52 protein-coding genes (1 of these 52 only partly in view) are annotated in these 57,522 nt (G+C 53.1%); 24 read left to right on the forward strand and 28 right to left on the reverse strand.

The annotated features are described in order from the left end of the window. The 6 genes from P8N76_14210 to P8N76_14235 form a co-directional block, all read right to left on the reverse strand. On the reverse strand, positions 1 to 435 hold the 5' portion of the coding sequence (locus P8N76_14210; GenBank protein MDG2382818.1) for a TIGR03936 family radical SAM-associated protein. It extends 195 nt beyond the left edge of the window; 435 of the gene's 630 nt are visible here — the first part of the coding sequence; its start codon is at positions 433 to 435; its stop codon lies off the left edge, out of view. A gap of 85 nt (positions 436 to 520) precedes the next feature. Continuing rightward, entirely contained in the window at positions 521 to 2,266 is a 1,746-nt protein-coding gene (ptsP, locus tag P8N76_14215; GenBank protein MDG2382819.1) for a phosphoenolpyruvate--protein phosphotransferase, read from the reverse strand. A gap of 213 nt (positions 2,267 to 2,479) precedes the next feature. Next, positions 2,480 to 2,752 (reverse strand): HPr family phosphocarrier protein, encoded by a 273-nt coding sequence (locus P8N76_14220; protein MDG2382820.1) that lies wholly within the window; start codon positions 2,750 to 2,752, stop codon positions 2,480 to 2,482. Between the two features lie 26 nt (positions 2,753 to 2,778). Next, complete coding sequence (locus P8N76_14225) at positions 2,779 to 3,255, reverse strand: PTS sugar transporter subunit IIA (protein MDG2382821.1); 477 nt, start codon at positions 3,253 to 3,255, stop codon at positions 2,779 to 2,781. A gap of 124 nt (positions 3,256 to 3,379) precedes the next feature. Next, on the reverse strand, positions 3,380 to 3,727 hold the full coding sequence (gene raiA / locus P8N76_14230; GenBank protein MDG2382822.1) for a ribosome-associated translation inhibitor RaiA: 348 nt from the start codon (positions 3,725 to 3,727) through the stop codon (positions 3,380 to 3,382). Positions 3,728 to 3,966: 239 nt separating this feature from the next. Next, a complete protein-coding gene (locus P8N76_14235; GenBank protein MDG2382823.1) occupies positions 3,967 to 4,989 on the reverse strand; it encodes an extracellular solute-binding protein in 1,023 nt (340 codons plus the stop codon). Between the two features lie 85 nt (positions 4,990 to 5,074). Between P8N76_14235 and P8N76_14240 the strand changes: the two genes are divergently transcribed. The 6 genes from P8N76_14240 (at position 5,075) to P8N76_14265 (ending at position 11,755) form a co-directional block, all read left to right on the forward strand. Further along, positions 5,075 to 6,442 carry a hypothetical protein gene (locus tag P8N76_14240; GenBank protein ID MDG2382824.1) on the forward strand — a complete coding sequence of 456 codons (1,368 nt, stop codon included), beginning with the start codon at positions 5,075 to 5,077 and terminating at the stop codon, positions 6,440 to 6,442. A gap of 110 nt (positions 6,443 to 6,552) precedes the next feature. Next, complete coding sequence (glyA, locus tag P8N76_14245) at positions 6,553 to 7,806, forward strand: serine hydroxymethyltransferase (GenBank protein MDG2382825.1); 1,254 nt, start codon at positions 6,553 to 6,555, stop codon at positions 7,804 to 7,806. Positions 7,807 to 7,837: 31 nt separating this feature from the next. Beyond that, a complete protein-coding gene (locus P8N76_14250; protein ID MDG2382826.1) occupies positions 7,838 to 8,275 on the forward strand; it encodes a response regulator in 438 nt (145 codons plus the stop codon). Positions 8,276 to 8,433: 158 nt separating this feature from the next. Then, a complete protein-coding gene (locus P8N76_14255; GenBank protein ID MDG2382827.1) occupies positions 8,434 to 10,359 on the forward strand; it encodes a hypothetical protein in 1,926 nt (641 codons plus the stop codon). 149 nt (positions 10,360 to 10,508) lie between these two features. Beyond that, entirely contained in the window at positions 10,509 to 10,946 is a 438-nt protein-coding gene (locus tag P8N76_14260) for a DUF2752 domain-containing protein (GenBank protein MDG2382828.1), read from the forward strand. After that, the gene (locus tag P8N76_14265; GenBank protein MDG2382829.1) at positions 10,940 to 11,755 is read left to right on the forward strand and encodes an alpha/beta fold hydrolase; all 816 of its coding nucleotides are present in this window, start codon (positions 10,940 to 10,942) and stop codon (positions 11,753 to 11,755) included. The genes P8N76_14260 and P8N76_14265 overlap by 7 nt, the downstream gene beginning before the upstream one ends. Before the next feature lie 45 nt (positions 11,756 to 11,800). Here P8N76_14265 and P8N76_14270 read toward each other — a convergent pair whose 3' ends face one another. After that, positions 11,801 to 12,340 (reverse strand): DUF2617 family protein, encoded by a 540-nt coding sequence (locus P8N76_14270; GenBank protein MDG2382830.1) that lies wholly within the window; start codon positions 12,338 to 12,340, stop codon positions 11,801 to 11,803. Between the two features lie 314 nt (positions 12,341 to 12,654). On the opposite strand from P8N76_14270, the gene P8N76_14275 reads away from it, so the two are divergent. Further along, complete coding sequence (locus P8N76_14275) at positions 12,655 to 13,320, forward strand: endonuclease III domain-containing protein (GenBank protein MDG2382831.1); 666 nt, start codon at positions 12,655 to 12,657, stop codon at positions 13,318 to 13,320. Positions 13,321 to 13,555: 235 nt separating this feature from the next. Next, the gene (locus P8N76_14280) at positions 13,556 to 14,878 is read left to right on the forward strand and encodes a replication-associated recombination protein A (protein ID MDG2382832.1); all 1,323 of its coding nucleotides are present in this window, start codon (positions 13,556 to 13,558) and stop codon (positions 14,876 to 14,878) included. Positions 14,879 to 14,880: 2 nt separating this feature from the next. On the opposite strand, the gene P8N76_14285 is transcribed toward P8N76_14280, so the two are convergent. Beyond that, positions 14,881 to 15,897: a DUF368 domain-containing protein gene (locus P8N76_14285; protein ID MDG2382833.1), complete on the reverse strand. Its 1,017-nt coding sequence runs from the start codon at positions 15,895 to 15,897 to the stop codon at positions 14,881 to 14,883. A gap of 426 nt (positions 15,898 to 16,323) precedes the next feature. Between P8N76_14285 and P8N76_14290 the strand changes: the two genes are divergently transcribed. Beyond that, entirely contained in the window at positions 16,324 to 17,262 is a 939-nt protein-coding gene (locus P8N76_14290; GenBank protein MDG2382834.1) for a 4-(cytidine 5'-diphospho)-2-C-methyl-D-erythritol kinase, read from the forward strand. Positions 17,263 to 17,273: 11 nt separating this feature from the next. Then, positions 17,274 to 17,846, forward strand: a complete 573-nt coding sequence (locus P8N76_14295) for a SpoVG family protein (protein ID MDG2382835.1) — start codon at positions 17,274 to 17,276, stop codon at positions 17,844 to 17,846. 192 nt (positions 17,847 to 18,038) lie between these two features. Here the strand turns inward: P8N76_14295 and P8N76_14300 are convergent, their stop codons facing one another. The 5 genes from P8N76_14300 to P8N76_14320 form a co-directional block, all read right to left on the reverse strand. Further along, complete coding sequence (locus P8N76_14300; GenBank protein ID MDG2382836.1) at positions 18,039 to 18,215, reverse strand: hypothetical protein; 177 nt, start codon at positions 18,213 to 18,215, stop codon at positions 18,039 to 18,041. Positions 18,216 to 18,314: 99 nt separating this feature from the next. Further along, positions 18,315 to 18,800, reverse strand: a complete 486-nt coding sequence (locus P8N76_14305; GenBank protein ID MDG2382837.1) for a hypothetical protein — start codon at positions 18,798 to 18,800, stop codon at positions 18,315 to 18,317. 287 nt (positions 18,801 to 19,087) lie between these two features. After that, positions 19,088 to 19,270 (reverse strand): hypothetical protein, encoded by a 183-nt coding sequence (locus P8N76_14310; GenBank protein MDG2382838.1) that lies wholly within the window; start codon positions 19,268 to 19,270, stop codon positions 19,088 to 19,090. Positions 19,271 to 19,954: 684 nt separating this feature from the next. Then, entirely contained in the window at positions 19,955 to 20,317 is a 363-nt protein-coding gene (locus tag P8N76_14315) for a hypothetical protein (protein ID MDG2382839.1), read from the reverse strand. A 40-nt stretch (positions 20,318 to 20,357) separates the two neighbouring features. Then, positions 20,358 to 20,885: a hypothetical protein gene (locus P8N76_14320; GenBank protein MDG2382840.1), complete on the reverse strand. Its 528-nt coding sequence runs from the start codon at positions 20,883 to 20,885 to the stop codon at positions 20,358 to 20,360. 338 nt (positions 20,886 to 21,223) lie between these two features. Here P8N76_14320 and P8N76_14325 point away from each other — a divergent pair, with 338 nt between their 5' ends. The 5 genes from P8N76_14325 (at position 21,224) to P8N76_14345 (ending at position 26,711) form a co-directional block, all read left to right on the forward strand. Further along, a complete protein-coding gene (locus P8N76_14325; protein ID MDG2382841.1) occupies positions 21,224 to 23,500 on the forward strand; it encodes a DNA topoisomerase VI subunit B in 2,277 nt (758 codons plus the stop codon). Positions 23,501 to 23,532: 32 nt separating this feature from the next. Continuing rightward, the gene (locus P8N76_14330) at positions 23,533 to 24,702 is read left to right on the forward strand and encodes a DNA topoisomerase IV subunit A (GenBank protein ID MDG2382842.1); all 1,170 of its coding nucleotides are present in this window, start codon (positions 23,533 to 23,535) and stop codon (positions 24,700 to 24,702) included. A 42-nt stretch (positions 24,703 to 24,744) separates the two neighbouring features. Further along, a complete protein-coding gene (locus tag P8N76_14335) occupies positions 24,745 to 25,185 on the forward strand; it encodes a thioesterase family protein (GenBank protein ID MDG2382843.1) in 441 nt (146 codons plus the stop codon). A gap of 19 nt (positions 25,186 to 25,204) precedes the next feature. After that, entirely contained in the window at positions 25,205 to 25,687 is a 483-nt protein-coding gene (locus P8N76_14340; GenBank protein ID MDG2382844.1) for a molybdopterin-dependent oxidoreductase, read from the forward strand. 79 nt (positions 25,688 to 25,766) lie between these two features. Further along, positions 25,767 to 26,711 carry a hypothetical protein gene (locus P8N76_14345; protein ID MDG2382845.1) on the forward strand — a complete coding sequence of 315 codons (945 nt, stop codon included), beginning with the start codon at positions 25,767 to 25,769 and terminating at the stop codon, positions 26,709 to 26,711. A gap of 15 nt (positions 26,712 to 26,726) precedes the next feature. Here the strand turns inward: P8N76_14345 and P8N76_14350 are convergent, their stop codons facing one another. Both P8N76_14350 and P8N76_14355 read right to left on the reverse strand, forming a co-directional pair. Further along, on the reverse strand, positions 26,727 to 27,125 hold the full coding sequence (locus P8N76_14350) for a diacylglycerol kinase (protein ID MDG2382846.1): 399 nt from the start codon (positions 27,123 to 27,125) through the stop codon (positions 26,727 to 26,729). 56 nt (positions 27,126 to 27,181) lie between these two features. Continuing rightward, positions 27,182 to 29,800 (reverse strand): organic solvent tolerance protein OstA, encoded by a 2,619-nt coding sequence (locus tag P8N76_14355; GenBank protein ID MDG2382847.1) that lies wholly within the window; start codon positions 29,798 to 29,800, stop codon positions 27,182 to 27,184. Positions 29,801 to 30,128: 328 nt separating this feature from the next. On the opposite strand from P8N76_14355, the gene P8N76_14360 reads away from it, so the two are divergent. Next, positions 30,129 to 32,396 carry an MMPL family transporter gene (locus tag P8N76_14360; GenBank protein MDG2382848.1) on the forward strand — a complete coding sequence of 756 codons (2,268 nt, stop codon included), beginning with the start codon at positions 30,129 to 30,131 and terminating at the stop codon, positions 32,394 to 32,396. Positions 32,397 to 32,580: 184 nt separating this feature from the next. Here P8N76_14360 and P8N76_14365 read toward each other — a convergent pair whose 3' ends face one another. Beyond that, positions 32,581 to 33,621: a galactose mutarotase gene (locus tag P8N76_14365; GenBank protein MDG2382849.1), complete on the reverse strand. Its 1,041-nt coding sequence runs from the start codon at positions 33,619 to 33,621 to the stop codon at positions 32,581 to 32,583. Between the two features lie 212 nt (positions 33,622 to 33,833). Continuing rightward, positions 33,834 to 34,583 (reverse strand): TIM barrel protein, encoded by a 750-nt coding sequence (locus P8N76_14370; protein ID MDG2382850.1) that lies wholly within the window; start codon positions 34,581 to 34,583, stop codon positions 33,834 to 33,836. A gap of 354 nt (positions 34,584 to 34,937) precedes the next feature. Here P8N76_14370 and sppA point away from each other — a divergent pair, with 354 nt between their 5' ends. Further along, positions 34,938 to 36,101 carry a signal peptide peptidase SppA gene (sppA, locus tag P8N76_14375; GenBank protein MDG2382851.1) on the forward strand — a complete coding sequence of 388 codons (1,164 nt, stop codon included), beginning with the start codon at positions 34,938 to 34,940 and terminating at the stop codon, positions 36,099 to 36,101. 36 nt (positions 36,102 to 36,137) lie between these two features. On the opposite strand, the gene P8N76_14380 is transcribed toward sppA, so the two are convergent. The 4 genes from P8N76_14380 to rlmN form a co-directional block, all read right to left on the reverse strand. Beyond that, positions 36,138 to 37,286, reverse strand: coding sequence for a hypothetical protein (locus P8N76_14380; protein ID MDG2382852.1), 1,149 nt, complete (start codon positions 37,284 to 37,286; stop codon positions 36,138 to 36,140). Further along, the gene (locus tag P8N76_14385) at positions 37,240 to 37,770 is read right to left on the reverse strand and encodes a hypothetical protein (GenBank protein MDG2382853.1); all 531 of its coding nucleotides are present in this window, start codon (positions 37,768 to 37,770) and stop codon (positions 37,240 to 37,242) included. The genes P8N76_14380 and P8N76_14385 overlap by 47 nt, the downstream gene beginning before the upstream one ends. A gap of 22 nt (positions 37,771 to 37,792) precedes the next feature. Next, positions 37,793 to 38,461: a sigma-70 family RNA polymerase sigma factor gene (locus P8N76_14390; GenBank protein MDG2382854.1), complete on the reverse strand. Its 669-nt coding sequence runs from the start codon at positions 38,459 to 38,461 to the stop codon at positions 37,793 to 37,795. A 166-nt stretch (positions 38,462 to 38,627) separates the two neighbouring features. Further along, complete coding sequence (gene rlmN / locus P8N76_14395; GenBank protein ID MDG2382855.1) at positions 38,628 to 39,752, reverse strand: 23S rRNA (adenine(2503)-C(2))-methyltransferase RlmN; 1,125 nt, start codon at positions 39,750 to 39,752, stop codon at positions 38,628 to 38,630. 197 nt (positions 39,753 to 39,949) lie between these two features. Here rlmN and P8N76_14400 point away from each other — a divergent pair, with 197 nt between their 5' ends. The 3 genes from P8N76_14400 (at position 39,950) to P8N76_14410 (ending at position 41,918) form a co-directional block, all read left to right on the forward strand. Continuing rightward, the gene (locus P8N76_14400) at positions 39,950 to 41,143 is read left to right on the forward strand and encodes a M20/M25/M40 family metallo-hydrolase (GenBank protein MDG2382856.1); all 1,194 of its coding nucleotides are present in this window, start codon (positions 39,950 to 39,952) and stop codon (positions 41,141 to 41,143) included. A gap of 5 nt (positions 41,144 to 41,148) precedes the next feature. Further along, complete coding sequence (locus P8N76_14405) at positions 41,149 to 41,460, forward strand: (2Fe-2S)-binding protein (protein ID MDG2382857.1); 312 nt, start codon at positions 41,149 to 41,151, stop codon at positions 41,458 to 41,460. Positions 41,461 to 41,549: 89 nt separating this feature from the next. Further along, entirely contained in the window at positions 41,550 to 41,918 is a 369-nt protein-coding gene (locus tag P8N76_14410) for a hypothetical protein (GenBank protein MDG2382858.1), read from the forward strand. Between the two features lie 92 nt (positions 41,919 to 42,010). Here the strand turns inward: P8N76_14410 and P8N76_14415 are convergent, their stop codons facing one another. From P8N76_14415 to P8N76_14430, 4 genes are read right to left on the reverse strand one after another with little or no spacing between them, the layout of a single operon-like run. Continuing rightward, the gene (locus P8N76_14415; GenBank protein ID MDG2382859.1) at positions 42,011 to 42,385 is read right to left on the reverse strand and encodes a response regulator; all 375 of its coding nucleotides are present in this window, start codon (positions 42,383 to 42,385) and stop codon (positions 42,011 to 42,013) included. 11 nt (positions 42,386 to 42,396) lie between these two features. Then, a complete protein-coding gene (locus tag P8N76_14420) occupies positions 42,397 to 44,184 on the reverse strand; it encodes a PQQ-binding-like beta-propeller repeat protein (protein ID MDG2382860.1) in 1,788 nt (595 codons plus the stop codon). Between the two features lie 39 nt (positions 44,185 to 44,223). Continuing rightward, positions 44,224 to 46,908 carry a PQQ-binding-like beta-propeller repeat protein gene (locus tag P8N76_14425; protein MDG2382861.1) on the reverse strand — a complete coding sequence of 895 codons (2,685 nt, stop codon included), beginning with the start codon at positions 46,906 to 46,908 and terminating at the stop codon, positions 44,224 to 44,226. Further along, on the reverse strand, positions 46,889 to 47,284 hold the full coding sequence (locus P8N76_14430) for a cupin domain-containing protein (protein ID MDG2382862.1): 396 nt from the start codon (positions 47,282 to 47,284) through the stop codon (positions 46,889 to 46,891). The genes P8N76_14425 and P8N76_14430 overlap by 20 nt, the downstream gene beginning before the upstream one ends. Before the next feature lie 1,018 nt (positions 47,285 to 48,302). On the opposite strand from P8N76_14430, the gene P8N76_14435 reads away from it, so the two are divergent. Next, the gene (locus P8N76_14435; protein MDG2382863.1) at positions 48,303 to 48,644 is read left to right on the forward strand and encodes a hypothetical protein; all 342 of its coding nucleotides are present in this window, start codon (positions 48,303 to 48,305) and stop codon (positions 48,642 to 48,644) included. Between the two features lie 443 nt (positions 48,645 to 49,087). On the opposite strand, the gene P8N76_14440 is transcribed toward P8N76_14435, so the two are convergent. Beyond that, complete coding sequence (locus tag P8N76_14440; GenBank protein MDG2382864.1) at positions 49,088 to 50,254, reverse strand: hypothetical protein; 1,167 nt, start codon at positions 50,252 to 50,254, stop codon at positions 49,088 to 49,090. Between the two features lie 206 nt (positions 50,255 to 50,460). On the opposite strand from P8N76_14440, the gene hemE reads away from it, so the two are divergent. Both hemE and P8N76_14450 read left to right on the forward strand, forming a co-directional pair. After that, the gene (gene hemE, locus P8N76_14445; protein MDG2382865.1) at positions 50,461 to 52,389 is read left to right on the forward strand and encodes a uroporphyrinogen decarboxylase; all 1,929 of its coding nucleotides are present in this window, start codon (positions 50,461 to 50,463) and stop codon (positions 52,387 to 52,389) included. 50 nt (positions 52,390 to 52,439) lie between these two features. Beyond that, complete coding sequence (locus tag P8N76_14450) at positions 52,440 to 52,841, forward strand: hypothetical protein (protein ID MDG2382866.1); 402 nt, start codon at positions 52,440 to 52,442, stop codon at positions 52,839 to 52,841. A 24-nt stretch (positions 52,842 to 52,865) separates the two neighbouring features. On the opposite strand, the gene P8N76_14455 is transcribed toward P8N76_14450, so the two are convergent. Both P8N76_14455 and P8N76_14460 read right to left on the reverse strand, forming a co-directional pair. Beyond that, positions 52,866 to 53,954 (reverse strand): TIGR00730 family Rossman fold protein, encoded by a 1,089-nt coding sequence (locus P8N76_14455; protein MDG2382867.1) that lies wholly within the window; start codon positions 53,952 to 53,954, stop codon positions 52,866 to 52,868. Positions 53,955 to 54,047: 93 nt separating this feature from the next. Continuing rightward, on the reverse strand, positions 54,048 to 54,287 hold the full coding sequence (locus P8N76_14460; protein MDG2382868.1) for a hypothetical protein: 240 nt from the start codon (positions 54,285 to 54,287) through the stop codon (positions 54,048 to 54,050). Between the two features lie 566 nt (positions 54,288 to 54,853). Here P8N76_14460 and P8N76_14465 point away from each other — a divergent pair. Continuing rightward, positions 54,854 to 57,522 (forward strand): Tex-like N-terminal domain-containing protein (locus tag P8N76_14465; protein MDG2382869.1); only part of this gene is annotated, 2,669 nt, incomplete at its 3' end.

The raw sequence follows: 57,522 nt of genomic DNA on the forward strand, positions 1-57,522 counted from the left end.
TTTCCGCTGAAACGAAAACGAGCTTTTGCTGAGCAGCTCGTCGATAGCACTGCTGAGTGCTTCTTGTCGCTCCGTAGGGATCGTGATTTCGTAGGTCACTTGATCGACTTGAATCTTGCGGTTGCTTGTTTCAAGTTCTGTGACGTTCTTGATCACGAGGCCGGGTGGTGATTCCTCCGTGAGGCGTTGACGCACTTCAACCGGGTCTCTTGCTTCTGCCAAAGTAAGTTCGATAACTTCATTGCACCCTTCAATGCCGAGTCCTAAGGCGGCGGGGAAGGTGATCTTTGGATGAGGATGGAAACCTTCGCTCATCGCTAATGGCAGTTCGGCGCGTCGGAACAGTCTTTCCAAGGCGCGTGCAAGATCGCGGTGGCTGATCAGTCGTAGATCGCCCTGTTTGCGAAAACGAATTCGTAGTTTTTGACGACTCATAAAACGAACAATAGTTCCTGGGTTTCCACCAGAAACTCAACAGCCGACGCAGCACCGAGGTATGGTGCCCCGCTAGCCGGATGGCTTAGTGCAGAGCCAAATCAGGCAAAGCCTTCGCCAACTCTTGTTTCAAATAATTGGTTACCTCGTCCGCTGTCTCCATTTTCAGTGATTGCCGAGCAACGTGCTCACACTGGTCGATGGAGACCCGACGACACACATTCTTGATCTCAGGTATCGCGCTGGGCGGCACGCTCAAGCTTCTCAAGCCCAGACCCAATAGCAGCATCGTGTAAATGCTGCCGGCACTCATTTGTCCGCACAGCGTCGCTGGAATCGATCCTTGCTGCGCGGCGCGTATCACTTGATGGATGAGCTGCAAAATGGCCGGATCCGACGCATTGTACAGTTCCGCCACATCTTTGTTGCTGCGATCCACGGCCAGGGTGTATTGGATCAAATCATTCGTCCCAATACTGATGAAATCAGATTCTTTGACAAACCGATCGATCGTCATGGCCGCTGCAGGGACTTCCACCATCATTCCAACTGGAATGCGGGGGTTGAAATCGATTCCTGCGTTGGACAAATCATCCATAATCGCACACAGTTCGGCCTTCGCTTGCCGCAACTCTTGAACTGTGCTGATCAGTGGAAACATCACGCGGACGTCTCCTAGCGTGCTTGCCCGCAAAATCGCCCGAAGCTGCGTTCGAAACAGCGGCAGGTCTCGCAAGGACAAGCGAATACTTCGTAAGCCAAGAAATGGATTGCGTTCGGGTTCCATTTCTTGAGCCTGGCCCATCTTATCGGCACCCAAGTCCAGTGTGCGGATGACAATGGGACATCCTTGCATCGATTGGACAACTTGTGCATAGGCCTGGAAATGGTCTTCTTCGGTGGGGGGCTGACCGCTGCCCAAATAGAGGAATTCGGTGCGGTAGAGACCGATCCCGTCAGCCCCTCGCGCCGAGCAAGATTGGACCTCGCGAGGAAACTCGATGTTGGCATTCAAATCGATTTGCTGGCCGTCCAGCGTTTCGGCGGGCAGGTCTCGTAACATATCAAGCTGAGCCGCCAGAGATCGATGCTGCTCCGCTTCTCGATCGCAACGCTGGATCGTTTCCTCATCGGGTTGCAGAATAACCTGGCCGTGGTCACCGTCGATCATCAGCAGGTCCCCGCTGGCGATTTCGTTGAGAAACGGACCCGTGCCGACCACCGCGGGAATTTCCAGTGCTTTGGCAACGATCGCCGTATGGCCTCCCGGTCCGCCGGTCTCCGAGGCGAAGGCCAGCACGAATTTGGGGTCGAGGTTTGCTGCCTCACCCGGAGTCAGTTCGTGTGCCAGAACAATGCCTGGCGAAGTCAAGTGGCTGAGTTCTTCTCGTTTGCGACCGAGCAGGTTGCTTAATAACCTTTTTTCAATGTCGACAATGTCGTGAGCTCGCTCTGCCATGAAGCGGTTTTCCAGGTTTTCGAAAACCTTGGCAAAACGCCGCAGCGTGCGACTGACGGAGTACTCCGGGGAGTAATGTCGCGTGCGGATTAAATTTTCTATTTCGTCTTGTAGCTTTGCGTCACGCAGCATTTGTTGCTGAGCGGAAAAGATGGCACCATATTCGTTCCCGAGCTGTTTAGAAACGTCGCGGCGATGCCGCTCAAGATCCTCGGCAACAGAATCAACCGAGCTTCGCAAACGATCCAATTCGTCGTCAACCCTGTCCGGGTCGACGAACCGACGGGGAATCCGGAAGCCATCGTTATCAACCACGATGGCTTCTCCGATCGCCACCCCAGGCGACACGGCAATCCCTTGGAAAGTCTGCATGTCAGGTGGAGGCAGGAGGGGCCCGGCTATTCAGCGAAGAACGAGAAAAGCGATCGCCCCGTCCTCGTCCGCCAAGATCTTTGGGCCGTTACGTCCTGCCCCATTCCTCTGTCATTATGTTGTTTGGCAAAAGTGAAACCATGGCTTTCCCTGATCCGCTTCAACGCGCTGATCGCGACCTTGGATTGGGACAACCTTTCACGCTGCTCTGTGCTATTCGAATCCGTTTTCGACCAGTTCGGATAACGCCGCCAAAGCTCTTTGGGCATCGCTACCGGTCGCGTTTATCTCCAGCTCTGTTCCCTGTTCTGCCGCTAGTGTGAGGATGCTTAAAATGCTCTTCCCATCCACAGTTTCATTCCCCTTCGTGACCTCGATTGTTGCAGAAAACTGATTGGCAGTTTTCACAAACAAATCAGCAGGGCGCGCGTGCAGCCCCTGAGGATTGACGACGGTCACCGTCTTCCTGACGCTTTGCGGTTCCATTTCCGGGGTCGAATTTAGCGACGACATTATGACACAAATTGATTGTTGTCGGCTTCTTCCAGCAGTTGGCAAATGTCTTCGCAGGTTTTGGCCTGCTTGAGAAACTTGCAGAACATATCATCACGAAGCTGACGTGAAATGTTTTCAAGAGCTCGCAGGTGATCTCCCGGACGGTCAGGAGGCGAAATGAGCAGGAACAATAATTGCACCTTTTCGCCGTCAAGACTGTCGAAGTCCACTCCATCGTGGCTGATGCCAACCGTGCCTACCAAACGTTCAACGCTCGGGTGCTTCGTGTGCGGAACGGCCACACCGCGGCCAATCCCCGTACTGCCGAGCTCCTCGCGTTTGATAATTGCCTTGACGATGTCTTCCTTGTCCGTCTCCGATACCTTTCCTGCCTCAACCAGTGCTGTGACTAATTCTCGAATGACTGATTCTTTGTCCTCAGCTGCCAACTCGGCGCGAATTGCACCTTGGCAAACAAAATCTGCGAATTTCATGCTTCCCTTTCCGCGATCCCGACGGATTTGGCGTTCATTCTCGAGATCTCTTTACTAAGCGTGTCAATGTTTCGGGCAGTTTCGGCAGCGTGTCTGCCGATTGTTCATCTGTGTGTGTCGTGGGCTAAATTGACTGTTCGGACTCTGATTCCGTTTCGAGGTTGCGTCGTCCTTGATTGCGATGAGTTGATCGCTTTTCTTTGTCTTTTTTGAGCTGTTGTTCGATTTTGTTAATCACCGACTCAACCGCACCCATCAGATTTTCTGACTGACTTGAGGCCACAAAGCGCTTCGCTTTTTCGGCCGTCACTTGGATTTCCACATCGGGTCGTTCTTCGTTCTCCAGGTCCACAGTGACCGTGGTTGAGGAAAGTCGCTCGTGAAAACGAGTTAATTTGGTGACTTTCTCGGTGATCTTTTCTTGGCTTTGGGAGCTAAGGTGACCGTGTCTGGTTGAGATGTTTATCTGCACCCGGCCTCTCCTGCTGGTTCGATTTGTCGGGGTGAACTGCGAAAGGAATCGAGATTTGTACGTGACCCACGACTTATTCTAACCCCCGGGCAACACCTCCACAAACGCAAACGGACGGTCGGGGCGGCTGGAAGCTTGTTTCTTTCCGTTTTGAGCTGTCGGTTTTGGTTGATTTGCGCTGTCCAAACCGAAATTAGACCCGCTGCTCACTCCCCCAGCGGCAAAGGGCAGCCGTTCCCTCATTGACTGAAAAGCTCGCGTAAGTCGCTCGCTGAGCGATCCCAGGCTTGGGCGGCTGCTGGAAAATCGGCCTCCATCGCACGTTTTTCCCGCGGGGTGGCGACCCTTGCCGTCTTGCTTAGGTTGGGGTTCAAGGGGATCTGGGCGCTTTTGCCGCGGGCGAGACGCGATTCTGTTTCCGCCGAAAGTAAAAAATTGATCAACTGCTGTGCCGCCTCAGGGTGCCGGCAGCCTTTGATGATGGCGAGCGTATTGGGGATGAACAGCGTGCCCAACTGGTCGGCAGCTTGATCCGGGTAGATGATTTCCACCGGCATGCCCGCTTCAATTTCGATCATCGCATCGTCGGTGTCGGTCAGGCCAAATAGAATTTGACCGGCGGCGACAGCTTGAGCGACTTGTCGGTTGCCGGCATAGATTCGAGCGTTGTTGGACAGTTTTCGGAAAAAATCCCGCGTTTTGGTTTCTCCCTGCGCTGCGTAAAGGCAGGCAGCGTGGGCGGCGGTCGTGCCGAATAAAGGTTTCGCGATGCCGACTTTTCCCTGCCACTTCGGATCTGCCAACGCTTCGATCGACGTCGGCCACTCGTTTTGAAGCAGCAATTCTCGGTTGACGAGTAACACGCGAGCTCGAGCAGCAAAGCCGTACCAACGGCCATCGGGTGATCGGAAGGCCTCCGGATAGCGAGTTGCCTGGGGAGATTGGTAGCTCTGTAGTAACCCTTTCTGATCAAGTCGCAGGGTGTTGATGATTTCGTTGTTCCAGAAGAGATCGCAGCGGGGACGCCGTTGTTCGTTGATGATCAGGTTGACCAGTCCGACGGTCTTGTTCGCCTCAGAGTCGTATTTGGGGCGGACTTGGATACCGGTAGCCTGTGTGAATTGTTCAAAAATCGGTTCTGAAAACTCTCGGTCGAGCGCCGTATAAACAACAACCTCATTTTCTGAGGATGGGCGGCAGGCTGCCAGCGTTAGCATTCCGAACAGCAGCACAAACATCCGTATCGTTGCGGATTGGGCCACGAATCTGGATTCCTTGGGGTTGAATGAAAGGGGCAGAAGCTCCTCCGGGCTACAATAGAAATATAGTATCAACCCCGGAGTTCGCATGTCGCGTTCACGTTTTGAAACATGGTTTGCAAAGCTGGCTGTCTCTGTGACGATCCTGTTTGGTTTGGCACTTTCGGCTCCTGATGGCATTTCGGCCCAAGTCAGCCAACAGGAATCCACGGCGCAGGAACATTCCGGACCGGTCGCGTCATCTGGCGTGATGCGAACACTTCGAGGGCGACATCTGCTGCTGGTGACCGATTTACCTTCATCGCCTGACGTGGACGGGCTGCCAAAGATTTTTGATCAAGCGATTTCCCAATGGGGCACCTATTTTCATGTGAAGCCTGATACCTTTGCCAACTGGAAGATTCGTGGCTATCTAATGCGAAATGATCAGCGATTCCGTGAGCAGGGATTCTTGCCGGACGACTTACCGCCTTTTTTGCATGGGTATCAACGGGCTGATGCACTTTGGGTGCGCGAGCAGCCCAGTGTCTATTATCAACGGCATCTATTATTGCATGAAGGAACTCATGCTTTCATGCGCTTCGCTTTGGGCGGGACTGGTGCGGATTGGTACATGGAGGGCGTGGCTGAGCACCTGGCGACTCATCGCTTTCGTGATGGGCGATTGGAGCTTCAAGCTTTTCCTCAATCCCGCGAAGAAGTGCCTCATTGGGGCCGGATCAAGCTAATACGTGATGCGATGGCTGCCGGCCAAGCTCGATCCTTGACGGATGCACTTCAGTTGGGAGGGCATGACTTTCGTCGTGTCGATGCTTACGCCTGGGCTTGGGCGGCGATTGTTTTTCTGGAGTCCAACCCAAGATACGCATTACGATTTGGTGATCTTCAAAACCAGGTCTCTCTACCGCCAGCCCAGTTTACGGCTCGGCTTTGGCAATCGTTGCAAGCAGATCGACGACAAATACAGGATGCGTGGGAGGTCTTCTTGGCTCAGCTCGATTATGGATACGAACCGACGGCTGACGCGATCGACTATCGACCTGTGAAATCTTTTGCTGAAACGACCCGGATTTCAATTAAAACGGATCGAGGATGGCAGTCGACCGGTCTGCAATTGTCTGGCGGGCAAGTTTATCGAGTTCGGGCACATGGACGCTACCAACTCGTTTCGGGCGATGAGGTTTGGTGGAGTGAAGCCGGCGGGGTAAGCTTGGAATATCAGGACGGGATGCCACTCGGGCAGTTGATTGGAGCTTTTTCAGCGGAGATTCCCGCGGAGCGACCGGTGGGGCAGGCTTCATTCTCAAGCCCCATTCCAGTGGGGGTAGACTGCGAATTGCGTCCCCAGCGGGATGCGGTCTTGTTTTTGCGGATTAACGAACCGGCCGGGCGGCGAAAGGACAATCAAGGCTCTTTACTGGTTCAAATCGAGGAGGTCGTCGATCCGACCAATTGACGTTGTTGCCTGATCACCCAACAATCTACAGTTGAGTAGTTTTCTCCCGTCGGGGCAGGTTTCCTGTCACGGTCGTCACCTATCACTAGGACTGTTTAAGCGAGTCATCGATGAATCAATTGCAGCACCAGGATCCCGAAGTGTGGGCCGCGATGGAATCCGAGTCCGAGCGTCAACGGGACGGTCTGGAGATGATCGCAAGTGAAAATTACACGAGCTGTGCCGTGATGCAGGCCTTGGGCAGTGTTTTGACCAACAAGTATGCCGAAGGCTATCCCGGACGTCGCTACTACGGTGGCTGTGAGTATGTGGACGTGGTCGAAGACCTGGCACGCGATCGGGCCTGTGAGTTGTTCGGCGCCGAGCATGCGAATGTGCAACCGCACGCTGGCTCACAGGCGAACATGGCTGTTTTTCTGACAGTGCTCGAGGCGGGTGACACCGTATTGGGATTAGACCTTGCTCATGGTGGACACCTCACCCATGGCATGCGACTAAACGTTTCGGGCAAGCTCTACAATTTCCACCACTACGGCGTCACTCCGGACGAACACCGAATCGACTTCGATCAGGTCGCTCAAATGGCGCGTGAACATCGGCCCAAAATGATTATCGCGGGTGCCAGTGCTTATCCTCGTGAGATCGAACATGCACGCTTTGCGGAAATTGCCAAAGAAGTTGGTGCTCTCTTGATGGTCGACATGGCGCACTATGCAGGCCTTGTCGCAGCCGGCTTGCACAACAGCCCGGTTCCGGTGGCCGACTTTGTGACGACCACAACTCATAAGACCTTGCGTGGACCACGATCTGGCTTGTGCCTTTGCCGCGAGGAGTACGCGAAAAAGCTGGATCGAAGTGTTTTTCCTGGCATTCAAGGTGGGCCGCTGATGCATGCGGTTGCAGGAAAAGCCGTTTGTTTTCGTGAGGCACTCCAGCCTGATTTTAAAGGGTACGTTCAACAAGTGATTGACAATGCGAAGGCGCTTGCCGAAGTGCTTCTCGAAGGCGGCCTTAAACTGGTCAGTGGTGGCACAGACAATCACTTACTGTTGGTCGATGTGACACCGTTGGGCATTGGGGGGAAGTTAGCCGAAGCGGTCTTAGACGATTGCGCAATCACGGTTAATAAAAACATGATTCCCTTCGACGAACGGAAACCGATGGATCCTTCGGGGATTCGTGTGGGAACGCCCGCTCTGACGACTCGAGGGATGGGGACCGAACAAATGCGGGAAGTTGGTAAACTGATGCTGTCCGCACTCGGTGATCCCGAAAATAAGAATAATTTGTCGGAAGTTCGCGCAGCTGTCATCGAACTGTGTGGCGACTTTCCCGTTCCCGCTACCGCCTGCGAAGCTGTCTAAATGCGTAACGATCGTAAAATGGAATCCGATCATGGCTGACAACAAAATTTTGATCGCTGATGACAACCAAGCAAATGCTGAATTGCTGGAGGCGTATCTCTCCGATCTCGATTGCGATTTGGAGTTCGCCTGCGATGGCGAGGACACGTTGACCAAGGTCGACTCCTTCGCACCGGACCTGATTCTGCTGGACGTTATGATGCCAAAGCGCAGCGGGTTCGAGGTCTGTGAGCATTTGAAGGCCGATCCCAACACAAGCTCAATCATGATTCTGATGGTCACGGCATTGAACGAATTAGGGGATATTGAGCGAGCCGTGCATGCGGGCACGGATGACTTTCTCTCGAAGCCTGTCAATAAACCTGAGCTGCTAAAACGTGTAGAGAATATGTTGACCCTCAAGGATACTCGTGACGAAAATGAGCGATTGCGGCGATATATTGAAAAGATGGACGACGTCCAGTCCTGATTCAGTCGTCGTTCGCTGACCGTTTGAGGCCGTAATCTGTCGCGGTTTTGCAAGCCTTTCTCGGGCCTTACCCACTTGGCTTGCCCTAAGCAAACCGACTGGTATATGCTTGAGGTAGCTGCATTTTCGGAGGATCAGACGTTGAGGGGGATCAGGTGATGATACCACCAAGGGATGAGTCTTACGTGTTCACTAACATCGTCAATCCGGTGGCTGTCGTTGTTCCTAACGACAAGTTTCGTCGCGGTCGTCGTGGTTTCAATCGGGTAACCGTATGTCTGTGCGCGTTGGGGCTCTTATTGATTTTGCCTTGTCGCGTGGCGGATGCTGCTCCTGAGATGACCGTCGATCCGTCCACCGATTCCCTGCAACGTCTAATTGAGCGATTGGGTTCCGACGAATACGCTCAACGGGAAAGGGCCAGCAGCGAATTGTTGGAGCGTGGTGTGGAGGCGTTTGACGCACTCAATCGGGCTCGTAGTCATGAAGATGTCGAGGTTCGAAAACAGGCCGAGTATTTGTTGAGAAGCATTCGCGTGGAGTGGGTTCAGGAGGGCGACGACCCACAAGTGCAGGAGCTGTTGCGAAACTATCGCAGTAGTCCGAGCGATGATCGAGAAGCTCGTTTGAAGCGGCTCGTGCGAGTTGACGCGGGAGCCGGTATTGAACCGCTTTGCCGGCTGGTGCGTTTTGAGACCTCGGAGAATCTTTCGAAGCGAGCGGCGTTGTTGGTGATGAATGTCGAGTTGCCTGGGCGGGCGGCGGCTGAAGAATCGTGGGATCAAGTCATCGACGGTGCCATTCGATCGAGTCAACGTCCGGCGGCCGATTGGCTGCGGTCTTATGCCCGCTATCTGCGCGGCTCAGATACCGCCATGGATGAGTTTGAAAGCTTGGTCGTTGCGGAAGAAGATGAAGTCAACGAACGCCCCGACAAAGTTCGCTTGGCCATTCTGAGAGACTTGCTCCGTTGGCAAGTCGATTCGCTAGAAAAACTTGGCCGACGCAGCGACGCGATTGAAATGATGTGGCGAACAATCGCCATTCAAGATGCAACAAATGTTGCCTTGCTCGAGACGGTCGATTGGCTGATTGATCGATCGGCTTGGCAACTGATCGAAGTGCTCGCCGACAAGTTTGCGGCGACGTTTGAAGACGATCCCAAGTTGCTCTATCGACAGGCTGAAGTCAGTTTGCGGTTGGGTGATAAAGTTAGAGCGGATGAGTTGGCCGCCCAGGCGATGGGGATTGCGAAGGAGAACGAGCCATTCTTGCACGTTGAAGTGGCGCAAGAACTGCAGAATCGAGGACTTTTTGATTGGGCCGAAAATGAATATCTGCATGTGATTACGAACTCAGAAGAGATCTCGCCGGCGGGTTTTGATGCCCGCATCCGCTTGGGCTGGATGCTGCATGATCAAGCCAGGAACAAAGATGCTTACGAAACGTTGCATCAACTGGTCGAGTTGGTCAATGAGAACAGTCCGGCAGGGCAACGGGTTTTAGGGGAATTGGACCGAGATCTGAAGCGGATTCGAGGCCAAATGCACTTTTCAAATGCGCTTGATTTTGGCAGCCAGGAAAAGTGGAAAGAGCAAGCGCTGGAACTCAAGAATGCGATCAAATACGACCCCTTCAATGCCGATATCATGATCGCAATGTTCCATGTTCGAGAGCCTGACAAGCAGTTTGCCGCCGCAACTCGTAAGACGATTCGACAGACCGCAGATCGCTATCGTTCGTCAGCGATCATGGCCGAGCGAAAGTACCAGGCTGATCGCAGTCCGGACTCTCTGGAACTCTATGCTTTGATGCTGAATCAGTACGCTTGGCTCGTTGCGAATACCGAGGGTGATTTTCAAGCCGCGCTTTCCAGCAGTAAGAAATCGTTAGAACTCATTCCCGATGATCCAGGATATCTTGATACTCTGGCTCGCTGTTATCACGCGGTCGGTGACTATAAAATGGCGGTCGAAACACAAAAACAGGCTGTTCGCTTCGATCCGCACTCTGGGCAGATTCAACGGCAGCTTGAAATGATGGAAAAGGCGTTGTCCGAACAGGAAGCTGATAAAGCTGAATAATGAATTGTCATATGGCTTTGGATGAATCTGCCTGGGAGGGTCAATCTCACATGTGTGGCTCGAGCCGTTCTGGATCTCCCACCAATCCCAGCGGAGTTGCTGGCCCGCTGCCGGCTTCGGATTCAATACCTTCTGAGCGAGGTCATCGCGTGAGCGAAGCCGCCCAGCGGCAGGAGACACGTTACCATCTCTTCATTCTCTTGATCTGTCTCGGCATTCTCTGGTTGTCTTTCGCGTTGCAGCTGAAAGGTGATGTGCAAGTTGTTACGCCGACCGTCGGCTGGACGTTGCCTTCGATTTGTGCCTTCCGGAATCTGTTCGGCTTGGATTGTCCCGGTTGCGGGCTAACTCGTAGTTTTATCAGTTTTGCACAAGGTGACTGGAACGCATCGTTCCAGTTTCATCCCCTTGGCTGGATGATGTTTCTGTTTGTCGCCATGCAGATTCCTTTTCGCTTGGTTCAGCTGAACCGTCTACGTCAGCATCGATCGGTGATCTATTGGCCAGGGGCGGTTTGGTTAGGATGGGGATTGATGATGTTGTTGATTGCCCAATGGGTCATTCGGGGAATCGGAGGAAGATGGTGATACGAAAGATCGAGCTTGCAGACTTTAGCCTGTCCATGTTTGAACAAGGTTCCGGTGTGCCGTTATTGCTCGTGCATGGTTTTCCGCTCGATCACACAATGTGGGCGGAGCAATGTGCAGATTTGTCAGTGGATTATCGGGTTCTGGCGCCGGACTTGCGTGGCTTCGGAAGCAGTGATGGGATCGATGTGACGGAATACAGCATGCAATGTTTTGCCGATGACTTGGCCAACTTGCTCGATACCGTGGGCGTTGATGAGCCGATTGTGTTCTGTGGTCTTTCTATGGGCGGCTACATTGCCTGGCAGTTTTGGCAGCATCACCGAGAACGGCTACGTGCTTTGATCTTATGCGATACGAGAGCGGCTGCCGATGCGGATGAAGTTGCCCGCGCCCGACGCTACATGGCGAATCATGTGATGTCGGAGGGGACCGCATCACTCGGTGCCGGTATGGTGACAAAACTGTTCTCGCAAGCCACGTTGGATCAGTCAGGACCTCAACTCGCTCAAGTACGTCAAGTCATTGCCGCAGCCAAGCCGGAGTCGATTGCTGCAGCTCAACGTGGTATGGCTGCCAGGCCTGATATGACCGAATACCTCTCTCAGATCGACTTGCCGACCTTGCTGATCGCGGGTGAAGAGGATGTGATTACTACCGCGGACGAAATGCGAACGATCTCGCAGCAGTTGCCGAAATCCGAGTTTCACTTGATTGCACAAGCGGGGCACATGGCGCCAACCGAACAGCCTCAGGCGGTAAACACCATTATTCGACAGTTCTTGACGCAAGCCAATTTGGAGTGCTGATTGAATGATCCACCGGCAAACGTGTCGGAGAGCTATTGAGCGCACTTAGGGGAGCTGAAATAACGATTGGCTTTTGACGATCGCGCTGTCGTCAGGAAACGTGTGAAATGCTTGGACAAGTAGGCTACGGTTTCGTGTTTCAAGATTGATGTAGCTAATCGCTCCCAGTGAAACTCGGCCACTGGAATCAAATGTGTGTAGCATTCCCTGGCGTTTGCCATCTTGAACAAGCTCCTGTTGAAATGTCCAAAAGACCTCCGGGTCTAATGGTTCCAACTGAAAACTCATCTGGTAAGCGCATCCGCCACGGCATTTGACGGTGTCAGATCGTTCGCCCTGCAGGCGATGGGACAGCAATCGACGTCGCTGAGGAAGTGGATGATTCGAGGCGGCAGCCACCTCCGTCAATGTTAACCCACCGTATGCCCAAGTGACCAAATGGCCCGCATTGGTAATTTGGATCTTTGCCTGGTAGCCGCCTCGCTCTACGACTCGTGTCTGATGAACTTCAAAAAGTTCAGGGTGGAGCACTCTTCCGTAGACTTGGAATAACAACTCGGCGACTTTTGGTCGAGCGACAGGCACGAAACAAACTCCTGAAACAAGGCCGTGATTGACCAACGCTTCCTGCTTGCAAAAAGGTTCCCTGGGGACGCCGTTGGCATCCGCTCAAGCTCCCATTATAAACGCGACGTGCGATGCCCACCAAGGGACATTCGCTGAATGAAGTTGAGTTCGGAAACTAACCATATAGAGGTATTGACATTTCTTCGTTAGTAAGTCGCAATCCATGCTTTCACGCGCCTGCGCTGACGTGTGGGGCCATGTTCCGGCGCGTGCGGGTAAACGCCATTTTGAATGGAAAAGTCGGTTCGCCTGATTGACAAAAAGGAATTCGCATGTTCTCCATCTTTGTAGCCTTCGAACTGCTGCAAAAAGCATATGGTGCTCAGCATTGGTGGCCCGGAGAGTCAGTCTTCGAAGTCATTGTGGGAACGATTCTGACGCAAAATACAAATTGGAAGAACGTTGAACGAGCGTTAGGAAATTTGCGTGATGAAAATCTACTTTGTGTAGACGGTATGCGGGATTTACCGACCACCGCATTGGCCGAATTGATTCGACCGGCCGGATACTACCGACAAAAGTCGAGACGTTTGCACAATTTCCTTCGTTTTCTTGATGAAACTTACGACGGGGATCTCGAATTGATGTTTGAGGAACCGGTCGACGAGCTTCGTGAAAAATTACTTTCGATTAATGGGGTTGGTCCTGAAACGGCTGACTCGATTTTACTCTATGCGGGCCAGCTACCTGCTTTTGTTGTCGATACTTACACGGCACGCGTGTTCAAGCGGCATGGCTGGAGCGAGGCCGAAGCCGATTACTATGCGTTGCAATCAGCGGCTGAGCAAGCGTTGCCGCGAGACGTGAAACTCTACAATGAGTTTCATGCGCTCATTGTGCAGGTCGGCAAGCTGCATTGCGGCAGAATACCCCAATGCGACGGCTGTCCGTTGCAATCGATTTTGCCGGCCAGCGGACCGCTCGACCCCTGCTCTTAAATGATTCTGCCGTGCGGGGGTATCCCGTGATGTTTCCGGTCGTGGGGTGAATCTCGCTTGGAACGCGAGTTGAGTGGGAGGGCGGCTGCAGCGATGTGAATCCTGCTTCTGTTGGCAGTCAGCTCGAAGTGTGACTTGCCGGGGAAAGATATCTTGCGAGTGCCGTTTGACAAGGTCAGAGTCCCTGGTGGATGATACAGTCAACTTGAAAACCACCTTTTCGATCGAGGTTGCGATGTCTTTGTTCGAGTCTCAAGAGCGCGAGAATCTCAACCGTGCCCAGCCACTTGCCGCGAGAATGCGGCCGCAGTCCTTGACGGAATTTGTAGGGCAGCAACATTTTCTTGCCGAAGGGAAATTGCTCCGTCGACTCCTGCAAGCCGATCGATTAGGTTCGGTGATTTTCTACGGGCCGCCGGGTACGGGGAAAACCACATTGGCGCAATTATTGGCCCAAGAATCTCGTTCACGTTTCAGTGAACTGAGTGCGGTGACGAGTGGGGTCAAAGACGTTCGTGCTGCTCTGCAAGCGGCCCAGGATGAACTTGCCACAGGCGGGCGACGGACGTTGTTGTTCATCGATGAAATCCACCGTTTTAATCGAGCACAGCAAGATGCGCTGTTGCACGATGTGGAAAACGGAGTCGTGATTTTGGTAGGTGCGACCACCGCGAATCCATTCTTCGCTGTCAATTCAGCGCTGGTCAGTCGTAGTCAGATCTTTCAGTTCGAACCGCTCGAGGCCGAGGACTTGAAGGATTTGCTGCAGCGCGCGTTGAAGGATTCTCGTCGTGGGTTGGGGTATATTCCCGTGGAAGTAGAGGAAGAGGCCTTGGAGTACCTTGCTGAAATTTCGGATGGAGACGCGCGCCGTGCCTTAGGCGCGTTGGAAATTGCGGTGCTTTCGAGTCCAGAACGTCCGGTGCGATTGACGCGTGAATTAGCTGCTGAGTCAGTGCAAAAAAAAGCCTTCGATTATGATGCAGCCGGCGATACGCATTATGATTGTGCTAGCGCACTCATTAAAAGTATTCGCGGTAGCGATGCGGACGCGGCGCTCTACTGGCTCGCTCGCATGCTTGAAGGAGGCGAGGATGTCCGCTTTTTGACGCGACGGCTTGTGATTCTTGCCAGTGAAGATGTCGGTAACGCGGACCCGCAAGCGTTGTCCTTGGCCGTTGCTGCCATGCAAGCCTGCGAATTTGTCGGTTTGCCCGAATGCCAACTAACGCTCTCGCAAACAGTCACTTATCTTGCCTGTGCTCCAAAATCAAATGCGGCTACGCGGGCGATCGCCGCGGCCCGAGCGGATGTGCAAAGTGGCCGAGTGCTTACCGTGCCGCGTCATCTGAGAGATCGTCATTATGCCGGAGCTGAGCAGCTTGATCATGGAACCGATTATCACTACGCCCACAACAGCGAAAATGGCATCGTGGCCCAGGATTATTTAGGGGTTGAGCGTGAATACTATCAGCCGGTTCACCGCGGCTTCGAGCTCGAACTTTCCGCACGACTCGTTCAGATTCGACGCGAACTGCGGGGCTCGCAAGAAGATTGAATTCATTGAGCCTGTTTGGCTCGAGACATGATGGCGACAATGACCGGATTGCTTCGGTCGTAGATGTGATCGATCAAACTCAAGAAGACGAAGCCGAGTCCGGCCAACGCGATCGCCAACAGCACATCTCCATTCATCTCCGTGGGGAGAATGTTTCTCCATTCCAAAGGAATCTCTTTGCCATGCCGATCGAGCCCGACGGAGAGAATTTGTTTGTAGGGCCAAATGCGCCGAAGGGAACCCACCATGAAACCCACCAGCAACGCGACCGTGGTGGTGTAGTATCGATTCAATAACCAACTCAGGAGACGGGTGAACAACAGCAAGCCCGTTACGGCGCCCAGACCCGCGGGTAGGATAACCTGCAGAAGGGTTGATCCGACTTTTGCAAAGTCAAGGTCGCGTGCTGCATCGATCAGGCTGGTTAAGGCGGTCACACAATAGGTGTACTGACCCAAAATCAGCAAAATGAATGAACCCGAAATGCCTGGCAGGATCATTGCGCAAATGGCAATCGCGCCACTTCCAAACAAAATGATTGGCGAATGTCCTGGATCAGCCGGCACGAGGCCGACCAACCAAAAGGCAAAGGCGGCTCCCAGCAGTAAGGTGGCTGCGGCCGGTAGGCTCCATTTCAATCGACCGGCCAAGGCAACAATCGAGGCAATGATCAAACCAAAGAAGAAGGCAAAGAGCAGTGATTCGTGATATTGCAAGAGATGGGATAACAATTCGGCAAGCGTACCAACAGCGGTGACGATCCCCAAACCCAGCGGTAGAAGAAATCGCCACGGGATGTTGTGAAACGCATTGCGCCATCGGAGTCGAAAAAAGTCGGTTAGCATGCCGAAATCAAAACATCGAATCGCTTGCAGTAGATTGGGATAGACGCCCAACACGAAGGCCATTGTCCCCCCTGATACTCCCGGAACGACATCGGCCGCACCCATACAAAGGCCTACGGAGAATAGGTAGGCAGGGTGGATTCGGGTGGGTGAGTGGCTTGCTGGGTTTGTCATGATTTCATGTTTCGGTCTACAAAATGTCGAACTAGCTCAAATTGGTGCCGCGATTGGGGCGATCCCAAAACACGGAAACTCTGCAAACCCATTAGTTTTACTGGGCGAGGGTTGCTTCAAAGCAGTTTTTCTCCTGAAGGGATCGTCAACGACTCCGCTCAAAGTTAACTGATTACGTAGCTTTTGCGAGGAGCCCTTTTATGGGAGCTTTGTTAATCTGTGTCGTCCCATGGGGTATGGCTGATGTTGACCCGGTATATTGCCCGACTACAATTTTGAGAGGATATTAGTTGCTGGCTGAAGACGGACGCTCTGTTTGCATCGGTGATGTTTGCTCGACGCTGGAAGACGGTTGATAAGAGGCAGTAACTTGTTTCCATGATTGGGATGGAATCCCAAAATACCCATTGAACGTGCAGGCTAGGCATGTATGTCCTTCGACGCAGGACGCGACTCGACATTTGGGCACCGGCCAAGTTGAACCTCTATCTTGAGGTGCTTGACCGCCGTGCGGATGGATTTCATGAAATTGAAACCCTCATGGTCTCCGTCTCTCTATTCGACCGACTGCGTTTGACTCCTTCCGACGACGGGAAGATCTCCCTTCGATGCCGTTGGGTGTCGGGGTATGGCGAGACTTCTGACCTTGGCGACCTTCCAACCGGCTCTGATAACTTGGTGATGCGAGCTTTAGATCGTTTGAGCGAAGCAAGCGGAGTTCAGCGTGGCCTGCAAGTTGAGCTGCAAAAACGAATTCCAACGTCAGCCGGGCTTGGTGGTGGCTCAAGTGACGCGGCTGCCGCGCTGATTGGCGCCAATCGGTTGTGGCAGCTGAATTGGTCGCGCGAACGGCTCACGGAAATCGCTGCTGAACTAGGCAGCGATGTGCCGTACTTTTTTTTCGGCAAGCCTGCGGTTTGTCGAGGGCGAGGCGAACAAATTGAACCGATCGAGAGCGAATTAAAACAGCACGTGGTGATCATCCGCCCACCAGAGGGCTTGTCGACGCCTGCCGTTTATAAACAAGTAGACTTATCTTCCCCTTCGAATCAAATTCAACCGACGCTCGCGTGTATGCAGGGTCGGCAGGTTCGGGATATTTCGCGACGCATGTTTAATCGGCTGCAACCAGCCGCGATTCGTGTGTCGCCATGGATTGGACGACTCCAACGTGAGTTCGATCGACTTGACGTGTTAGGCCATCAGATGAGTGGAAGCGGAAGCAGCTATTTTGGTTTCTGCCGATCGGCTCGACACGCAAGACGCATCAGCTCAATGCTTCGTGCGCGATGCCCGGGCAGGGTTTTTGAAGTTACGACCCTGCCTGGCAGTCAGCGATGCATCGTTGAGGCGAGCAAAAACTAGGAGGCTGGGCCGTGGAAATTACTGAAGTTCGAATCAAATTGATGGAAGACACTGACGACCGTCTACAAGGGTTTTGTTCCGTTACATTTGATGACTGCTTTGTGGTTCGTGATCTCAAAATCATCGAAGGATCCAACGGTCCTTTTGTTGCGATGCCTAGCCGCAAGCTCACCGGTCACTGTCCGAAATGCGGATGCAAGAATCATTTGCGAGCAGCTTTTTGCAATCAATGTGGATTGCGATTGAAGGATGACTTAGCGGTCAAAGATCAGGACGGACGTGCCAAGTTGTATGCGGACATCGCTCACCCGATCAATTCTGCTTGTCGGGAAATGATTCAGCAAAGAGTGATTGCAGAGTATCGGAAAGAGCAAGAACGAGCCAAAGAGCCTGACTACGTCTCTCGGTACGACGACTACTATGAATGCGAAGACAAGTCGGCTGCCAAGTTGCCAGAAAAGATGCACGCGGAACCGGCGTCCAGCGAGCCTCGTGCACCGCACTCCATGCCGGCTCGAAGGCCGGCGAGTCGGGAGCAGGTTGAACCGCAGGGCAGAGATGATTTCGGGGCCGGAATCTTTTAGCGGGGCTGGTAGCTTTTCGAGTGAGTGCGCTATTACGGATCGCTGTTGCGGGTGGCGACTTGCGATCTTTCGATGGGGCGGAATGGACAAACGCCCACCCGATCTTACAAGGGGACAGCTTAATGGTCCCCTTGCGCCTATGACTTGCATGTCATTTGATCATAGCTCATAGGCGATCCGTGCCTTGGCGGTTTACCAGTCCATGCGTTTGCGACGGCGACGATGCATGCCTCGCAAACGTTCTGGAGTTTTGGCCCGTTTTAAATTGTGTGCGGGTCGTTTCAGTTTTTTGAATGGACGTTCGTCACGTGCATCGGTCGAGCTGTCGTCATGCTCTTCGTCGTCATGTCTGTGCGTAGATGAATTCATGTCATCTCCTTCGTTCAAAAGACGAACACCGTGCAGTTCGACTTGTCGGTCGTTTTGCTCGGTATGTTTACTTCAATACTTGTCCGAAGTGGTCTCCGTTCAGTACGCCGTTTGGAATCTGTTTGTGATCAGCTGTGCTTGTTCACACAGCAGCGAGATCTCATCGACTTGGTCGATGGAGATGCCCGGCAAATAGAGCCAAACACCAAGCTGACGAGCCCATATTTCCTCTTTTGGATCCCTCTCATGGCCACACACTGCCAGTAACATGCTTGGAGTTGCCGCTAATGTTTGGCACAGTTCGCGGAATCCGGATGATGTTTGGCCGTGGTGGTCAAGGTCGACCCACGCCATTTGAAATTTGGCTCGGCGAGCAGCGGTCGTGGCGTTCTGAGCATCAGCGCAGACTACGGTGTCCCAACCCGCTTGAGTGGCTGCATCTGAAAGAAATTCGCGTTTTGCTTGGACCGTCGAAGCGACCAAGCAATGAGCCGCGGTTGTCTTTGTCTGCGCGGCCGCAAATTGCTCTTTCGATACGTCTCTCACCGGATCTAAGGACGTTGTCCTAGTCCTTATAGTACTCATAACTACAGACCTGCTTTCCAGTAAACCCCCTGCTGCTTCAATCATTATTTTCCTCAACGAGCCGAACGTCTCTGCACGTCAGTAGGACGCCAGATGTTGTTCAACTGTAATCGTTATTTCGACAAGCGATATCTCTCCCATCTCATCCCAGCAACGAATCGAACGATACTCCAACCACGTCGCGCAAGATCATGTTCGCCGCCGTGTCGTAAGCTAATTCGACCGATCAGCAGACATCGCTTTCGCTGTGAATGTTTCGTGGCTTCGTTGTGGTTTTGTTGGGAGAATTACCAGTTGATTTTCTTCGACCGTCGCCGATGAATTCCATTGAATTGATCTGGCGCCTTCGCTCGCCGTCGTGCTGCGTTTCGCGAGCGACGCTCATGACTCGGCGGATTCACTCGCTTGCGACTTTCACCTGAGCGATAATCGAAATCGTTGTCGTCATAACTCGAATTCTCAGCGTTCATTTACACTTCCTTTCTCTCGGTGGGGTAACCCAGTACCTTCACTAACAGTCGCTTTCCAAAATGGTTGAGAGTTACGCTTTCATACACATCTTCCACGCACCTTTCGCCCGGTTGGCGAAAGGGTCGCGTCACGTGTGTACGTTCGGCGCACTCGCAATTTCGGATGCGATCCGTACGTCAACACGACCTCCCTTGAAGCAAGGACATCGTCCTTCTCTAGATCGACTCCCCAATGCAAGCACGGTGCCAAAGCCAGCAGTTAGAAATTGGTTTCGACGGTAAACCGTTTGAGGATTCGGTGTTCCCGATTCCAAGAGGCAGCTACGTTCAGTTTGGGGCAGGCAAGAGCGTCACACTGTTTTGGTGAGCTAGCAGAGTGCTGTTGGGTCGCTAAGCGATGTTGCTGAAACAAGTTGTGCGACGATTATGCGCGTTGGTGAAATGCCACTATTGTGGTGACTCGAACTCAGGGTGGTTTCGAAGAGTGTAGTCGCTCTCTATTGCTTAAATTGCCAGGCTTGACCGTCGCTAATTTGAGCAGCGGAACAACGCATCGGAAGCGAGTTCTTTGGCTCTCTTGATCGGGCCGAGATCCGTCTATGACTCAATTAAAAAAACGAGGCAACCCCAGTTCGTGACTGAGGCTGACTCGTTCATTGAGCCAATTCGAGCGCAGAGGTGTCCCTACCAGGGACCGCGAACCGGATAGATTCCGAACTGGGTAGTGTCCCAGGGGAAGACGGGCGTGGGGGCCGTCATACCGGAGTTTGGTAGGGCATAGGGTCTGCCGAATTGGTGGTTAATTGGTGACATTCGGGTACGTCCGACGCCCCAAGCATACTCGGTCTGCATATTAACCGTGGGCGGCAAGATCAGAGCCACGGGACGTCCCCATTCGACATTCTGATAAGGGCCGTGCCACGAGCTGCTGGCGTTATACCAACGGGCAGCTCGATCATATTGAACGTAGCCACCCGCCCAGGCGGTCGTCGTCAATGCACTACTTGCAGCGACGAGCGTAAAGAGAAGTACGGCATATCGTTTCATGGACATCACCCCATGCGGAAAAACAACGGGTAAACAATTATTAACGCGGCAGTCGGAATACGTTTCGGACGCCTTTCACGGCAGTGAGAACGGGTGTTCCTTGCCATTTGACTTTTGTGCGATTGAGCCCCATGCCGTTGTTGTAGTACTGGTGGTAGCTGCGATGGTGTTTGTAGAGCCATTCGTGCGGCATCAACGGTTGGTAGGTCACATAGGTATGTCCTACCAAATTGGGCGTGGGGTAGGGGGCCGGGTAGGCGGCGGCAGGAGAGCCACAGTTGTTGGGCACGTAATAGTTGTAAAACAGGTCAGGCTGGGATTGTTCTGTGTAGGGTAGGTACCAGTGGTCCCGCTTACTCGCACAGCTCCCAAACGGTGCACAGGCAGCTCCGTGGCCGCAGGAACCGTTGCCGCAATAGGTGCCCCCATACTCGTGGGTCACGCCACTAAGGCTTCCTTCGCTGCCGGCAACGCAGTTGGGGCAATTTTGTGCCGCGGCGGTTCCGGCGAGAGCTGCGGTGAGTGATAACAAGCATGCACCTACAAAGTGCCAATTGCCACAATGCATGGTCCGATTCCTTTGGTCACAGTCAGGCGAGGCTCCAACGAAAGGGCTGGCAAGCCGAGGATTTCGTCGAGGTCGTCAGTGGTGGGGTAGTAGGGTGGGATGGTCGCGGCCTGCGGCGGGAGTTTCCAGACGGAGGCCTGCTAGATGGTGTCGGTTCGATCACCCGGTAGGGGTGAGTCTTTATTTGCGAGTTGATCGAACTGAGCTGATTGTTTTGGTCCTTTGACGTGGCTTCGGCCAAGCCGACTGGGAACCGGCTATCCTTGTCGGTATAATCTGCCCAATCGTTACCGAGTCGAGGGGCTCCACCGTTTCCGGTGAGAGCTTCAGGCGGTCCAATGGCCGTCACTTCGAGAGATTCCAAATCCCGTTTCCGGTCCTCCGTTGCCGGTTGTGAAGGAGTACGAACGTTGCCTCCCGCCAGAGCCAAAAAAACGCTCCGGTCATCGCCTACTGCTGCTAGTAAGTCGGCGAAGAATTCGGAATCGAATGGCAATCGGCCATCGGGCCGTCGCCGTCGCGCGACGGCCGAATCGATGGCGAAGTCTCAGCGCGATATCTCCGTGAGTGAGTTTTTTGCCAAGAACCGACATCTGCTTGGTTTCGACAATCCTCGCAAAGCGTTGTTGACCACGGTCAAGGAGGCCGTTGACAATTCACTTGATGCTTGTGAAGAGGCAGGTATCCTTCCAGAGATCTGGGTTCATATCCAACAAGAGGGTCCCCAACGCTACAAGGTGGCTATTCAAGATAACGGGCCGGGGATTTTGAAAAAGCAGATTCCACTGATCTTTGGCAAGCTGCTGTATGGATCCAAATTCCATCGTTTGCGCCAGAGTCGTGGACAGCAGGGGATTGGAATTAGCGCAGCCGGGATGTATGGCGTGCAAACCACCGGCAAGCCCGTCAAGATTATTTCGAAGGTGTCCAAACGCAAGCCGGCACATTATTACGAAATTCAAATCGATACAAAAAAGAACAAGCCGGAGATCCTCAACGGTCGTGGTGAGGGTGTCGACATTCCACCTGGTGAAAAGGGAGCGAAGTACTTCGAGAAACATGGCATCGAGTGGGTTGATTCTGATCATGGAACTCGAGTCACGATTGAACTTGAATCTCGTTATCAACGTGGTCGTGGTAGTGTTGATGAGTATTTGGAACAGACTGCAATTGCCAATCCGCATGTGACTTTGCACTTTCTTGACGCGGACGATAACTCGAGGGACTATTTGCGTTCGACGGAGTTTCTACCGCCCGAACCCAAAGAGATTAAGCCGCATCCGTATGGCGTCGAACTGGGGCGTTTGGCTGCGATGCTTAAGGATACTTCCGAGCCAACGCTCTCGTCATTCCTGACATCGAGTTTCTCACGAGTCAGCGCATCCGTTGCACGTCGTGTCTGCCAAACCGCCAAGTTGAGTACGCGCGCAAGAACGACTCGAATTGGGCAACGTGAAGCTGATTCGCTCTATCAGGCCATTCAGAACACGAAGATTTCCAATCCTTCCACCGATTGCATCTGCCCGATTGGCGAGGAGCTTATTCTCAAAGGCTTACGGCACGTTGTTCCGGGGGAGTTTTATACGGCGGCAACGCGCCCGCCATCCGTCTATCGAGGTAACCCGTTTCAAATTGAAGTCGGACTCGCCTACGGTGGAGAGGCGCCTACCAAACGGGTCGACAAAGAGCTGTTGGAAGAATTGTTGGACGAAACGGATGTTCGCACGGTTCGCCAGTTTCTGATCACCACATTCAATGGACTTGGTGCCGAAAGTGCTGAGAAAATCATAAAGGCATCTGGTGTGAGTTCGCGGCAAACTACGCGAGGTTTGTCCCCGAAAGAAGTTGATGCGCTCCTCCATGCGATGCAGACAATCAATATTAGCGAAGGGCAGGCGATGGAAGTCCTTCGCTTGGCAAACCGGGTGCCCTTGCAGTTTCAACATGCGGCCTGTGCGATCACGCAAACCGTAATGTCGACCAACTGGCGCAGTTATGGCCTGAATCAATCTCGCAACAGTTTGCCAAGAGGCCCTGTCACGTTGATGGTTCATGTTGCCAGTGTCTGGGTTCCCTTTACCAGTGAGTCCAAGGAAGCGGTTGCGGCCTATCCCGAGATCCAAAAGGAATTACGTCTCGCGTTGCAATCCGCTGGCAGAAAACTGGGCATGTATTTGCGACGACGTAATCGAGTGCGGCAAGAAGGAGAACGTCGTAACACGTTTCTTCGATACCTTGGGGAGGTGGCCGGAGCCGTGAGCGAAATTAATGGTGTTGATCGACAACACCTGTATGAGCAATTGGTGAAAGTTGCCAAAAGACAAACTGCGGAGGCAGACGTGCAGTATGACGATCGGGGCGAACGAGTTGAAGAAGTTTCAGCCGACTTCGGTGAAAATGTGCTGATTGTTCAACCCGAAGATCAATTAGCCGGTATTAATCGCGTTAAGAACAATCCCAGCGAGGCAGAATCTGTCGAGCCGGAGATCGAAACTACGAAGGAAAAAGAGTCCGCGGTCAAAGCGAAGCCTCAAAAGAAAACAAAGCCTAAAGTAAAACCGAAGGCTTCGGTGGCACGGCCGCGCCGGCCGAAGGCCAAACGCAGCTCCCGTTAGTTGTCTCGGATCCGCAATAGGATAAACATACCATGGCAAAACGTAAGGTCGTCCGAAAAAAATCCGCCACCGCCGAGCCGAAGAAAAAGTCGACTGGCGATAAGGTCACCAAAAGCGACCGAGAAACGCTCGAGTCATTGGCCGGCTTGGCAAATAGTGTGGTACGTGCCGCCGACCGACGCCGTGATCTGCATATCGATATTCCGTCACGCACCCTGTCAAATGTGAAATACAGTCCCCGGAAACGCATTATTGAGATGGGGACCAATACGAACCGACGACAACTGTTTAATCTGTCTCAGGCAAAAGCCTACATGCAAACGATGTTGGTCGGTAGCGGCTGTAAACGATTGATTGAGCAAGGAAAGACCACCAGCATTCGTGGACTCTTCTATCTCTTGAAACATACCATCGAGGGCACCAAGGAGGAGACCTTCGGAGATCAGTCCGAATGCGATCCCATCATTGAAGATGTAGAAGTACTGCTGGATAGCCTGCGCGAAGAACTGCATCTTTATGCCTCCAATCGTGGTACGATCGTGGGGCCGATCACGTTGGTCGACAGTGGCGATACGATCGATTGCTCAAGAATGGGGTCCGGGGGGTACAGCATCCCGTCAATCGTCGAACCAGAAACGATGCAATTTCTGAAGTGCGATGCCAAATTCGTATTGCATGTCGAAAAAGATACTGTTTGGCGAAGATTCAACGAAGATAAATTCTGGAGGAAATACAACTGTCTGCTCACGCACGGGCAAGGACAACCTCCCCGCGGTGTTCGGAGACTTCTCTATCGGTTGAACAACGAACTCAAACTGCCTGTTTATTGCTTGCTCGATAATGATCCGTGGGGGTACTACATCTACAGCGTGCTCAAACAAGGGTCAATCAATCTCGCGTTTGAGTCGCGTCGAATGGCGATCCCAGAAGCGAAATTTCTCGGGCTGCGAAGTATCGATTTCGAACGTTGCGACCTTTCTGAGAGCGTCAGGATTATGATGAACGACAATGATCGAAAACGGGCCCAACAGATTGCCAACTATCCGTGGTTCGAAAAGAAGCGTGAATGGCAAAACGAAATCAAGAAAATGATCAAGAATGACTTTAAGCTTGAAGTCGAAGCGTTGATCAGCAAAGACATCAGTTACGTTACCGAAGTCTACGTGCCGGAACGGCTCAAGAAAAAAGATTGGCTCGATTGATGATGTGGGATTTCATCCGTTTCTTTACTTCCAGGCTCAATCATGTCCGATTTAAATGATCTTGAAGGTTTTCACGCCATTCTCACGATTCCCGTGTTATGGGGTGATATGGATGCATTTTCTCACGTCAACAGCACTCGCTACTTCTGTTGGATGGAGGCATCACGGATTGCCTACCTCGAGTTGGTTGGCATGGGAGAATCGATGCAACGCAAGGGGTGGGGCCCTATTCTCGCTGCCGTTAATTGCAACTATCGAAGGCAGGTGACCTATCCCGATACTATTTTTGTCGGCGCTCGTGTTCGAGAAGTAGGGCGATCGAGCGTCGCAATCGAGCATCGGCTCATTAGCGAGCAGCTTGGCACGATCTGTGCGGAAGGTGAATCCAAAATTGTGATGTTCGACTACAATAGCCAAAAGTCGATGCGTGTCACGGATGAAATTCGAGCGGCAATTAATGCGATGCAATCAGAAAGTAAATGAACTCTGGTTTGAGGGAAAAATGACTACCGCCTCTGTGTTACGTATTGAGGGTGAGCTCGCTTCGCCCTGTGAATTTAGTCTTGATGACCTTCGCCAGCTCGACCCCGTTTGGCAAGTAAAAGATGTGACGCGTTTGGGTGCTCGGCGCGGTGGAGATGCTGTGCGACTGGCTGGCTTGCTGGCGGCGGTTGGTTCGCGCGAAGCGGTCACTCACCTTGGATTGCACGGCAGTCGGGATGATTTTCATGCCAGCATTCCACTGCAACCCGTCAAGGAATCGGCGATTATTATCTATCAACGTGATGGTCAGCCGTTGGATGTGGCTGCCGGCGGACCGTTTCGTTTTTTTATTCCAAATCATTCCGCTTGTCACACGAGCGAGATTGACGAATGTGCCAACGTCAAATTCCTTGACCGAATCGAACTCACCGTCGGTAAGGGTTACGATAACCGTCCTCAAGATGATGAAGAACATGCGAAGTTGCATGAACAGGAAGAATGAAAAGTGCTGATGATGCACCGTTGTGCCACCAGCTGTCGACTTGGTTTTCTTGCACTGCGATCGGAACAAGAGTGAAGCTATGAAACCGCCATTTATTGGGACCGTCTGCCTGCTCTTGCTGGGGTGTATCGTGAGTCCCGCGCGGGGGCAGGCCGCCAAAGTGCTGCAATGGCAATTAGAGCCCGATCAGCAATACCGCCTTGTTGTCGATTGGAGTTCGCAACACGTGCTGGCGGATTCGACTGTGACCAATAGCACCAAGTGTGATTTGATTTGGGCCGTCAAGTCAGTTGATGCCGAGGGGCAATTTGAAATATCCCAAACGTTAGCCAATGTCAGGCAAAGCGTGCAAATGAATGATGGGGCAATGTTTCAATATGACTCCACATCGGACGCCGAAACGACGGGGACAACCGCGTATCTGGCGAACTACTGGAAGCCTCTGCTGGGAGGTCAACGTGAATTTAAAATGTCGCCACAGGGAAAAGTGACGGATTCAGAGGCCGCCAACAGTTTGGCTCCAACGGACAATGCATTGGTCAGTCGTGCTTTTGGACGCGATGGGTGGCGAACGGCCGTTCGCCAAGGTAGCGTTGTCTTTCCGCCTGAAGGGCTCGTTCCCAATCAGACGTGGACTGAGTCACAGACGGTTGTTTTGCCCACTGATGGTGGTAGGCTCGCCGTGACTCGCGCCTACACCTATCTAGGGCAGGCGAAGCAGGAAGGCTCCGAAACGTTGTTTGAACAAATCAAAGTCGAGAATCAATTTGAAATCGAATCCGATGAGGGCAAACCATTCTCGATCAAGGTCGTGCAGCAGAACGGTACGGGTGAGATCTTATTTGACGCGCTGACCGGTCGATTGGTGAAATCCAAATTTGACCAGACCTTGAAATTGCGTAACCGTTCCAAGCAGCGTGAGGTAGAGTCCCAGTTGACGATCAGCTTCGAGCTGAGTTTTCAGACTCTCCCGAAGGTTGAGGCTACTGCAGGCGACAATTCACCTTCGGCCAATTCACCCTGATTCAAAGTGGATTGCCTAGATCGTCGAGAGTGATGACCAGCCCATGTAGATGGCAAACCGCAGCCCGAGAATCAGGCCGCCCACGACGACGGATCCCAACGCCGCGACCAAAACCGCTGCAGAACCGATGTCCAAGGCATCTCGGATATGAGAGTTGTGTTCTAACGTGATCGCTCGTGCGATTGTTTCGAGAGCTCCGTTGATCAGTTCAGCAGCAATCACAATTGTGATGCAAAGCACCAATACGCACCATTCGATCGTGGTGACTCGCAGTTGGGCCGCAGCTGCGAGGACAAAGCAGGCCATCGGCAAATGCACGAAAAAGCTTGATTGTCCTTGACTACCAATTCGCAAGCCGCGGAAGGCGCAGAGAAATTTGTGGGACCAGCTTGAGTTTCTTTTAGCTTGGTTCATGGCTACTTGCTCGTTGGCGAATGACCGTCAGAGGGCAAACGCATGTTGAAGGGGCTCTATTCTAGTCCTTCGACTCCCACGGGGGGGATTTGGATGCCGCCGATACGACTCAATTGACCAGGCAGGAAGCGCGGTTCAATTGTGAAGCCTACACCAAAGTTGTCTCGACTGCGGTCATAGTTGAAGCCCATTCCAACCAAGAACGATTCTCCGACACGAACGATCTGTCCACGCTGTCCAATGTTTCCAGTGTTTCCTAGATCGAAGGAGCTTCCGTAGTTCACAATCCATTTTTGACTGAGCCGGTAATTGGTCGAGCCGAAAATCACGGTGCTTTCAAAAGGCCCTCGCACTCCTCGGACGCCGCCCACATAGTTGACTTTGCCGGGACGACTGACAACTCCCTTGATCGAAGCGGTTTGCAAGCCATCTGAAAAGAAATCGAATTGACCGTCAGACACAACACTAACGCGATCGCCAAGGTTCCAAATAAAGTCATAGTTGACGAGTCCTACAGACGCACCAAAGTTGTCGCGGTCGGCCTTCGGATAGAAGAAGCCTCCCACGTTGAGTGTGATGTAGTCGATCACTCGTTGGCTGCCAGGCAGACCGCGTTTCGTTTGCCAACGTTGTCTCGCGTTGACTTCAAAGATCATCAAGTCATCCGCGACTTCAGTACTCGGGGAAGTGACCGATCTCTGCAAACCGGAGCGAAGAGCATAAGACCGTTCGTCGAACTCGAATGGTACGTCGCCACCCGCCACACCACCGAACGTATCGAAGAAGAACCGACGGCGGAAAAACTCGATCGAATCGTCATCCAGCTCGTCGTACAGCGGTAGTTTGTCGAGGTTGAGATTCGCGTCAGCCCAGAAGAAATCGCCTTCTAAAATGATCTTGTGTGCTAAACCGTTTAGGTTGAATAGCGTGCTGCGAATGTTCGGATTCACGCGCCAGAACGGTACGCTCGAGCGAATTCCGATTTGACCAAAAAGTCGATTCGCTTCGTTGCCTGCTAAATCTTCCTTCCAGTAAGCGGCTTCTCCCAAGACGTAAGGGACGATCTTCATCGGTCCGACGGCCAATGGCATCGACAACTCATTGCGGCTCGCTGCCCGAAGTCCCTCACGCTCGAATTCCCAGGCCAGTGGGTCAAACTTCATCTGGTCGGCGAGGTTCTGGGGTGGGACGGCTGTCTGAAGCTTGGGATAGCCGACATTCGTGTGACTTGTCCAAGTAAAGTTGTTACCGAGAACTGGCTGGCCGATCAAATACTGGTCAAACCGGGGGAGCCACTCCGTCTGAGTGAAGAAGTCATTGAGACGTGCTTCCGACCAAATCGCCCAAGAGTGGTTCTCAACTCGCTTGCGAAGCCCGATTCTTGTCGATTGATCTTTTTCGTCGTCCCATTCCTCTTCGTAGTATTGTTCCAAGAAGTTGCGGTCGCTGATGTAACCCAGTTCGAGTGTGAACTGGAGATTGTGATGTAGCTCATGCCGGTGACGAGCCAAGACGCGACCTCGGTTCTCTGTTTCCAAGGGAACCATGCGACGACCTTTACCAAGATTGTCGAATCCCCTGTCGTGAATGCCCCAGGCATCGAAGAAACCATAGGTGTGACCGTCATGTCGTAGAAATCGATTGCGATCGTATTGGACATTGGTTCCCAGTCCAAAACCTCGTTTGCTCAAATAATCGAGCGAACCTGTCCATGTGGTCCCCGCGGGAGCTCGCCGAATGCCGAACAATTGAAAGAGATTAATGTCGGTTTCAACCTGAGTGCCAAAGACTTGATCGTTGCGAATTGCCAGAGCTTCGAGATAGAAGGAGGGGCGATCGAGATCGCCCGCTAGAAATGGCCAGTAGAAGATTGGCTGGCCGCCAAGATAGACTAAGTTGTTTCGCGAGCTGATGCGCTTTTCGCCGACAGGTTCTACCTCGTCAAATAGACTCGAGTTCACGACCGATGGACCAATCGGTCCTGGAGCGTCTTGGAATGTGAAACGTCCTGACTGTAACCAATAGCCGGGCACGCCGAGACGACTCGTTGTTAAAGCACCGTTGAAACCTTGGAAATTGTATTTGTCGACCTGTTGTAAGACCTCAGCCTTCAGCCGAATCAATCCCTTGTATCCAGGAATTGGAGTAAGCAGTTCGCTGTTCAAGACGACGCCACGTTCTTCCTGGACGTTGTAATACATGCGATCTGCATAGATCACGCGATCGCCCTGGCGAAAGACAATGTTTCCTTCGAGATAAAGCTCCAAGGGGACGTTTTCGGTTTGCGTGTCACCGCCTTGGAGGTCGGGTAGTGAGTTGGCGGGAGTCCAGATCACCAGACGGTCAGTGGAGATGTCCACGGTATCCAGTTGTTGGACGTTGTCGATGATGATGTTAACGCCTGAATCAATCACACCAATCCGTTCCAAGCCGTCATCACTCGGGAACCAACGTGCCTGCCATCTCACACTGCTGCGGGGGAACACTCGAATTCTTTGTTGAGCCGGTCCCGCGACTGGACTCGGATTGCCTTGTGGAATGGCTTCCGATTTAGGATCTCCTCGCAATACGCTCGGTAGATTAAGCTGCGGTAACTCAATGGGAAGTTGGGCGCTCGCAGTTGCCGTCAACCATGATCCGATTAGCAGCAGGCTGAATCTGGAGTGGCGCAGCATTGGCCCGATGCGCTGAATCCGCGCAATAAAGCTCCGCTTCGCGTTATCGGTTGACGCGTTGATCAGACTTACTGCTTCCTTGAAAACAAAGCGTCCGTGGCTTTTTTGAAAAGGCAAAATCGAAGACGAGACGCACGACTTGTGAGTCGGAATCGACTCTCTCCCTCCGTCCGGAGTGGCGGGATTATAGAAATCGGCCTACGATGGAGCAAGGTGGGTTGGAGCGGAGTTCATCGAAGCAATTCCTTGGTATCCAAAGAGTTCGCGCAACGCCGTCACTGCTATCAATTCGCTGCATGCTTTCAGACCTGCGAATGACGGAGAATCCGTGAAGAACATCCTGTTTGTCGATTATTGGCTTCGCTACCGCTATCCGCTCCTGGCGTTAGCGTTGGTCCTGTCGTTGGGAGCCCATTTTGCCTCCCAGCAGCTCTATTTTGACCGTTCCATCGAGAATATGTTTCCTGTCGACAGCCCGCTCCTGGCGGCTTATGGAAAGCTGGAACGGACGTTTGGTGGCAATGAAATCGTGCTTGCTGTCTATGAAGACGAGGCACTTTTCGAACCCGCTGCCGAGGGAATTCGACGATTATCTTCCATTCGTAAGCGGCTAGAAGCTGTCGATGGTGTCAAGGCGGTGCTGTCAATCGACCAGCCTTTGCCCGGCGATTTAATTTTGGCTGACAACGAGCTTTCTAGGCGGACTCGTGATCTTTTTGCAGGTTACACGCACAGTGAAGACGGTCGCACCGTCTCCCTTGTTTGCATGTTGGAGCCAGAAAACGAAACCGAATTCTTACGGCGGAACACAATCGATCAACTCCGCCAAGTCATGCGATCCTTGCCCGCGCCCTTGCGAGCTGGCCAATTGACAGGAGAGCCGGTTTTACTGGTGGATGGATTTCGGTTTGTCGAAAAGGACGGTCAGCGACTCGGTCGTTGGTCAGGAGTACTGCTTGGATTAACGATTGTGATTTGCTTTCGTAGTTTGCGTTGGGTTTTGATTCCGATTGCTGTGGTCCAGTTATCGTTGACGTTCACTCAAGGCTTGTTGGCTCTCATGCAGATTCAGCTCAGCATGGTGAGTTCGATGCTTACAGCGGTTGTGATGGTAGTGGGTGTGGCCACCATGGTGCATGTGATCGTGCGTTTTCGTGAGTCACGAGATTTGGGCCTGTCAAACTATCAGAGTCTTCGCCGCACGACTTTACTGTTGGCAGTTCCTGTGACTTGGGCTTGCACTACGGACGCGGTTGGATTTCTGTCGTTGACGGTTTCGACCGTCGGGCCAGTGCAAGATTTTGGCATCATGATGGCAATTGGATCATTGATGGTTTTATTGAGTGTTTTTCTGATCTTGCCTGGGGCTGCTTTGTTGGGACGCTTTGATGCGGATCCGCGTCAGCCGTGGGGAGGAGACGGCTTATCCGCAGGGCTGCAGCAAACGTTGCAATTCGTCGCTCAACGCCCGTATCGCTGTTTAACTGGCGGAGTCGTCGTGGCGGCAATCGCGTTATGGGGCATTGGTTATCTGGATGTCGAGACCGATTTCACCCGCAACTTTCGTTCTAATAGCGAAATCGCCTCTGCCTACAATTTTGTCGAAGAGCGACTTGGCGGTGCCGGTGTGTGTGACATTGTAATTCCTGCTCCCGATCGGTTGACTTGGGATTTCTTGCAGCAAGTCAAAACGCTGGAAGCAAAATTGAGTGAAGGGTCGGGTTCTGAAGCGATCAGCAAGACTTTTAGCCTGGCAGACGCGGTATTTGAGTTGTCACCCCTTGATCTTTCGAGGCAGCCCCAAGCGTTGCGTAATGGAATGACCCAAACCGGTTTGGCTGCCATGCGAGGTTGGATGCCTGTGTTTTATGATGCGATGTATGCCCAGGATCCGGATTCCAGTCAAAAATACTTTCGCGTGATGTTGCGTGTGAAAGAGCGGCAGTCATCGGCACAAAAGCAGCAATTGATTGACCAAATCGGAGACATCAGCCATGAACAGTTTCCTGACTCGGAGGTCACCGGATACTTTGTGTTGCTCACGAATCTGATCGACAGCGTACTTCGAGATCAGTGGCGGACTTTCTTTGCGGCGGTGGTCGGGATTGGAGTGGTTATGTGCTTGGCCTTGCGTGACCTGCGTCTGGCGTTGATCGCCTTAATTCCCAATGCGTTTCCAATCTTAATGGTATTGGGCGGGATGGGGTGGGCAAGTCGTCTGTTTTGGCCAGAATTGAAAATCAATATGGGGACAGCAATGATTGCAGCCGTGTCGATGGGGCTCTCGATCGATAGTTCGATCCATTACATGTTTGCGTTCCAGCGAGCTCGTCGTGAGGGGGCGTCGGTCAAGGCGTCTTTGGAGCAGGTTCAGCAAAGTGTCGGCAAAGCGATGGTGTTGTCAACGGTTGCGCTCATCGTTGGGTTTACCGTATTGTCGACAAGTGAATTCATTCCCACGGTCTATTTCGGTGCTTTGGTGAGTTTGTCGATGTGCGGTGGATTGGCTGGAAACCTCATCGTCCTACCGGCCATGTTGGAAGTGATACCGTTGAAAGACCCATCCGTGACTCCGTCAATGGATAGCGATTGTTGAGTTGCGACCGTTAGGGTTGGCTGACCAGCTGATTTTGATCTCTTTGTCGATTTGGCCGATCAATTGCTTCTGCGGCAACTTGGAGTGAGCTGAATTCTTGGGTGGGGCAAAACGACGGCGTCTCTGGCAAAAACGCGAAAGAAAGAACGCGAGCGTGAAATGCTGGAACGCTTCGCAACGTCGCTTATTCGGTTGAGAACCGGTGCACTGTCGTCTGTTGGAATCTTTCGCCGGGCTCGAGAATGGTGGAAGGAAAGTCGGCTTGGTTGGGTGAGTTTGGATAATGTTGGGTTTCTAAACAAAAGGCTTCTTGTTGGTGAAAGCCTCCCACCTCCGCCGTGCCGTCCAGGAAATTTCCCGTGTACAATTGAATCCCCGGCTGTGTGGTGTAGATCTCCATCACGCGGCCTGATTTGGCTTCTCGGACACGAGCCGCACGTTTCAGCGTTCCGTCTTGAGAACGCAACGCGTAGCAGTGATCATATCCACCCGGATCGCCTCCCATCTGACCGATTCGGGAACCGATTTTTTCGGTTTGGGTGAAATCAAGTGGCGTACCTTGCACGGTCGCGATCTGCCCGGTGGGAATCATTGTCTGATCGATTGCCAAATATCGATCGGCTTCGACTTGCAGGTCGTGGTCCAGAATCGCACCGTTGCCTGCTCCGGCAAGATTCCAATAACAATGATTGGTGAGGTTGATGGGAGTTGCAGCATCCGTCTGGGCGCTGAAAACGATCTTGAGTTCATTGTCGGTGGTCAGCGTGTAGGTTGCCGAGACGGTCAGATTGCCCGGATAGCCCTCCTCACCGTCGGGGCTGACTCGCGTGAATCGAATACCGATCTCGTTTTCCGTGGCGATCTTCTCGCAATCCCAGATCTTGCGATCAAAGCCGATTTCGCCGCCATGTAAATGGTTGGGTGAATTGTTTGTCGCCAGCCCGTATTTTTTTCCCGCTAGCACAAAACTGCCATTTGCGATTCGATTGCAATAACGTCCGACCGTTGCACCAAAGTAGGGATGTCGCTCTAAATAGCCATCAAGCGAATCGAAGCCGAGGGTAATGTTTTCGGACTTGCCCGTGCGGTCGGGAAGCTCCAGAGAGGTCACGATCGCACCATAATCAATCAGGCTTAGAGCCAGGCCAGCATCATTTTTGCAATGAAAGCGTTGGACTTCAGTGCCGTCGGTTGTTTTGCCAAACTTGTCTTGGGTGATTTGCATGAGGGAGCTCGATCGCTTGGAATGCCTATTTTGTGGGTTTTGAGCGAAAGACACCTCAAGAAGGGGACTCCGCCTGAGGTGGGTGCGGCATGTTGCAAAGACAAAAAGAGGTAGCCGATTTTTGGCAAGCAAGCTAAACGCGTTCTTGATCCGCTAAATCGCTTGCTGGCGCGGCGCGCGATTGATTCAGCTCTTGTTTCCTGGACTGGCTGTTAGAGGAGACTTTCCATGAGTAGTCTTAGTTTTCGCAGCTCGGCCGTGTGCTCGATATCTTCAAAGGGCTTCATTTCAATGCATAAACCGCGATCATAGCGGACACGACGTAGCATATTGAGCAGTTTGCCATAGTCGATTTCACCCTGGCCGACGCGGACTTGTAATTCATCTTTGCTCGTGTCGCGCAGGTGCACATTATAGGTGTATTTGAACAATTTGTCGTAGTTGCGGGAGCCGGTGGGTTGGCAGATGTAATGGCTAGGATCGAGAGTGACGCCTAGACCTTTGACATTGTCACACAAAACGACGACCGTGTCGGGATCTTCCGAAAGCCGACCGATTTGGCTGCGGATGCTGACGACTGCACTTTCCATTGTGGCGATATCGACCAATCGGCGCAGATGTTCGACCTCTTCATTGAAGGGCGTGCCGAGTTCTGCCGAGGGGACGGTAATCGAGGCCACTTTGGTCGCTTTAGCCAAACGACAACAGGCTGCGAATTGGTCGTAATGTTCGTTGCCGCTCGAACCAATTTCGACGGTATATCCTGATATTCCCAGCCGATGGGTATCACGGCACAACCCGATCGCTTTTTCTTCGTCCTCCAAGACTTGTTGAGGCGTGAGATGTATCGAACCGTCTCGAATCACGAGCTCAAGGCTCGTAAATTCCAAGTCGGTAAGTTTCTCATAAACATCCTGCAGGGGCATATCTTGAAAACAATCCGTTGATGCCGAAACGATCACTGAGAATCTCCCTAAGCGTCACCCGTTCCCTTGTGGTATGAGACTGATCCGTAAGCTTAGCCAGAGAGTGCGATTGGAGGCAACACCAGCGACTCGGGTAAAATTCAACTGAAATGGGTGGTTTTTTTCGAAGACAGGACATTTGTTCCCATGTGTCGCCCTGCGGATCTCCGCAAGAGATCGTCTCAGACTTTCACATTGGGACCTGTGGCCTAGAATAATTCGTGGAAACTGGCCGAAAATCGAGGCCGTCCCACCGAGGTGGACTGGTGATTCGCGTTTTTTGAGGCTTTCACGAGCTGAAGCGTCTCCGCCGGGCCCATGGCACGAGCGGAAACGCAGTAGGAGTCATCGATGGAACCTAGAAATCAAGGCAATCCGGCAGATCAAGGCACCCCAGCCGCATCAAGCAGAGGTTCAAGCGGGTCAGCTAATGCTCCGATCCAGGCGGAGACACTCTCATCCAATACGAGGGAGGCAAGCGGTTCTCAGGTCGTTTACGTGCCCCAACCGGTCAGTTTCATGCGATCATGGATCGCCTGGTTGGGGTGGGTGGGCTGCTTTATTTGCTTGGCTGTAATTTTCAGCCTGTTTGCTCGATTTAGCGATTACTTTGACAACAGCGGTGGCATCGAGGAACGCTATCACTCCCATGCCAAAGCTGCCCGGGACAAAATCGCGGTGATCCAGGTAAACGGCGTGATTGCATCGGGTAATGGATTTGTGAAACGACAAATCGATCGAGTGAATTCGGACGAAAATGTGAAGGCTGTCGTGTTGCGCATCAACTCGCCTGGCGGCACAATCACTGGGTCTGACTTCATTTATCACCATCTGCGCGAAATGAAGAAGGAGCGTGACATTCCCATTGTTGTCAGCATGGGGGGGATTGCGGCGAGCGGTGGATATTATGTTGCGATGACGGTTGGCGACGACGAAAAGACGATCTACGCTGAACCTACCTCAACGACGGGTTCGATTGGCGTGATCATTCCGCACTATGACCTGAGTGGACTCCTGGAGAAATACGATGTTAAGGATGACTCAATTGTGAGCCACCCACGCAAGCAGATGTTGAGCATGACTCGGCCGATTGATCCCGAAGATCGGCGCGTTTTGGAAGCTTATTTGCAAGATGCGTTTGGTCGGTTCAAAGACGTTGTTAAATCAGGACGCCCCGCCTTGCGTGAGAACGATGCGGCGTTGAACAAACTGGCGACGGGGGAGATTTTTACGGCAACTCAGGCTCAGGCCAATGGTTTAGTCGACGAATTGGGCTTCATCGAGGATGCGATCGACCGAGCCATTGAATTGGCGGGTCTGGAGGACGAGTCGGTTCGAGTCGTTGAATACAAGTCCCCCGTGACGCTCTTGAGCGCATTTACCTCCGCCCAGGCTCAGCGAGGTGAGCTTCCGGATTTAGCTGCCTTGATGGAGCTGTCCGTGCCTCGTGCCTACTACATGGTGACCAGCTTACCACCATTGATGAGGATGAACTCGCTAAAGCTCGCCGATTGACCGGCCTGATTGGTTGTCGACGCGGATGGAAATGCGTCAATTTTCTGTTGCCGCATCCACTGAGGGCTCTTTGGCTGTCGGTGGAGCCGGTACGGGATTTTCATCTTCTGCACGTTTACCCCGTCCATCAGTTGATCGTCTTCCTCGGCCGCGTCGGTCGTTGGGACGACCTCTGCGTCCGTCCCGATCCGGTTCGCCCCGTCGTCCTTGGTCATGACGTCGCCAATCCCCTCGGCGAAATGGGGGGCCGCCCACGCCTGGAGCGTTCAGATCACGTTTCATGTGATCTCGAAAGTACATACGGCCGAGTTCACGATACATTCGATCTCGTGGCATGCGTTCCAGATCTTCCCGCTCTTGAGGGCGAAGGTCTTCGGCGAAATAACGCTGCAACTCGTTCGGATTGACGGGCGGCGGTGGCAAACGACTGGCGCAAGCCGCCTGAATCCATTGGCTGACGAGCTGTTGCTTTCGTTCATCACTCTCTTGGCCCTGAAATTCCTGCTTGGCCTCGGGAGATAGCCGCATCACCAGCTCTTCAATCTGCTCGGGTGATGGTTTTTCGAGAATCTTGGGGGTGCGGTGATAGAGCATGCGGATCAGGTGTGAGCGTCTTCGGTCAGGGTCTTTCTTGCTCAACATCATCAACATTTGCCGTTGTCGGTCGTCCAGCATCGCCTCCAGCTGATCCTGTTTACCGGCGATAAAGACATCATCGATCCAACCAAACATCTGTCGTGCGTCCTCGGGATGGATATTCCGCCTTGTGAATCGACCAAAGCGATCCTCTTCGGAACGCTGTTTGATCTCGCGGATTCGGTGCAAACGTTGGTCCACGGGCAAACTGAGTAGATCGGTGCGCTGACTGGCGGAAAGTGTCTTTAGCCATTCGGAATACTGCGTGACAACCGCTAGCAGCTGTTCAGCATTTTGATGAGTTTCGATTTCGGCGTGCAACTCGCGTATTCTTGTTTGTTCTTCGCTTGGCAAGCGATCGAACTGATCTCGTTTGCGCTTCACGTCTCGCTTTTCCGACGCTGTCATCGAATCGAGTCGTGCTTCTGCCTGATCATCCGCGGTGCACAAGTTTTGCGACGTCGCAATCAGCATCAACAGGATGAAAAATTGGGAGACGGGTTTAGCCTTGTGGTAACGCAGTTGTTGACTCTTCTTCCACGGGTTCATTAAAAAGCCCTTCTTCTTTCAACTGCTCGAGAAATCGTAGGTTATCGATGTGTTGATACACATCGACGCGCTCGATGACTGGAAGGTCTGTTTTTAATTCGCGATTAGGTGTGTCAAGCCAGTATCGATAGGCAAAGAAACCGATGGAGAGGCTTATGGTTGCCGCGGCGATCATCGCAAACCATTGTAGTTTCTGTTTTTTTGCTTCACTGCTGGAATCGTCTTGCAGGTCGTGATCAAGCTGTATCGCAACCATCTCGACGGTGGTTTGGGTGAACGATTCATCGATGGTTGGTTGGGGCAGATCACCGAGCAGATCCCATGAACGTTGCAATTCATTCAGGCTTTGTCGAAATGCTGAATCGTTCGCTAAACGCTCTTCGACCGATTGAGCCGTAGAAGCGTCAACTTCTCCGTCAAGATACGCGACCAATTGTTCCTGGTCGGGATCGGATGTGAGCGAATTGTCGTTAGGATCGGCCATGCCGAGTCACTCCGGAAAAATACTATTTTGACTCATCTGAGTCAGATGCGAATTCGTCGAGTCCTTCGCCTTGCTCGATGTAAGGCTGCAATACGATTTTCAGGTTGGTTCGTGCGCGAGTCAGCAAAGACTTAATCGCGGATGTTGAAAGATCCATGGTAGTGGCAATGTCGGCATAGCTCATTCCCTCGAATTTACTCAGCAAAACGGCCATTCGTTGTCGTTCGTTGAGTGTTTCCATCGCAAGGCGTACCATTTCCGCCCGTTCGACGCGATCGAGTTGGCGAGTGGGCATTAAGCCGCTGGCTGCCTGAGCCATCTGTTCGAGGGGATTGGCATTCGTGGCTCCGCTCGCGCTATTGTTGGCGGCATGCACCTCTTTCCTGCGGGATCGTGAGCGGTGTGAGTTTTTGGCGACGTTGTTTGCAATCGTAAATAACCAAGTCGAAAACTTTGCTTCTGCAACGTAAGTCTGCCTCGCTCGAAACACCCGCAGAAAAACTTCCTGGGCCAGATCTTCGGCAAGTTCTCGTTTGCCTACTAAGTTTTCGAGTACGGTGAGCAGTCTCCCCTGATAGCGACGTACGAGTTCTTCGAAGGCATCTGCCTCACCCTCCCGAACGCGCAGCATGAGCCGCGCGTCTGGATCGATGGTTTCATAGGATAATGCAACGTTTTTCGTGTCAGCCAAAAGGTTAACCTTTCACGGTTTCGCGGGGGCACGGACGAGCGGAACCGGTATCTTCTTCTTCACTACACGTTCTCGATTTTCTATGTCGACTTAGTCTTTAACCCCCAAATCGTGATCGGGTTTTGCAAACGATTAGGATTGGATCTAGTTTGCTGCGCAAGTCTATTCATTCTTGTGACTTAGAGCTTTGTTGATCAGGATTGCTGAATGGTCGGTCAAGGTTCACCACAGGCGAATTCAGTCCTGGAGCCTGATCGCTGGAGTCCATTTCAGTCGTACGTCGTAACTGTCCGCAGGCTGCGTTGATTTTATCTCCCTTGCGTTGGCGGACTTGAACTTGGATGCCCTGTGACGTTAAGGCTTTGCAAAACTGTTGAACGGCATGGGGTGTAGGGGTTCGATAGGGTAAGTCGTCGACCGTGTTGTAGGGGATTATGTTGAGCAGCGCATTTCGTCCTTGGAGCAAGCGAGCCAGTTGTTGGGCCTGTTCGACGCGATCGTTTTCCTCCGCCAGTAAGACGTATTCGAAGGTGAGTCGCCGGCCCGAAACCTCAAAATATCGGTCGGAGGCTTCCATGATTGATTGGAGTCCAATTTGATGATTTACCGGAACCAGTCGGTTGCGAAGGGGGTCGGTGGGGGCGTGCAAGGAGACGGCCAGATGATAGGGGATCGCGAGCCGGGAGAGCCGATCAATTGATTTTGGCAGGCCAACGGTTGAAATCGTGATGCGTCGCGCGCTGATGCCGAGCCCCCGGTCTGCATGTGCCCAATCCAGTGCGGGTAAGAGATAATCTAGATTCGCCAGTGGCTCGCCCATGCCCATTACCACGATGTGACTCAGACGCTCCTCGAGTGGCAGTAGACGCTGGAGACGAAGCATCTGCTCAATGATTTCGTCAGTCGTCAAGTTGCGCTTGATACCGTCGAGACCACTCGCGCAAAACACGCAGCCCATGGCACAGCCAACTTGAGTGCTGATACAGATTGTTCGTCGCTGACCTTCCCGCAACAAAACGCATTCGATTTGGCTGGTGTCCCGGAACTGCAGCAATAGCTTTTCAGTTCCGTCGGCTGCCTTCGTGTGTCGAGTGACCTGCGTCGACCAAAGCCTGAAATCTCGGGAGAGCGCATCTCGGAGCGATTGGGGAAGATTCGTCATGTCTGCAAAACTGCCGGCGCGGCCTGCAAACATCCAGTTGACGATTTGGCGGTAACGGAAAGCAGGCTGATTCTGCTCTTTCAGCCAAGTTTCCAACTCGCCGGTGAGGGATGACGTGATGCTGTTCATTGCCTTATTCTAACCCAGGTGATCCATTTCAGTCACTCGGCGGCCGCAGGATTCCTGGGACGAATTCTGCGGTGGCAGTCGCCATCATTGCGTTGTGAGGAATTCGTGCCGCCGGATGGCGTATAATGCGGAAAACGAGAGCTAGATCGGGTCCAATGGGCAATTTGATGCTTCGATTCTAATACTGTGGAGATACGATGCCAGCGCGAACCGCGAAACGAAAAGCGATCCCAGCTCAAGATTTTGATCTTGAATTGTTGATGGAGTTGATGGCGATCCCGGGGAAGAGTGGGGAGGAAGCGGAAGTTGCCCGATACCTCACGGAGCGATTGGTTGAGGCGGGTGCCAAGTCGAGTTGGATTCGTCATGATCAGGCCCATCGCGCGACGCCCATCGATGGCGGTACGGGAAATCTCGTGCTCAAATTACCTGGAAATCGACGCCCTCGAAGAATGCTGGTCTCCCATCTGGATACGGTGCCTATTTGTGTAGGGGCCAAGCCTGTTCGGCGCGGCAACCGTATTCGATCTGCAGACCCGAAAACCGGTTTGGGTGCCGATAATCGGGCCGGCTGTGCCGTCACTCTGCTAACCGCCTTGAAGTTAATCCGCGATCCTCGCCCTCACCCACCGTTGACGTTTCTGTGGACGGTGCAGGAGGAAATTGGCTTACATGGCGCTCGGCAAGCTAATTTGAAGCTGCTCGGGAATCCGCAATTGGCTTTCAACTGGGACGGAGGCTTAGCCGCCAAGCTCACCATCGGTGCGACGGGCGGTTATCGAATGGAGATTCTGGTCCGCGGAATCGCCAGTCATGCCGGCGGAGCTCCCGAGCAAGGAGTAAGTGCGATTGCCATTGCGTCCTTGGCAATTGCTGATCTGCATCAACAAGGCTGGCATGGGTTGATCGAGAAGTCCGGAAAGGTTGGAACGAGCAACGTTGGAGTTGTTCGTGGCGGAGCAGCAACAAACGTGGTGACGGATGAACTCTTTGTACGTGCGGAGGCTCGTAGTCACGATGCTCGTTTTCGTGAACGTATCGTGCGGCAGATCGAGAAAGCATTTCAACGCGCTGTTAAGCAAGTTCGGAATGCGTCAGGGAAAACTGGCCGTGTCGAGTTCGACGGTCGTCTGGATTACGATTCCTTCTGTTTGGACACGAAAGAACCTTGTGTGATTGCTGCCCAAGCCGCCGTCGAAAGCTTGGGTGAAACGGCTGAACTCGCAATTGCGAATGGTGGCCTCGACGCGAATTGGTTGAGTGCTCGTGGCATTCCGACGGTCAGCCTGGGGTGCGGTCAGTTAAATCAGCACATGGTTTCCGAAGCGTTGGACGTGCGGCAATTTCGCCGGGCGTGCAAGATTGCTGAAGCTCTCGCTCTGGGGGATTAAGACTGATGGATTTGGACGATGACCTCTGCTTATGCTTCCACGTCAAAAAACGCAAGGTACTGAATTACATTCGGATCGAGCGGCCACGCCGTGTCGCTCAGCTAAGCGACTGCTACGGTGCTGGGACCGGTTGTGGTTGGTGCCGCCCCTTTTTATGCCAACTCTTCGAAGCTGCCAAAGGGCAAGATGGGGCTGAGGATCCATTGCCTGCGGCTGAGGAGTATGCTCAAAATCGGGCCCAATATGTTCGCGACGGGAAGGGGACACCGCCGGCAACCGCGGATCCGATCCCAGACTTGCCTAACCCGAACGATTGATTTGATTGGACGGTTCGGGCCCCTTCTACGGCTTGTCGTGACGGATCAAGGCTGGCACCTGGTAGCGATCGTGAGCGAATTTCGCTAACATGAAAGGCCACGTCGAGCATTTGGCGAGTGGTTTATGGTTATCGGCAGCCCCTCAGAATGGACGGAAAATGGCACGCAAAGTTGTAAGTAGAAAAGAGTTGCGAGCTGAAGCGGAGGCGGCAGAAAAGGCCGGCGCAACGAAAAAGAAGGCCGTGAAAAAGAAGGCCGCCAAACGTGCGTCTCGGGCCAAAGCGGTCGCCGATGTGAGGATGAAGCTCTTTTGGGGCGTCTTTAATCAGTCACTCAAACGCGTCGCTCTCTACGATTTCACCCAGAAGAAACAGGCGGAGAAGAAGGCGACCGATCTGTCAAAGTCGGGTAAATCACCCCACTTCGTCCAAAAGGTGAAAGAGGTTATCGAAGAATAGACGGCTCTCGGTTCAGTCGCCTGCACTGGTGTTCTTGCTGGCGGAAACCGATCTGGCCGCCCCACTTTTGGCCAGAATCTTACCCGTTTAACTCAGCCACTCAGCCACTCAGCCAATTTGTCAACCGTTGAGCTCTCATTCAGGGCCAACTTGCCAAAGCCGGCGACAGCTCCCGCATTGATCGCCGTTTGCTGATGATCTTCGAAATTGGTGACTAACATCGTTGGTACCGAGGCGAGCTCAGAATCAGCCTTGATTGCTGCTAAGACGACGAGTCCCTCGCTGTTATCCCGATCGAGTCTGCGGTTAATTAAGATTAGATCAAAACAACCTTGCCGGAGAGTCTGCAGCGCATCGTCCAGACCATGAGCCTGAACGACTTCCGCGTCAAAGTGGCTCACGATCAAAGTTCGGATCGCTTCGTGGTCTGGGACACAGTTGCCCACATCTAAGACTTTTTTTGCCATCGGTACGAAGCTTAGTTCGAAGCCTCTTCATCTTTCTTGGATGGCTCGATCGCGAACAGGTGAGTCTTGTTGGCGATGAACAGCACGTTGTTGGCGACGATTGGGGTGCTATAGACGGAATTACCCATATTGATTTCGGCGATCGGCTCATGGGGCTCAGAAGTCAGGTCAAAGATGCACACATCGCCATCTTCGTCGCCAATGTAAACGTGATCTTCGACGATAAGCGGGGAGCCCCAGGCAGCGGCCAACATATCGTAGGTCCAGTGGATTTTCCCCGTTTTTGCGTCCAGACAGTGAAAGAGCCCACTGAAATCTGCGATATAGAGCAGGTTGTCTTTGATGGCAACTGTTCCGCAACTACGGTGCATTGTTTCTTCGAATTCGATCTCGCCATCGCCGTTTTGGTCGAATCGGTCGTAGTGCCAAATCACGGCAGAATTTGGGTTGTCCACGACCACGTCGCCTTCTTCTTCGATCACGGCTTGAATACGTCGATGTTCGATCGACTTGCTGCGGTCGGCCACATTCACGGCAAGTTCAGGACTGACATCACCTCGCTTGGTGGGATCAATGCACCAGAGATGGCCAATTCCTTCTCCATGTTCAGGGTCTTGTCCAACGGCAACATAGACGCGACCGTCGTAGATCACCGGTGTGGCAATAATGTTGTTGCGTGTGCCACGACCTCCCAAGATCCATTTGGAATCCTTGGGATTGGCATCGAATTTCCACAGCAGTTCTCCCTTGCCATCTTTCCCTTTGCTTACTTTGAAACTGTACACCCAGCCGTCGCCACCAGCAAAGATGACCTGCGGGACACCACCCAATTCCCCAACCGCAGGTGAAGACCATTGTCCGTGCAGGATGTTTTCGCCGGGCGAGTTGTCGGTCCAATAGACTTCCCCCGTATTCTTGTTCATGCAGATAAAGCTGGGTGCTTCAGGTGCGGGCAAGTTGATATGGGACTCGTCGAGTCCATTGGAAGTGTTGACTAAGAGGTAGTCGCCCCAGCTTGTTACTGAGCAGCTGCACATGTTGTGTTGCGAGACACCCAGATCCTTCATCATATTGAATGACCAAATGATGTCAGCGTCTTCTTTGCTAGTCGCCGATTCTTCCTTGAATGGGCCATCGTTTTCATCGTCGTAGAATCCTTCGGTGTCGAGGCAAAGTACTTCGCCGCGACTGGTAACAAACCAAAGTCGTTTCCCTTCGACGAGTGGTGCGCAGCAAATTCCCTGCAGCGGCCAGTCATGCACGCGCCCGGTGGGCAGCTTTTCACTGGAGTGTTGCCAAAGAAATTTACCGTCCTTTTCATTGAAGCAGAGTAAGCAACCTAAATCGACTTTGGCCGGATAGCGATCCACATAACCGGCTCCATTGTTGGTCCCCACGTAAACTTGACCGCCGGCCACGACTGGATTGCCGTAGGTTTGGCTTCCAACTCGGGCTACCCACTTGATGTTTTCGGCTTTGTCGTTGATCCATTCGCCGGAACGGCGGTCGAATCGGCCGCAATCCCAGTCGATGCAAATGTTTTCACCGGCGGGCGCATTGTTCCGATAGGAGTTTCCACCCCATTGGCTCCAGTCGCCGTTTTGGATTTCGTCGCGCAGGCGTGTTGCGGCTGCTACAGCTTGAGTTTCGGTCACTGACCCATTGCGATCGTTCGCGGTAACGGTCAAAAAAGGTCGTTCACTGGGAATCAAGTTGACGGTCAGAGATCCGAGCATAAACGCAGCGACTAGTGCCGAGACGGTACGACGTGCTCGCAGATTACGTCGACGTGAAGTCATAGTATTTCCTAACCTCTTTATTGGTTTCGATCAGATCGCTCAGTTTGCGGTTACGATAATGTCATCGAGGAAAATCTCAGCATCCTTGGCATTTCCGAATAGGCCGGGACTTCCAGATCGATTGGGCGAATCATCGGTCGCCTGAATCGTCCAGTCTGTCGGTTCCGCTTCATCTTTGGGCCAAACTTTGCCTCGCAACACGGCTTTGCCGTTTTCGACTGCCGCTCGAAACTTCATCGTGTACCAACGATCAGCTTCCCAGGGAAAGTCAATCGTCTGTGCCATTCGCAGTTGGGGAACCCAAGAACGAATCTGAAGTTTCTGGCTCGCCCCTTGCAGGTCGATGGCATAGCCTTGTGCAAGTAAGCCAATGTCTGGCAGCTTATTGTCTTTCGTCGCGGCTCGGATGTTGGCTTGGATTGTGTAGTTGCTCAGATCCGATTGACCAAACCAACAACGGCTGCGCGTTCCTTTGGGAATTGTCTTGATTTTCGTCATGACTCCCTCGCCACTGAAGGCTCGCGACCCTTTTTCGACCATCAGTTGAACGCCCACATTTGGCAAGTTTTCCCAGCCGATACCCTTCAGCACATTTTTGTCAATCAGGCGCGTGAGTACGGGATCTAATTGAGTTTGCGCTTGTTCCAATGTGGTTGCATCGGTACCGAGAAATCTTTGGAGAGCGGACCATTTTTGCTGAGGCGTACTGTTGTCGTAAACCAGTTTGGTTTTTCCCGTGTTGGTGAAGGCACTACTCAAATACAAGTACAGCTGTGCGGCCATCGGATCTTGCTGATTCAGTTCACCGAACAATTTGTCATCGAGCGGGACGTGGCGGTAACGAGCACCCACCCAACTAATGGGGATTTCTCCATTTGAAAAGCTAAAGTTCCAGGGGAGATCTGGCACAATCCGGATGCGAGCGGTGCCCTTGAGTGAACCGACTTTTGCGGTGATGACGGTCGCCTGATGAGATGCGTTCTTGGCCGCCGTAAAGAGGCGGAAGGCAATGTTCTTGCCATCCGGCGAGATTTGTCCAGGTCCCTCGAGGCTGAACTCGGCGGTCGACGTTGATGTACCCAGTAGTTGTCCGCGCGAATTAAAAAGGCGGACTTGAAACGCTTGCACTTGGCCAGGTTTCATTAACACTTCGGCCGGCACCAGTTGTAGGTGAGTTGGCTGGGGGTCCTGAGCCACATCGGGTTCGAGCTTTGGCTTGGGCTGCTCGAGTGCTTGAGAATGCTTTTCTGGATCCTGCAGGCAGTAGAGGGCACCCGTCGATTGGACGTAGATCCGTCCGTGTGAGCAGATTGGCGATGCATGGCATTCTTCGCCGGACGGAAGTCGGCCTTTGTTGACGACGCGGGCTCCGTTTTTCTCGTCCGGTTTATAAATGCCCCAACGACCATTGGCTGAAAACGCATAAACTTTGCCATCCGCTTGTAATGGACTGGATCGCATCATGCGTCCCAAGGCGATTCGTCGGCCGACAGGATCACCCGTTTTTGCGTCAAAAACTTGTAATTTAGCTCGGTCATCAAACACCCAAATGTTGTCATCGACAAAGAGCGGCTGCGTGCGACCCGCCATCACCTCGTCGACTCGCCAGTTTTCGCCCGTCGATGTCAGGTCGACGACCGAATCAGCGTCGTTGGCTTTGCTCGTGTCGATGGAGACGACCGCGCCCATGCTCGTCCCAACTGTGTTTTCTTCGCTGTGTCCCGCGTAGACCGTTTCATCCACGACCAACGGGGATGCGTTTACACCTCGCCGTGAAAGTTGATACTTCCAAATCGGTTGACCCGTTCGAGGTTGCATCGCCCAGATGCCCCCATCTCCGGAGCCAAACACGAGCGATTTTTGGTTTCCGAGAACCGTGAGCGTCGGTCCGCTGTAGGTGGTGTCATAAGGCAGCAGACGCGTGCCTGAGAACCACACAACGTCGCCGGTTCGCTTGTCAAAACCGATAAATCGGTGGGCTGGTTTTGCCATGTCGCCCCATCCAATGACGATCGCGCTGGTGATGACCAAGTCGTCGCAAATGACGGGGAAGTTCGTGCGGCCTCCATAGGTGCTTAACAAGCCAAATCGTTCATGCAGGGGGATCATCCACTTGGTCTTGCCGGTTCTTGCGTCGATGCACTGAAAGTGGCCGCAGACGCCCTGAGCGTAAATGTTGCCAGTCTCCGGGTCACCCACGCAAGACGACCATCCTACACGTGTGTCAGGGACATCCGAAAGATACACATTGAAGCGGTTTTCCCAGAGTGTCTCGCCGGTCTTGGCATCAACGCAGACGACCTTTTCCCCTTCTTGCTCGGTGCCGGGCTCAGCTCGGACAATTGTGTACAGCTTGCCATCCATGACGATAGGTGTGCTGCGTCCGCCGAGGTCTGCGCGTTTCCAAGCGACATTACTGCCTTCTCCACCACGCGCATCAAAGTCGTCGATCAATTCTGTTTCAAGCGAAACGCCGTTATAGTTCGGGCCTCGCCAGACGGTCCAATCAAGCGGATCCGTCTTGATGGACGCGTCGTCGGTTTGAGTGGCAACCGTTCTTGTCTCGGTGGGAATGATTGCTCCGCTGGTAGTAGCGTTGCTATCCGGAGAACGACTCGCAGGCACGCAGCCAGCAGAGATCGCCAAGCCGAATGCGAAGATTAGCAACTTCCAATTCTGAGGACGCGCGACCGCGTTCGTCTGTTTAGTCTTGGCAGGCATCATCAAACCACTCATCCTCCGGATCAAACTTGGGTAGTACAAGGATCAGAACTTTCATCTTCCCGATCGCACGGTGACGGACTCCAGGTCGGATGAGCACACATGTCCCCGGCTCCAATTCAACTTCCTCGCCATCAAGTTGCATCCGAGCATCTGCGTCACACTCCAAAATGAAATAGGTTTCTGTGAGTTGCTTGTGGTAATGCAGCTTCGCATTCGTCGAAATCTCCGTGACATGCACCGTGCCGGGAAAGTCGGCGGTCTCTGCAAAAGCCCGCCGTGCCATACCGCAGGGGCAGGCTACTGGCGTTACTTCGGCAAAGTTGACCAACTCGTACCCTGGGCCAAGCGACCCGGCTGAGGTAGATGATGATGGCATGGAGGGTGGGAATATTCCGAGTAAGGTAGGCGAGATGCGCATAATGCAAACAACTCCTGCAATTTACCAAACCTTGATCGAACAGGCTACAACGTCGGTCCCATTGGGGGGTGGTGACGGTGTGAGCCGCTCTCTTGTGCTTTCGCTAAATCTACGCCGCTCTCCTCCCACTGGGACCGGAAGTACGGTGGATTTGAGCCGCAAATCTTGGGTGGGCTGCTGAATGAGTCTATGGGAAGGGTCGAACCCGTTATTCGAGTCGCTGATCGCTTCTTTGCCGGACTGATAAAGTGACGACCGGACCCGAAAATACCCTTGTGGAGTGTATTGTATATAGCCCGTTGGGGGGTATGTGGCGGCGGTCGGTGGATCGCTTGTGGGCTGCCAGCATGATTGCTGCTGCGCGGCCGGGTCAGGCGATCGGCTTCTGAAAGTGTCAAAGATCGCTCTGTGACTTGGAGTTTGGGGGTTTGTAACGGGCGTGACCTGTCAAAACCGTTAGACGTTTACCAGCTTGTGGTGTCGACAGAGTTTACGTAACAGTATTGTTAAACCAATTGGCTGGATTTGGTTCGCTGATCTCAAGCCATTTAAACGGTGGGGCCGATACCGTTCTTGTCGCAGAAAAAAACGATGTGCCTCCGTGGCACAGCGCCGCATCGGTTTATTGGTTTGGTCCAAACGGGTCAAGGAGTGACTCGGCCAGAGCTGGTGTGACCGTTGATCTGAATTGCGGGTTTCGACCCACCCTCCGCGACAGACCTACCTACAACATCACTTCCTTTGCGTGATTCCGAATGACGTCAGTCGTTCGCCTTCCGACGCTCCATAATGGACAGTGGTTTTGCTTGATGGCTGTCAAGGATGGACCCCAAACTTGCAATTCTTATTCGAAGGAGACCTCGGTCGATGAAGTGGAATATTTATCTCGGTACCCTCGTGCTGGCTTTGGGACTTTGTACTCAGAGCTTCGGCTTCGAGCTGCTCGACCGAATGCTAGGCACGAGCAGCGGATGTTGTGGTAGCAGTAGCGGATGTTGCGAAGCTACTTGTGGTGCAGATGCCGGATGTTGCGACGATGGTTGCGACACTGGTTGTGATTCAGGATGCGACAACGGATGCGATTCCGGTTGTTGCGATTCCGAGCCGAGCTGTGGTTGCGAAACTGCCTGCGGCTGCTCGAAAAAGCGTTGTGGTGGTTTGTTGGATCACTTGTTCGCCTGCAAGAAGAAGAGCTGCTGCTCGTCGTCTTGCGGTTGTGACAGCGGTTGCGAAGCTTCCTGTGGAGCAGACAATGGTTGCTGTGACAACGGTTGTGATTCGGACTGCTGTGATTCGGACTGCTGTGATTCGGACGTGAGCTGTGGATGCGAACCTAGTTGTGGTTGTGCAGCTCCCTTGAAGTCTTGCGGTGGTTTGCTCGACCGTCTGTTCCACCATCGCTCAGCCCGTGGCTGTTGCGACAGTGGTTGCGACAGCGGTTGCGATGCTTCCTGTGGATGTGAGCCCGCCTGTGGCGCACCGGTCATGAGCCCCGCTCCGGTTGTTCAGCCTGCACCTGCAGCTGAAGAATCCGCGGCCGCTACCGTTGATCCCTCCGCAAAGCGAAAGCCTCAAGTGCCGGTTCGTCGTGCAAGCCACGTCATTCGATTCGGTCGCTAAGATGCAATCGCAAGGGCCTACGTAAGGCTCCCATGGATTATTAAAAGGTCGCTTCCAAACGGGAGCGGCCTTTTTTTGTTGGTTTTTTTGAACGATCTGGCTGGGGTGCGAAAGTCTGGGAGCCAAATCGCCATGAAGCCATTAATTTGATTTCGACTTGGCATTCAGCAATCCGATCGTATAACCCAACAGGTCGTCTCGTTCCCGACAAGCTTGCCGGAGATGATCGTAATTTTGACAGGCTTCGGAGAGGTCGAGTAGGCTGGGTGCCAATCCGGTCGTTTGAACGCTTTCGGGTAGCAGTCGCACGGTTTCTTCGATCGCAGTTGGCCATTTTTCTAACCTTGCCAGCAAGTCCAAGTAGACTTCGATGGCCACCGTACTTTCTTGATAAGCATCCGATTTTTCGGCCTGTTGGCGAAAGTAGAGGATGGCTTCTTCGATTTCTTGGCCCAAGAGAGCGTCAAAGTACCTTTGGTGTGCCGGGTAGAATTCGGCGAAGGGGGCTTCGGACGCATATTGCAGTTGTTGATCGAGTTGATTTCCGTAGGTGGTCAACTCGCGTGCCATCCATAGCAGGCGATGTTCGTCCAGGTCGCGAGCAAAACGCACGACGGACGAAAGGTGGGTTGTGTCGACGTGGTAGCCACCGTCCGCAAACAGCCAAGACCGGTCGGCAATCAATTCGCCGAGTGTTCCCTGCGGTGGAGTCTGCTTTTCTTCACGTTCGATATGTCCTCGCACATTTTCAACTAATTCATTGTATACGTGGCTGACCAACAAACTGGCTCCAGTTTTTCGTTGGTCACGGGGCTGGCCATACATCGAAGATTCGAAGGTTGTAATCGAATTGCACGTACCATAGTGGTCCAGCATCAGTTGAAAGCCGCGCGGCAAATCGAGCCCTTCGTGAAGGCAAAGCTCAATAAACTCATCGATGTTCTCAGCATGTGGTTCAAGCTTGGCAAGTTCATCCAGCACAATCTGAGATTCACCAACGGGCCGGAGGTACATCCATCCTTCGCGAAGCTTACCCTCTTGTAACAGTAAGACTCCCACCTGTCGGCACGCATCGATGAGGCCGTCTTCGAGTCCTTGCCGAGTGGTTTCTTCAAGCTCTTCACCCGAATCGTTGTATCGCAACGGCAAGCCAAGCTGATGCCGTAGTTTCATTTTCAACGCTTCGAACAACTCATGATATTTGCTCTGTTCTTGTAACGTCTCGACGAGTCGGTCAAGTGCTGCGGAGGAACCAGACTCGGCAAAGACCTGTTCTAGATGGCTAAACGCCGCTTCGTTATCGGGCATGGAAGTTGATGACTCTTTGCAAGGCGTAAAAAGATGTCGATGAAATGCTTTAGGTGAGCTGGCAAGCTACCGGTCGCGAAGGCGACAAACTTGTCGGGCTTGGCGAGCTGCCTTTATCGTATCAGCCAGCTTGACTGGCGTGTAGCGGCGCTCTCGGAGGCGGGTCGGCACTTTTCCGCACCTCGAGCCTCCGCTACGATGAGGGAATGAGCGAAAAACAAGCAACTTTTGCCGGTCTTAAGGTCGCGGCATTCGAGAGTCGACGAGCGGAAGAAACGACGCGGATGATCGAACGGTTTGGGGGCGAAGCCTTCGTGAGTCCCTCAATGCGCGAAGTTCCCCTGGAATCTAACCCGGCGGTTATCCACTTTGCCAACGAATTAGTGACCGGCCAAATCGACATCGTCATCTTGATGACGGGGGGCGGTTACCGACACCTGTTGTCGTTGGTGGAACGCCAGCTGGATCGCGACCGGTTCTTGAATTCACTGGCGGATGTGACGACGATCGCTCGCGGTCCTAAACCCGTCGCTGCCATGAGAGAAACAGGCTTGACTCCGACGTTTGTTGCTCCGGAACCTAATACGTGGCGCGAGTTGCTCGGAACGCTCGATCAAAATGTGAGTCTCGCAAATCAAAAGGTTGGGCTACAAGAGTACGGTAAGTCGAATCCTAGTTTGGTCGCTGGACTGGAAGCTCGTGGCGCTGAGGTGATGAATCTGCGAGTTTATGCCTGGGAGTTGCCGCTGGATACAAAGCCGTTGGAAGATAATTTGCGCCGACTGGTTGAGCATCAGCTGGATGTTTGTCTGTTCACTTCCGCGCATCAGGTCACCAATCTGTTGCGAATGGCATCGGAACTTGGCATTTCGGACGAGGTGATCAAAGGGCTCCGTCAAACGGTAGTGGCGTCGGTGGGGCCAACGACGAGTGAAATGTTACGTCGCCACAATTTGCCAGTTGATTTTGAACCCAGCCATCCCAAACTGGGCCACTTGGTGATGGAGACGGCGGATCAGAGTCAATCGATTCGGAGCCGAAAAAAAAGGGTTCGTGTTGCGTTAGATCAAGCAGAGTCCAGTGGTGAGATCTCCGCAGCTCCCTGGTTTGACAGCCCGTTCATGAAAGCTTGCCGCGGCGAACCAACCGACGTAACTCCCGTCTGGCTGATGCGACAAGCGGGGCGATACATGGAGGAATATCGAGAAGTGCGAGCGAAGACGACCTTTCTCGATCTCTGCAAGAATCCGCAGTTGTGCTCCGAGGTCATGGTTACCGCGGTTCAACGTTTGGGGGTAGATGCGGCAATCATCTTCTCCGATTTATTGCCCATGCTGCAGCCGATGGGATTGGACCTTGAATATGTCGCGGGGGATGGTCCCGTGATTCATAATCCCGTTCGCGAATCGATGGATGTCGATCGTGTCGTGGAGCTGGACAATGTCGAGTCACTTGATTTTGTTATGCAGACAGTTCGGCAGACTCGCTTAGATCTTCCGGATGACATGCCGTTAATTGGCTTTGCCGGGGCGCCGTTCACGCTGGCGAGTTACGTGATTGAAGGCGGTTCCAGTCGCAGCTACGTCCACACTAAGACCCTGATGTTTCGCGATCCGGGAGCCTGGCAGGAGCTTATGGAACGGATGTCGCGTTCTGTGACTATCTACCTGAACGCGCAAATAGCGGCCGGGGCCCAGTGTGTGCAATTGTTCGACTCGTGGGTCGGCTGTCTTTCGCCCGCCGATTATCGCCAATTCGTTCTGCCCTATGTGCAGCAGATTATTAAGGGCATTCTGCCTGGAGTGCCCGTGATCAGTTTTGCGACTGGGAATCCGGCCTTGTTGCCGCTTGTCGCGGAAGGTGGCGCGCCGGTGATTGGCCTCGATTGGCGAATCGATTTGGCGAAAGGATGGGAGCAAGTTGGCTTCGATCGGTCCGTTCAAGGTAATCTTGATCCGGGTGTGTTGCTCTCGGATCGTGACACGATTCGTCGCTGTGCCAGGGAAGTTCTTCGGCAAGCCGAGGGCCGGCCAGGCCATATCTTCAATCTGGGACATGGAATTCTAAAAGAAACGCCTGTCGACAATGCGATTGCACTCGTCGACATCGTTCATGAGCTCAGTCAACGCAGTTAAAAGCTCAGTCAACGCAGTTCGTCAAGCCACTTGATCGCCGAGAGAGCCAAATGAATTGCGAGGAAAGAATCGCACGTTTTCTTGTTGTTGCTTGGGCATCACCCTACTCGTTGATCGGTGTTTTGCTCGGCCTGGGTGGATTGGCCAGCGGGGGGGCAGGGCAGTTGCGAGATGGCGTGTTGGAGTTTCATGGTCCCTTGATTGCTTGGTTGCTCGACCGCCTGCCGCTGGAGGGTGTTCAAGCGATGACCCTAGGGCATACCGTGATCGCTCGCCATCAAGCTGCGTTGGACATCACGCGAGCACACGAAAGAATTCATGTGCGGCAGTTTGAGCGGTGGGGTTGTTTGATGGGGCCGGCTTACTTGGCTTGCTCAGTTGCGTTGTGGCTGCAAGGCCGAGATGCCTACCGAGAAAATCCATTCGAACGCGATGCGTACGATAACAGCTGACGCTTGATAATTCAGGTTCGATGCTCAGAAACGCTCGCGACGACCGGCTGCTGCGGGTTCAATACTGCGTTCGTTCAGACAATCGATCAACTGCCGTAAACGGCCCAGATTGCGTCGGTCGAATTGGAAAACGAGCCGGGGTAGTTTGTTCAAATCTTGCTCGTCATTTTCGTCTTGCAGTGGGCCACTTAACACAAATCCACCTCGGTTGACGATATCACCAAACTCGTTGTTGATGTCGGTTAATAATCTTTCGGACGGCTCTTCTGTGAGGCGGAATACAAGCTTGTTCCGCACGTAGCGCATGCTGTGGTAGACGCGATAGAAATTCAGCACCTCATCGACGGCCGTATTGCAGTCGTCGGTGATCATGTAGATCGACAAGTCTTGCCGCGAGATCATGCCATCGCCAAGAAGATGATCAGCAATGAATTGATGAAACGTTTTCCAGTAATCGCCTCCCGGCTCATCGAGGAGAACGACGGGTACCATATCACGCTTGCCAGTCTGCAGTAGGGTCAACACTTCGAGTGCTTCGTCGAGCGTGCCGAAACCGCCTGGCAGGCAAACTACCGCATCGCATTCCTTCACGAACATCACCTTGCGCGTGAAAAAGTACTTCATGTGCACTAATTTATGGTCGCCCGCAATTACCGGGTTTGCATCTTGCTCGAAGGGCAGCATGATGTTCAGCCCCATGGAACTCTCTCGACCCGCTCCACGATGGCCGGCTTCCATGATCCCACTCGCTGCACCGGTGACGACGAGCCAATCGTTGACTGCCATTTTTTCCCCGAGCTCGACAGCTTGCGAATAGGAGGGGGCATCCTCGGGGGTACGAGCTGAGCCAAATACGGTGACTTTGCGAAAACGCCGATAAGGCGAGAAGACCTTGAAACCGTAGCGAAGCTCCCGTAGCGTGCGGCTGAGAAGCTTGAGGTCGCCGCGGGAGGAACCATCCTCGACCATTTTGTCGGCCGATTCTTTGATCCGTTCCACTAAATCGCCAATATGCTTTTCTCGTTTGCCCTGCTTCTGTAATTTGCCTGGCGACTTTGACGCGGCGGCTCCCTGATCAGGGCGTGAGTCTGAATCTTGGTTGGGTTGAGTCATCGTCGAAATTGGCTCCCAGCGCGAAAAAACAGCACGGCGACGGAAGGTCGGTACGTGCTGTCATTTTACAGGGTTCGTCAGCTGCGAGCAAAATCAGGCTGACGGACGTCGGTAGTGTTGGTAGGCGAGGATGACTTCGTGAAGGTCGGTCGAGATCTTCACGTCGTCGTTTTCAAAGTCTCGCAACCATCCGCGATCGCACTGAACTGCATCTGCCAGTGTTGACAAAATTTCTCGGAGGGGGACCGACACTTCGTCGTGGAGCCCGCATTGGGTGGCCGTTGGTGTCAAGTCTTCGGGACCGTGATATACGCGTAGATGGCTGGTCGCCATGGAATCCATTCCTTGGGGCTAGCAGACTCACGATTCTCTGTATTCTGCCGAGTTATCCGAGTCGCGTTTTGTGGCATCCTTGCACGTCATGAATGTTATCGGCAAAGTATTCGTCTTCGGTTTGAGCAAAAAGTTGGTTTTTGGCGAATTTCTCAACCAAATCGTTACACTGTCCACAAACCCCGTGTTTTCCACCTCCTGCACGCCAATCCTTGACAAACAAATCATCAGGCGCTAGATTGCGATTGATAAAATGGAGTTGGCCGGATCATTTCAAAAAAGCGGTGTTGGGAAACTTCTCGATGGGGAACGGAAACGCTCCTCGGGCGACCTGGAAAACGGGAAGCTGGAAACAAAGATGGTTAGGTCGGCGTCTCTTTGTGATGAAAACGCCCTGTGGCGCTCGAAGAAGACACCTGGATATCGTCCAAACCCTTATCGAGTCCGCTATCGGCTAGAATTCGCCCAAAAGATGCAAATTTGCGACCGGCCAGCCAAATGGCAAACGGCCTGTTTTCTCAACAGGCGGCAATGCGACGACCAAAATGGTTGAATCTAGGGAAACCATGACTGATTCTGCAAATTTGAACCTAGTGGCTCGGCAAGTGCGACTACCCGTCGAGAAGGTCCAGTCCACCGTTGAGCTTTTAGATGAGGGGAATACGGTTCCCTTCATTACTCGCTACCGAAAAGATCGGACGGGGGGGCTCGATGAGGAACAAATCCGACAAATTCAGGATGCGATTGCGCTGCAGCGACAACTGGGCGAGCGCAAACAGAAAATTCTCAAATCAATTGAATCGCAAGAGCAACTGACCGACGATTTGAAGGCGAAAATTATTGCCGCCATGTCGCTCAAAACGTTGGAAGACCTTTACCTGCCATTTCGACCTAAGAAGCAAACCTTGGCGACCGTGGCCAAGCAGCGTGGCCTGGAACCTCTCGCCCTTGAGGTGCTTAATGCGGTGGGCGAAGTTGAGGATCTTGAGTCGCGTTGTGCAGCCTACCTCGATCCAGAAAAACAGTTAGAAACGGTTGCGGACGTTCTGGTTGGAGTGGGCCATATTCTCGCCGAAATGTTGGGTGACCGAGCCGATCTGCGTGCGATGACTCGGAAACGTATGTGGGACGGCTCACTTGTCAGTAAGCGAATCGAAAATGCCGCCGAAGCGGGTGAACCAGAGGACGGAAATGATCACGCGGTTGACGATGGCGGCAACGCATTGGCGGAAGGCAGCGATGATTTGCCGCCAACAGAGTCCGCTGTGCCAACAGAGTCCACGGCGCCAACAGAGTCCACGGCGCCAACAGAGTCCGCTGTGCCAACAGAGTCCACGGCGCCAACAGAGTCCACGGCGCCAACAGAGTCCACGGCGCCAACAGACCTGTCTGGAGCATTCGATACTGACTCGCAGAAGCAAACTTCTAGCGAGTCGATCGGGGAAGATCAGGCGGAAGCAAGACCGTCCCAGGTGAGTGATCAGAATGACGCAGAAGGCGCCGTGGTTGCCGATAGCGAAGCGAATTCCACCGTCGAAACGTCCGAAGCTTCCGCATCTCAGGAAGAGCCCGTCACCCAGCCCACCGAAACGTCTGCCCAAGCGAGTTACACCGCCGCAGATTCGGCCGATGTTGTGGTAGCAGCTGATGATGCAGGGAAGTCGACAGCGAAGAAGGAAGTGGCTGCCGTGGATGTGGCCGATGGGCCAGCCGGTAAAGCGGCCAAAGTCAAGGCTGCGGAAGAGCGACGTGTACAACGACGCGAGGCACGGCGGCGCAAGCGCCAAAAACTGGAACAGTCATTTAAAGATTACTTTGATTACTCGGAGCCCATCAGTCGCTTGCCGCATTATCGTGTTCTCGCGATTAATCGGGGAGAACGTTGTAAGGTCTTGCGGGTTAAAATCGCCTTCGACAGCGAAGCACTTCGTAGTGAGGCTGAAAAACTGGTTGTGCCGGAAGCACATCCCTATCTTCAGCAGCTGCGCGACGCCCTACATGATGCCCTCACTCGTTTGGTTGTGCCCAGTATTGATCGTGAGATTCGTCGTGAGCTGACAGATCGTGCGGAAATGCATGCGGTCAAGGTGTTTGCTCACAATCTTCGTAAATTGTTGCTGCAGCCACCCCTGCATCACCATCGTGTGTTGGCGATTGATCCCGGCTTTCGAAGCGGCTGCAAATTGGTGGCGATGGATGAGTTCGGCAACGTGCTCGCCCACACTCTGATTCACGTGATTGGTGCCGCCGAGCGGGTGCAGCAGTCTCGTCAGCGATTGATTGAACAGATTCGCGAGCATGAAATAACCGTCGTGGCGATCGGCAACGGTACGGCCAGTCGGGAAACCGAGCAGCTCGTCGCTCAAGTTTTGACCGATGAACTGTCTGATCTCGAAACAAAGTACCTCATGATCAACGAGGCGGGAGCGAGCGTCTACTCTACCAGCCAAACAGGACGAGAAGAACTGTCGAAATATGATGCGACTGTGCGGGGAGCTGTTTCGATTGGCCGTCGTGCTCTGGATCCACTCTCGGAACTTGTGAAAATCGATCCGGCTAACATTGGTGTCGGGCTCTATCAGCATGATATTAAGGCAAAGCATTTGCGCACGTCGCTCGACGCCGTGGTCGAGTCGTGTGTGAACTACGTTGGCGTGGACGTGAATTCGGCGAGTCCTGCATTACTTGGCTACGTGTCCGGGCTGAACCAACTCACCGCACGTAGGCTCTACGAATACAGACTGAAACATGGTCCATTTCGAAATCGTGAACAGCTCAAGGAAGTACCGGGTATCGGGGACGCTACCTATGTTCAGGCTGCGGGATTCTTGAAGATACCCGGAGCTGAGAATCCATTGGATGAAACCTGGATTCACCCCGAAAGCTACGGCATCGCGCGAAGCGTCTTGGAGGAGATCGATGCGGACGTCGCTGCCTTAAGTACTCGGCCAGTCGCTGCCAATCCAAAGCTGGGCGATGTTGCGAATTCAACCGCGACTGCTGAGCCATTTGCTATCGAACCGGACGGCAGCAGCATCCTGACTGGTTCGCCCGAATCGGCTGAAGCTCCGGCCAGTGAAGCTCCGGCCAGTGAAGCTCCGGCCAGTGAAGCTCCAGCCAGTGAAGCTCCGGCCAGTGAAGCTCCAGCCAGTGAAGCTCCAGCCAGTGAAGCTCCAGCCAGTGAAGCTCCAGCCAGTGAAGCTCCAGCCAGTGAAGCTCCAGCCAGTGAAGCTCC

The organism is Pirellulaceae bacterium (genome assembly GCA_029243025.1).
Taxonomy (GTDB): Bacteria; Planctomycetota; Planctomycetia; order Pirellulales; family Pirellulaceae.

Coding starts and splice junctions, on each gene's coding strand:
- P8N76_14265 (MDG2382829.1), top strand. CDS start 10,940: ATGGTGATACGAAAGATCGAGCTTGCAGACTTTAGCCTGTCCATGTTT.
- P8N76_14310 (MDG2382838.1), bottom strand. CDS start 19,270: ATGAACGCTGAGAATTCGAGTTATGACGACAACGATTTCGATTATCGC.
- P8N76_14290 (MDG2382834.1), top strand. CDS start 16,324: ATGTATGTCCTTCGACGCAGGACGCGACTCGACATTTGGGCACCGGCC.
- P8N76_14355 (MDG2382847.1), bottom strand. CDS start 29,800: ATGCTGCGCCACTCCAGATTCAGCCTGCTGCTAATCGGATCATGGTTG.
- P8N76_14280 (MDG2382832.1), top strand. CDS start 13,556: ATGTCTTTGTTCGAGTCTCAAGAGCGCGAGAATCTCAACCGTGCCCAG.
- P8N76_14240 (MDG2382824.1), top strand. CDS start 5,075: ATGTCGCGTTCACGTTTTGAAACATGGTTTGCAAAGCTGGCTGTCTCT.
- P8N76_14325 (MDG2382841.1), top strand. CDS start 21,224: ATGGCCGTCACTTCGAGAGATTCCAAATCCCGTTTCCGGTCCTCCGTT.
- P8N76_14275 (MDG2382831.1), top strand. CDS start 12,655: ATGTTCTCCATCTTTGTAGCCTTCGAACTGCTGCAAAAAGCATATGGT.
- P8N76_14455 (MDG2382867.1), bottom strand. CDS start 53,954: ATGACTCAACCCAACCAAGATTCAGACTCACGCCCTGATCAGGGAGCC.
- P8N76_14430 (MDG2382862.1), bottom strand. CDS start 47,284: ATGCCATCATCATCTACCTCAGCCGGGTCGCTTGGCCCAGGGTACGAG.
- P8N76_14300 (MDG2382836.1), bottom strand. CDS start 18,215: ATGAATTCATCTACGCACAGACATGACGACGAAGAGCATGACGACAGC.
- P8N76_14315 (MDG2382839.1), bottom strand. CDS start 20,317: ATGAAACGATATGCCGTACTTCTCTTTACGCTCGTCGCTGCAAGTAGT.
- P8N76_14225 (MDG2382821.1), bottom strand. CDS start 3,255: ATGAAATTCGCAGATTTTGTTTGCCAAGGTGCAATTCGCGCCGAGTTG.
- P8N76_14335 (MDG2382843.1), top strand. CDS start 24,745: ATGTCCGATTTAAATGATCTTGAAGGTTTTCACGCCATTCTCACGATT.
- P8N76_14365 (MDG2382849.1), bottom strand. CDS start 33,621: ATGCAAATCACCCAAGACAAGTTTGGCAAAACAACCGACGGCACTGAA.
- rlmN (MDG2382855.1), bottom strand. CDS start 39,752: ATGAACAGCATCACGTCATCCCTCACCGGCGAGTTGGAAACTTGGCTG.
- P8N76_14420 (MDG2382860.1), bottom strand. CDS start 44,184: ATGACTTCACGTCGACGTAATCTGCGAGCACGTCGTACCGTCTCGGCA.
- P8N76_14410 (MDG2382858.1), top strand. CDS start 41,550: ATGAAAGGCCACGTCGAGCATTTGGCGAGTGGTTTATGGTTATCGGCA.
- P8N76_14415 (MDG2382859.1), bottom strand. CDS start 42,385: ATGGCAAAAAAAGTCTTAGATGTGGGCAACTGTGTCCCAGACCACGAA.
- P8N76_14305 (MDG2382837.1), bottom strand. CDS start 18,800: ATGAGTACTATAAGGACTAGGACAACGTCCTTAGATCCGGTGAGAGAC.
- glyA (MDG2382825.1), top strand. CDS start 6,553: ATGAATCAATTGCAGCACCAGGATCCCGAAGTGTGGGCCGCGATGGAA.
- P8N76_14250 (MDG2382826.1), top strand. CDS start 7,838: ATGGCTGACAACAAAATTTTGATCGCTGATGACAACCAAGCAAATGCT.
- P8N76_14345 (MDG2382845.1), top strand. CDS start 25,767: ATGAAACCGCCATTTATTGGGACCGTCTGCCTGCTCTTGCTGGGGTGT.
- P8N76_14340 (MDG2382844.1), top strand. CDS start 25,205: ATGACTACCGCCTCTGTGTTACGTATTGAGGGTGAGCTCGCTTCGCCC.
- P8N76_14285 (MDG2382833.1), bottom strand. CDS start 15,897: ATGACAAACCCAGCAAGCCACTCACCCACCCGAATCCACCCTGCCTAC.
- P8N76_14380 (MDG2382852.1), bottom strand. CDS start 37,286: ATGAACCCGTGGAAGAAGAGTCAACAACTGCGTTACCACAAGGCTAAA.
- P8N76_14400 (MDG2382856.1), top strand. CDS start 39,950: ATGCCAGCGCGAACCGCGAAACGAAAAGCGATCCCAGCTCAAGATTTT.
- P8N76_14460 (MDG2382868.1), bottom strand. CDS start 54,287: ATGGCGACCAGCCATCTACGCGTATATCACGGTCCCGAAGACTTGACA.
- P8N76_14350 (MDG2382846.1), bottom strand. CDS start 27,125: ATGAACCAAGCTAAAAGAAACTCAAGCTGGTCCCACAAATTTCTCTGC.
- P8N76_14405 (MDG2382857.1), top strand. CDS start 41,149: ATGGATTTGGACGATGACCTCTGCTTATGCTTCCACGTCAAAAAACGC.
- P8N76_14330 (MDG2382842.1), top strand. CDS start 23,533: ATGGCAAAACGTAAGGTCGTCCGAAAAAAATCCGCCACCGCCGAGCCG.
- P8N76_14220 (MDG2382820.1), bottom strand. CDS start 2,752: ATGGAACCGCAAAGCGTCAGGAAGACGGTGACCGTCGTCAATCCTCAG.
- sppA (MDG2382851.1), top strand. CDS start 34,938: ATGGAACCTAGAAATCAAGGCAATCCGGCAGATCAAGGCACCCCAGCC.
- P8N76_14385 (MDG2382853.1), bottom strand. CDS start 37,770: ATGGCCGATCCTAACGACAATTCGCTCACATCCGATCCCGACCAGGAA.
- P8N76_14320 (MDG2382840.1), bottom strand. CDS start 20,885: ATGCATTGTGGCAATTGGCACTTTGTAGGTGCATGCTTGTTATCACTC.
- P8N76_14425 (MDG2382861.1), bottom strand. CDS start 46,908: ATGATGCCTGCCAAGACTAAACAGACGAACGCGGTCGCGCGTCCTCAG.
- P8N76_14450 (MDG2382866.1), top strand. CDS start 52,440: ATGAATTGCGAGGAAAGAATCGCACGTTTTCTTGTTGTTGCTTGGGCA.
- hemE (MDG2382865.1), top strand. CDS start 50,461: ATGAGCGAAAAACAAGCAACTTTTGCCGGTCTTAAGGTCGCGGCATTC.
- ptsP (MDG2382819.1), bottom strand. CDS start 2,266: ATGCAGACTTTCCAAGGGATTGCCGTGTCGCCTGGGGTGGCGATCGGA.
- P8N76_14440 (MDG2382864.1), bottom strand. CDS start 50,254: ATGCCCGATAACGAAGCGGCGTTTAGCCATCTAGAACAGGTCTTTGCC.
- P8N76_14255 (MDG2382827.1), top strand. CDS start 8,434: ATGATACCACCAAGGGATGAGTCTTACGTGTTCACTAACATCGTCAAT.